This is a genomic window from Paenibacillus sp. 1SOY10, assembly GCF_056836745.1.
This window is the reverse complement of sequence record NZ_JBXENK010000013.1, coordinates 57,672-107,726: the sequence shown is the minus strand read 5'-3', so window position 1 is coordinate 107,726 and position 50,055 is coordinate 57,672. Positions and strand designations below refer to the sequence as shown.

Sequence of the window (50,055 nt, the reverse complement as noted above, 5' to 3'; positions counted from 1 at the left end):
ACTCGCTCCAGATGTCATTAAATTCGACTTTCATCGAACCCATTTTCATCATCGTTCACTGCATTATGTTGTTTCAGCAGCGACCTTTATAATATATCACATCTGATTTATTTCAGTCAAGAAGTTTTTTTGAAGCTATTTCTTCATGCTGTTTAGCCAAGCTTCCTAACTATATTGCCTTTTTAGGGGCGAGATATAATTTACCATAGATTCAATACAGGAGTCAACCCGAATTTGCAGCAATCGACATAAAATCTGTACATGCCTCTTTACACCCTGTATCTAAGCTCTCGGCTATCGCTATTTCCGTCCTTCAAACTCTTCGAAATTTCCTGGGCCAGGGAACGATACACCAGCTTGCGCAGTACCAAGGGAAGCTCATCTTGAATATGCTCTAGTTCAGGCACCCTTAAGAGTTCCTGCACACTCCAGGCTTCCTTCCGGCTACCCAATATCCGCAGAAGTAATGTGCAGCAATCTGCCATTTTGCTTGTCAATCCAAATTCACAGGCCAACAAAATCAATTGAATCCGCTGCTCTAAAGTCTCGGCATTATCGGTAAGCTCATCAAACAGCTTGTACACCACCGAGTTGAGAGCCTTCACTTGCTCCCAAACACTAATCTCGGGCAGAACTCCATGCTCAATCAGCTCAATCTTGGCGTAATGCTTAAGAGCCTGCAGCAGACAGTAATAAGCATCCAGCGAGTCCTTGTCGGCAACATAGTGCTTGGCCTCCCCGTATACCTTAAGGAACTGGGCAAATTCCTTCAACTTCCGCTTCTCTTGAATGAGGCCATTAAATGTACCTAAAGTTGAACGGAAGGTTGATAATGAGCCATTGATATCCCAAATGATCTCGCCATGCAGTAGATATTCGATATATTCGCGGTGTTCTCCGGTTACAATCCAGCGTTCAATATCGGTCATAGCTACATGCACCAATTGATAATGTATCTTTCCACTTAAGCAATGCTCCATCCGCAGATCTGTTTCATTAAGTTCATGATGCACAACCATAATCAGAAATTCAAAATCATGTAGCAGCGAGTCGTGAGGCCCTCCCTCATCAAGGCGATACCCGATTGCCCCAATCGCCTGGCGGCCAGCCTTTACTTCGTCCATGATTGGAAAAATAGTGGGTTCCACGTGCGTCCTCCCAGCTTGGCGTATTCCTGCCGATTCGTTATAATATAGTTCTATACCTAATCAAAGTTTCCTTCTCGTTTTTGCACGGGTCTTGAAAAAGTCAGAGCAGACGTTCTTGTAAATCCTTCATGAAGCGAGGTTAACCATGTTCTTTAAGTCGAGCAAGATTAGCGAATTCCGTCTATGGGGCTTACTATTGACCATGTGCGGTATGGGTTTGATGATACTGGGTACCGCAGGAATTGTATTTTGGGGACAAGCTGGCAAAATTGTGGCTGCTATCGGTTTAGTCATCGGGCTCATAGCCATGCTAGGCAGTTTGGCTATTTACTTCTGGGCCGGCATGCTGTCCACCTCTGCCGTACAACTGGAATGTCCGGAATGCCACAAGCTCACCAAAATGCTGGGCAAAACAGACCGCTGTATGTTCTGTAAGACAATCCTTACCCTGGACCCTGCACAGGCCACTGTCACCGCAGATGAATTGGAGCAAGAACAAGTGACTGGCATCGCGGGCAAAAGCTAACTACTAACGAATAGCAAAAAAAACGGACCTCCGATTACCCTCGGAGGTCCGTTTTCACTTCTTTCATATATGATAGCTACTCACCAATTTGTTGCAGCGTACTCCACGCCTCAGCGGAAGCAAAGCTCCGGGTCCAGGTCGCGATGCCGGCAAGATGAAATGACTTGGCCAACTCAACGCGTCGTTTCAACGATTCCGCATCCTCCAGCCAAATACGGTGACGCCCCTCCTGGTCCGTGTATTCCACATAATTTTGTCCTGTCTCCTCAGAGAGCACAGGCTTCAGTTTCTTCTCTTCTATGATGCGCTTAGCCCGGTCCATGCCAATGGCTTTAGAGCTGACCTCTACCTTGCCATCCTTCTCGACTTCCGTCCACACGCGGGTATACAGCGGAATACCAAGAATCATTTTCTCGGGCGGTACGCCATCCTCATTCAGAATACGGCTCACTGACTGCTGCACCCAGGGAAGGGAGGATACCGAGCCCGCTACAGGACTCGCTGCCCAATGTTCATCGTATGCCATAAGCACCAAATAATCCACTACCTGCCCCAGTGCTTTGCGGTCCAGGAAGGCCGACCACATTTCACTATTAGACTTCGGTGTAACATCAATGGATACAATCAAGCCCTGCTCCTCGGCCAATGGACGCAACTCACGCATAAATTGGGTCAGATTATCGCCATCTTTGGTATATACATTTTCATAGTCGATATTAATACCGTCCAGATCGTACAGCTTGGCAAAATGCAACATTTGCAAAATCGTGTTCAATCGATTCTCGAAATTCGCCAGCGCTTCCGTGGTGATATCGGGCTCGAAGCTGTTGCTGAACAGGCCCCACACCTGCATACCTTGAGCATGTGCCCATTTCACATAGGCCCGATCTGCCTTGCTCTGCACATTCCCTTTCCCGTCTACCAAAGAGAACCAAGTAGGACTAACGACGTTCACTCCCGGCAGCTTGCCGATGGACGCTGGCTTTGGCGCAACCTGATAGACCGCCTCCCACGTCATGTTAATCGTCTTGGCTTCCCACTTCTTCTTGGCATCGGACAGTTCCTGCTTCAGTTCAGGAACGGTTCTTTGCTCACCCATCTGCACATTCTTGTGCTGTACATATCCCGTGTATCCGTTGTTCAATTGAACATATTGCCATTCCTCGCCCGATTCCAGCAAACGTAAATCCGTGCCTGGTGGCATATCGGACAAAATGGGCTCATGTATGCTCGGTCCGGTACGCAACGGAATCGTACCATCCTGCTTGCGGGAGGTACTCATTACCTTGGCCGTCTGAACACTGTTTCCCGCTTGGACCAGCAGAACAGCTCCTGATGCTTCATCCTCCTGAACTTCGGTTCCATATAAAGTCTCCAGCAAATAGGCCGGTAAATAAATCACGCCCTCTTGCTCTTCAGGAGCAAATCGCAAGGTGGTAGGTTTATTGTTGATTTGGGCTACCTTCTCATCGGTCTTGAGGAATACCAGCTTTTGAGGTGTTGTCAAAATAACGGAACCCGTCTCTTCCTCATATCGGATGGTGGGATCAACCACAGATTGAATTACAGGAAGCGGCAGCTTCAAACTATCTCCCTCTCCAAGCGCCGACCCTTCCAGCCGTTCGCCCTCTGCAAATATCGGCTTATTCACCGTCCCTAACCATTCCGGGTCTACGTGGTCCGAGTTAGGCAACCATACGGCTGATGCCCAATATAAACCGCCTATAAGAAGTATGAGTCCAAAGAAAATACTTGCCGTGCTTCGAGTGCGCCTTTTTCTACGATAAGTGCTTCTTCTACTCTTCAAATCCATACCTCCGCTACTAAAGTCCCTCTCTTCATAATAACTAATAAACAGCGCAAAAAGTTAACCAAAAATAAAAAAACGCGAGGAACTCCTGAAGGAATTCTCCGCGTTGTCCAACAAACACAACACTGAAACTTGTTAATGTTCCACTCGGCAATGACGACAAATCCCATGCAATTCCAAGCGATGTCCGTGAATTTCAAAGCCGGTTACCTCTTCTGCCGTACGCTCAACGTCCTCCAGAGAGGGATACATAAAATCCTCAATTTTACCACATTTCTCGCAAACGATATGATAGTGATTAGATACATCGGCATCAAAGCGACTGGAGTTATCCCCGTAGCTCAGTTCCTGCACCATCCCGGCCTCAATCAACATCTTCAAGTTGTTGTACACCGTAGCCACGCTCATATTGGGGAAACGGGGCTCCAGCGACCGATATATTTCATCTGCGGTCGGATGGCTCATCGATTCCATAAGATATGCAAGTATGGCGTGACGCTGCGGCGTAATGCGGACACCGTTACTCTTCAATTGGTCCAATGCATGTTGTACGCGCGTTGTCATGAAATCCACCGCCTTTAATAAGCTTATTCCTAATTAATAGTTATGCTAAATTAGGAATCTGTAAGCATATTGTACGTTTCAAATAAATATTTTGTCAACGCAGTATAAACTAACTGGGCCGGTAAATGTCCCTATCTAACCATGTGTTCAGCTTTTATTCACATATAGGCTGCTGTTGCCATCTATTTTCAACATAAACTCCCCGTTGCCAGACAAACCATAAATTTCCTTATTCTCAATAATAAAAGGAAACTCGGTAAAGATATCTCCATAGCCACTGGAGCCCTTGAGCGTATAATTGCCATCCTCCGGCAAATCGACGCGTAGTTCACCAACCGCACTGTATACCTCCCACACACCTCCGACTTGTGCGGTAGAGATGTAGATTTTACCGTTCAACGATTCGGCCTGAAGCCCGGATGGCACGCTATCAATGCGAATATTTCCGTTTTTGGTGTTGACCTGAATATCGTCCTGAGCTTCCGTTAAGGTAATATCCCCTACCAGCGTGGATAAAGAGGCTTTCCCTGTAATCCCTCTCCCCTTCACATTGCCGCCTTGGGTATCCACCTCTGCATCGCCAAAGATACGATACAGTTCTGCGTCTCCGTTAAGCGTCTTGGCCGACACATCCCCAACCACATCCCATAACCGCAGATCGCCGTTCCCCGTTTGTAACTTAACCTGCTTCATGGCCTGTACGCCAGTCAAGGTGATTTTGCCACTGGTTGTGGTAATATCCAGGTCCAGAAAGCGGTTGGTCGGCACGATAACCGTCAGATTAACCCGAGGCTGCCGCCGCCCGGATTCTCCATAAGCCTTACTCTTGACTGAAAGCCCCAATGATTTCCCTTCATCCGCCTCGACGGAAGTCACCGCAGCAATTTGCCGGGCCTCCTCCGATTCAAGTTGGTCGATCCATACGGTATAACGAACGATAACCTGCTCGATCTCGGCTTTACGTACCTCGATATCGCCGTTAATCCCGTCAATAACAATTCGTTCCGTGCCCAGATCAATCGGAATATCCATTTGTGGCTTCTCCACGCGATACCCTTCCGCCGCGCTATATTCTGTACCTGCGGATGCAAAATCAAGGCTGACCCGGTTCCACAGATGTATATACCGCTCCTGTTCACTGACGGCGAACACAGAGAACACCATAAACATCGACAAGAGTAGTCCTCTAACATCAACCCTCGCCCGATGTCTGACTCCAGGTTGCCTCTTGTAATTCCATATCATAATCACCAGATGTTCGATTCCCCAACAGATAAATACCAAGGGCCACCAGGTCAGGAGGAGCATCATATGATCCTGACCTGACCAGGCATCGTACAGCATCAGCAAGGCAACTCCGAGCAGCAGCATGGCCGCCGTAAACCGTCCGGTGCGCAAATATCGCCGTTTTCCTTCCCTCCATCCCCATAGCAATGCCGTTACCAACATGGCCCCAGCTACAACATAAGCTCCGTAAAATTGTACGATCTGTTGAAGCCAAAGGGGTTTTTGCTGAATAATAAACAGGACCACGCCTCCGCTGATTAACAGTACACTGGCCCACATCCCTTGCTTGAATGCGGGATCGGCTTTCGCTCCGCCAGTAGCCTCTCGGTTCTTGTCTGGCTCTCGCTTGAATCTAGCATTAATGACATCCGTCGATTGAAGGACATCATATACGCTAAAAAAATAGGCGGCCGGAATTAGCAGGCCCAGCAGAATAAGCAAAGGAACATTCATCACAGTCCGGACGGAGGAGAAATATATCATGGCCGAAGCATCAATTAATACAAAATAAATGATGGATAGTCCCCGTATAAACAGGCGTAAATATAAATGACCAAGTCCAGGGAATAGAGCGGACAGCAAGCAGGCAATTGCTTTGCGTTTGCGTCTTCTTGGCGCAAAGCCCTTAGCCCGATTCAGACCACTTTGCTGATGGGTCGGCAGCATATCCGGCGTCATGGTTCCCCACTCCCTTCTAGTACGTGTTCAACTATCTCTTCTATCTCATATCATAACCCATTCCACTTGGCGCTGTAACGTGGAATGAACTGGACCTTGCTGTAACGACAAGAAGGCACACCCCCGGCAGGAAGCATTATGCCAAGGGCGTGCCTATAGGATACTAGCCGTTCAACCGAAATAACGTCAACTCCACACCTGCGGCCGAGTTAAATGTCTGAATCGGCTCAAAGCCAAAGTCACGATACAGCTTGGTCGCCGGTTCATTCAGCGAGCTGGCTGTTACCTTAAATACGCGGATGTCTCCATATACAGTCAATACATGCCGCAGCAGCGAGCGGCCAATGCCTTGGCGTAAATGGTCAGGCTGCACCATGAGTCTCGTAATTATCAGCTCACCGGGAACTTCACTGCGCACCCCGATTGCCCCCTGTAATTCTCCATCCTGCTCCAGGTCGCCGTAAAAGACGTCCCCGCTGGAGCGGATTGAATCGAATGTATCCGTGAGGGGCGGATACTCGGTCAGCCCTACCGCTTCTGCTTCTAGCCGATAGGCTTGATGCTGCATACTCCACAATTGCTCGACGATATCTGCATCCTCTAGCGGCAGCTTCACGATCATGGGCGTTTCCCCCTGCTCTCACGAAAAAGGTATACTATCCGAATAGGACAGTTAACTAGCCCTTCAGTACATCCACCAACAGCTTGTTCGCCAGTCCAGGATTGGCCTTGCCCTTGCTCTGCTTCATCACTTGCCCCACCAGGAAGCCGATGGCCTTCTCCTTACCTGCCTTGTAATCCTCAACAGAAGCCGGATTATTAGCAACAACTTCCTGAACGATAGCCAGAATTGCACCTTCATCGCTGATTTGAACGAGTCCTTGCTCCTCTACAATCTGCTGCGGCAGTTTGCCACTTTCCAGCATTTCCTTAAATACAGTCTTGGCAATCTTGGAGCTGATCGTACCTTTATCGAGTAGGCCAATCATTTCACCAAGCCCCTGACCCGTCAGCTTGACATCGGACAATTCCAGAGAGTTGCTATTCAAATAACCTAGCAGATCTCCCATGATCCAGTTGGCGACAGCCTTGGCATCCTTCGTGTAGCTTAGGCTGTTTTCGAACAAATCAGCCAATGCCTTGGATGAAGTCATTACCCCGGCATCGTATTCGGGCAGGCCGAATTCCGACGAATACCGCGCCTTACGCGCATCCGGCAGCTCCGGTATGGATGCCCGGACACGATCCTTCCAGGCTTGGTCGATATGCAATGTGACCAGATCCGGATCAGGGAAGTAACGGTAGTCATGTGCTTCTTCCTTACCCCGCATAGAGAACGTTTTCCCCTGGGATTCGTCCCAACGACGTGTCTCCTGAACAACTACGCCACCTTCGTCAAGAATTTCCGCTTGACGGTATTGCTCATACTCCAGCCCGCGTACTACACCACGGAAGGAATTCATATTCTTCAGTTCCGCACGAATTCCGAATTCCGCTTGCCCCCATGGACGTAAGCTGATGTTGGCGTCGCAGCGCATGGAGCCTTCCTCCATCTTTACGTCGGAAACCTCACAATATTGCATAATGGCCCGCAGCTTCTCCAGATAGGCACGCGCCTCCTCTGGGGACGATATTTCCGGTTCAGACACAATCTCCACCAGGGGAGTCCCAACACGGTTAAAGTCAACGAGCGAAGCAAACCCGCCGTCCACATGAGTCAGCTTGCCAGCGTCCTCCTCCAAATGCAAACGAGTAATGCCAATGCGTTTTGTCTTTCCGTCCACTTCAATATCAATATAACCGTTCAGACCAATCGGCTGATCAAATTGGGAAATCTGATACGCCTTCGGCGAATCGGGATAGAAATAATTTTTACGGTCAAATTTGCTAACATCGCCGATTTCGCAATTCAGTGCCATAGCAGCTTTCATAGCGTAGTCGACAGCTTGACGGTTCAGTACCGGCAGCACGCCGGGATGCCCCAGGCAAACCGGACAAGTATGTGAATTGGGCGGAGCGCCAAATTCCGTGGAGCAGCCGCAAAAAATCTTTGTGTTCGTATGCAGCTCTACGTGTACCTCAAGCCCGACGACCGTTTCATATTTGGATGTTGACATGGCCTATCCTCCTGCAACTTTTGATTAATCCATGCGTCCGCTTTCCAGAGAGTTATCTCCACTTTAGAAAATAGGACGTTGCTTATGATGATCCGTATGAGCCTCAAAGGCATGGGCCACGCGGAGAATTGTGCTCTCGTCAAAGGCTTTTCCGATAATTTGCAATCCAATAGGAAGCCCGTCCGCAAAGCCGCAAGGCACACTTAAGGCAGGGATTCCCGCCAAGCTCACTGGAATGGTCAAAATATCATTTAGATACATGGTCAAAGGATCATCCACCTGGGAGCCCAGTTCAAAGGCAGTAGTCGGAGCCGTAGGCCCAACGATGACATCATAGTTCGCAAAGGTCTGGTCGAAGTCTTGCTTAATCAACGTTCTGACCTTCTGTGCCTTCAAATAATAAGCGTCATAATATCCAGAACTGAGTGCATAAGTACCCAGCATAATCCGCCGTTTGACCTCGGGGCCAAACCCCTGGCTGCGCGAATCATAATACAAATCGAGCAAGCTGCCGGAATGATCGGCACGAACGCCGTAGCGAACCCCGTCAAATCGGGACAGATTGGAGGAAGCCTCGGAAGAAGCCAGCAGATAATAAGCGGCTACCGCATATTCCGTGTGCGGCAGAGACACTTCCTCCCATACTGCACCCAAGCCCTCAAGCACGCTAAGTGCCTCCAGAACGGAAGCCTTCACTTGCGGATCAATCCCGTCCAGATATTCCTTCGGCACAGCTATACGCAAACCTTTGATATCACCGGTCAACGCGCTCACATAGTCAGGGACCGATACGTCGGCCGAAGTGGAATCCTTCGGATCGTAACCCGCGATAGCTTGCAGTACGTAAGCAGCATCCTCGACATTCTTGGTAATAGGTCCAATCTGATCAAGTGACGAAGCAAAAGCCACCAGACCATAACGGGAAATTCGTCCGTAGGTTGGCTTAAGTCCAACCACACCACAATAAGAGGCCGGCTGGCGAATCGATCCGCCCGTGTCCGAACCGAGAGTAAAGAACGCCTCACCCGAAGCTACTGCTGCTGCCGAACCACCGCTGGACCCCCCGGGCACCCGATTCAAATCCCACGGGTTACGTACAGGATGAAAGCTGGAATTCTCATTGGAGCCGCCCATGGCGAACTCGTCCATGTTGAGCTTGCCGATCGTGACCGTGTCCGCTTCCTTCAGCTTGCTGACCACTGTAGCATCATAAATAGGATCATAATTCTTCAGGAATTGGCTCCCGCAGGTCGTCAGCAAGCCTTCGGTCACCATATTATCCTTAATGCCTACCGGCAAACCGAACAGCAGGCCCATCGCTTCGCCGGATGCAAGCTTCTGATCCAGGCGGGCAGCCCCCGCTTCGGCTCCCTCTTCGTTGAGCGCCAAATAAGCGCCGATCTTACCATCGTACTCCCGAATGTTGGCCAAAGCTTCACCAACGAGTTCGGAAACGGACAGCTTCTTATCATGAAGCTGATTATGTATCTCCTGCAAACGCAAATCGAAAAGCGCCAAATCCGCTTCCTCCTTCATTTATCACATCTTAAGCTGATTTTACTTATAACGCAGGTTCAAACTACTTCTTATATAGTAGCCTACTCAAGTACAGCCGGCACCTTGAACTGCCCATCCTCTTCATCCGGTGCATTGCGGAATACCTTCTCTTGCGGCAAGCTATCCTTGACTTCGTCCTCACGCATTACGTTGCTTAGATGCAGCACATGCGTTGTTGGCGCAATGGCGTCCGTATTCAATTCATTTAACTTGTCAGCATACTTAAGAATCGCATTCAGTTGCTCCGTAAACATATCGCGCTCGGCTTCCGTCAAGTGCAGACGGGCCAGCTTGGCCACATGTTCCACATCCTTGGTCTGGATACTCACGTTGTTGCCCTCCTTATCAATCGTGCATGATTCGTTCATTCTACCATGCGTGTGCAATTGATTAAAATTATATTTTAGTTTGCGACGCAATTCAATCCGTTAAAGTAGCGGCGAGCAATTGCTTGACATATGTGCGATGAGGCCCTATGGGTTCGTAGGGTTCTTCCGATCGCTGCCCCTCCTGGATTTTCCTGATTCAATAAATTCTTATTAAGGTAGAAATTCACTCGCAAAGGCGAACAAGCATAGGCTTTCGATGCAGCTTTCCTTCAGAAAGCTTTAAGTTTCTCCAGAATCCCTACGACCCTCCGCTCTGTAGATGTTCAGCACCGAGAAGCTTGGATGAAGCCAGAGACTGAGAAGCGGAGCGTACGTAGTGGGTACGTGAGCATCGCAAGGAGCGGCTGAATTCAAGATTCGACGCCGAATCCACTACCCGTCATCCGCTTCGTGATCAAAAGCCGACTTTTAAAACTACCTCTTTCAAATATCAGTTTTAAAAGTCGGCTTTTCAGCACCAAGAAGCTTGGATGAAGCCAGGGACTGAGAAGCGGAGCGTACGTGGTGGGTACGTGAGCATCGCAAGGAGCGGCTGAATTCAAGATTCGACGCCGAATCCACTCCCAGCATCCGCTTCGTGATCAAAAGCCGACTTTTAAAACTACCTCTAAAAAAAGAAAAAGAGCCGGTTGACCGGCCCTTCCCTATATCCACGCCCGCAAATTCACCTGTTTGATGAATTCCGCCTGGGACATCGCTTCCTTTGTTGGTTCCTCCTGCGCGCTTGCTTCGTTGCCTTCGCCATTCATAATATGATGAAACAGCTTCTCGTTATGCGTAGCTAACGCATAATCAATCAAGGCTTCCTGCGTTGTGCGCTCTACTTCCTGCTCGATTAGCCGTTCTTCGGATTCTACATCACTCTGCGGAACAAAATAATTGCGCCCCGTCTTCGGCGAGCGGATGACATAATCAAATGCATTATCCGGATTGCGGTCATAAGCAATTACGTAGCCATATTCCCCAACAGGAAGATTCTGCTCAAAAGCATCGCCGACGATTACAATTTTCTCTCCCAAATGAAGCATCGTCTACCTCCCTGATATGTGTGTTTGAAAAATAACTGAAAAATGTGTTGCTTATTGCTTTATATTATCCTACTAAAAGTAAGGGAGTCCGGTCAAGGCATTTAGACAGATTCCAGCAACGTCCTATTAACCTGAAAATAAAAAGAACGCAAACCGGGATCAGGTCCACAGCTTGCGTGCTTCGCAAAGGTTACAATGATTTAATAAGTACATCCTATCAAAGGCTTGCATTTTTGTCCACTCATTTTGCACTTTTTCGTAGATTTTGTCTTATTGATGCGATTTAAAAAGTCAGCTTTTCAACACCTGTTACGATACATATGGGTTGTTTGCCCGCTCATAGCCAATCGTCGTCCGCGGACCATGCCCCGGATACACCTTGACCTCGTCGCTCAAATTAAACAGCTTGCCTCTGATCGAGTTGTACAGGTCCACCTCCCGGCCTCCCGGCAGATCGGTTCTTCCTACGCCCAGGCGAAACAGAACATCCCCTGAAAACAAATCATTTCCGCACAAAAAGCTGACACTGCCTGGCGAGTGGCCCGGCGTATGGTATACCGTAAAGTCATGCCCGAGGAAATGTAGATTCTGCCCCTCAGCCAAGTCATATTCTGCAGCCGCTGTCGAAATCGGTGGACCCACCTCCGGCCACATTAGTGATCCATTCAGCTTGGGCGTAGTCAACCAATCACTTTCGATCGGATGAATGTATACCGGACACTTCTTGGCCTGGCGAATTTCCTCCACGCCCCCGATATGATCGAAATGGGCATGGGTCAGCAGGATAGCTTCAATGTCCAGACCTTCAATTTTGCGCAGCAATGGCGCTGGATTCATACCCGGATCAATGATGATGGCCCGGCCTTCGTCTTCTCCCCGCAGCAAATAAGCATTTGTCTGCAAAGGTCCTAAAGTGCAAGTATCTATTCTTAGCATGCTATAACACGGAATAACAAGAACAATACACAGGATTTATTCTTATCTTCTTCCGCTTCCTCCTTCTGGTCTTAAGTGTAATTATGCGTCCTTCTTTGAACGATGATTATAGGTTTTGACAATTAGATACACGATCAAGAGGGCCAGCGCCCCCAGTAAAATCGGCATAATGTATGGACCGGCCTTCTCATCCACATGCTGCCACTGTTCACCGAGTAACATCCCTAAATATACGAACAAAACCGACCATGGAATGACCGCCAACGTCGTCAATACCAGGAATTTGCTCACTGGCATTTTAGCCATTCCCGCAGGAATGGAGATGGCGTGCCGGGCAACCGGGATGAACCGGGCCGTAAAAATGACCCCTGACCCGTATTTCAAGAACCACGCTTCCGATACGTCGATATGCTTTTTCTGAATTAAAATATACTTTCCGTACTTCTCCAATATTGGCCTGCCGCCATAGCGGCCAATCCAATAAATGAACAACTGGGCAATCACGCCACCAATGACGCCGAAAACAACGGCACCGATAAAATGAATATGGCCTTGGTGTACCAAGTAACCGCCATAAGCCAGTACAATTTCACTCGGGATGACCTCGATCATTAAGCCCAGCATAATCCCGAAATAACCCAATTGCTGAATCCACTCCAACAACACACTGATCATGCTCGATATCCATTCCACTGCTTCGTCCTCTTTCCCCATTACATTTCTTCTCTTCAGAGGTTAGCCAAATTTCCCCTATGACCTCAGTCTATTCTATCACAGCCGCGGACATGCATTCTACTTGCCTGCGAGGGGTGACTCTGGCGAAACCCGCTGCATATGCTGACAGAATAGAGGTCATTTACATTAGGAGGGAGCTTCCGCTATGACAAATTTTCCCGCGAAATCACCGAATTCCAATGCACTACCTACACCACGCAAAATTCGCCGCAGTTGCAGCAAAGAACTCTACCGGACGATCAAGCGTCTGGGCCTGTTCGTTCCCGAAGAGAAGCTGAAGGAAGGCGAGACTTTATACTATAAAAAGGTCATCGGTAATCTGCTATGGATTGGGGAAAATATAAGCAATCGCAAGCTGCTCGCTGATTGGTGGGATGAGGCCGTCAGCCCCGAGCTTGCCGAATTGTGGGAGGTTGACCAGCAGCGCTTGTCGGCTGCCTTTCGCGCCGCGTTTGGAGGTTAACGCCAGCACAGCAGGTTAGCGCCGCACTTGCTGATCGTGACCGTTCCAGGAGAGAGTATCGACAACCGCTTGCAACCTTCCCCCCCATTCCTCCGCCTCGCTAGTGAGATTGAATTGTCGGTCGTTACGTGCCAGGGTCAGCCTCATCACCGTCTCTGCTTGCTTCGCATAATCCTCGTAAAGAGCAAGGCCAACATCCGCTACCTTCAGCGCCTCCGACATTTGGCCTTGCTCCCGTAAACGTTCTGCCAATTGCAGCAGCTCCTGTAAGACTATCGTTTGGCCCTTGTGGTCGAATCGATCCAATGTCACCGCTTGCCGCAAAGCCGGGACCGCTCCGGCATGATTGCTCTCAGCCAACGCACGGCCCAGCACCAGCCATTGCCTGGCATCCCCAGGCTCATAGCTTAGCCCTTGGCGCAACAAGGACACCTTCTCAGGGGTGTTGGACCTGGAAGCCAGGACCAAACGGGCTTGATTGCGGTAAGGAGTCAGGGCCAAAGAGCAGCGCAACAGATCCGAAGCGGCCTCAAGTCTCCGCTCCTCGGTGGATGGTGCAGCATATTTACTTAACGCTTGCTGGTACAGCTTCAGGCTTGTGGCCTGCCGCAAGCCTGATAGACCAAGCAGCACAAGACAGACCGCAGCAAGAAGACAGATCGCAGGGCGCAATGGTCTTTTGTGAGAAATCCTGAATCTACCGGGACGAACGGTATCCGCCGCCATCCATAGCAGAAGCAGCCAAATCAAGCCATAGCTCATATCAAAATCAATCGCACTATGCAGGAGTAAGGCCACATAGGAGGGCAGCATAGCGCTACGGCGGCGTATCAATTGAACGCCTTGAAGCCCTAGCCACAGCAGGACAAACCCCAGCCCGGGAAGCCCAATATTCAGGGCTAAATCAAGGTATCCGCTGTGCACCTCGCTGCCGACATAGGGCGTGCTTTGGAGGCTGCGAAAAGCGTGGCGCCAGGTATCCCCGCCCTGGCCAAGCCATGGCGCCTGCCGGAGCAACTGCACGGCATCGCCATACATAGCCGCGCGGGCGAACCCGGTCTCCGGGCGGAGCAGCCGCCCCGGGAATCCTTGCCCCGCCGCCCCGGCGGCATGCAGTAGCGCCGCGGCGAGCAGCAACGCGGCAACTACCAGCGCCGCCAAGCGATAGCGGCGGCGCATCCGGCGTGGGCCCCACCGGGGCCCATAACGCGCGGCGAGCCCCTGCGCGAGCGCCAGGGCCGCCAGCACGGCGGCCAGCGCCAGCAGTGCGGGCAGCAGCGCTGGCGCAAGCTGCGCCGCGGCAAGCTGGCGCGCGAGGAGCATGGCGGCGGCGAGCACCGCCGCGCTGTGCAACGCGTAGCGCCAGCGCCGGGTGCCGCGCAGCAGCGCATAGCCCGCGGCCCAGCCGGGCAGCGCGGCAGCAAGCGCCCCGCGCGATTCGCTCAGCAGCAGGCAGAGGGTGAACAGCAGGGCGAGCATTGCCGCCCGCTGTCCCTGCCAGCCGCCCTCGCGCGTAAAGGCGCGGCGGCTTAAGCGGGCAAGCCGCATCAGCCGCTCCAGGGCGAACACCGCCATCACCGCGCCGAAGGTGTTCGGATACTGCAATAACCCGCCAAGCCGGGCTCCTGTCGCCGATACGGCTGAATCGGCGGTACGCAGTATCGCTCCCGGCAGGGGCCACAGGCCGTATACGGAAGTCAGCGCTGTTATCGTCAGCAGGCTCCCGGTAGCCAGCCACCCTGCCGTCAGCCAGTGACGGCCCGTCTTCCCCAGTTGACCAAGCTTGTATAAGCCGATACCAAATACAGCTATAAAAGACCAATGCAGTACATCCTCCACAGTGGCCTGAACAGATAAAGGGTGTCCCTTCAACCCGTGGAAGGAATACAAAACCACCAGTACAACGGGACCCGCTACGAATCCGAACCATCCCTTGAGCCATAGTCCCTTATTTGCGACATTCTGGTAGTGGGTATTCATATCTATTCTGCGCAATGGAGCCCAACCAGCGACAGAGGTCTGGTTCAACCCCACCACAAACCAGCCAACTGCGGTTGCGAACAGCCAGCCTGAAATGAGCAACAAACCTCCGTAAGAATCTATATCAAATAGCCCCTGTAGGAGAACACACAGCAGTCCTGTCACTGTTATAGCCATACCTAGCCCATATAGACTGGTGCTACTGGTGCTTTTTTCTTGCCTTCTCACCCGCCGCATCCTATTCAACGCTTCACCCCGCCCGTGTTCACTCCCCGGCCAGAGCTAGTTTCAGCACTACCGGAGAGACTCCTTACCATTCATTCACGGAAATGAAGCAGCTTATTCCTCGCTTTTAGCCTTTGGCTGGGACAAGCACCGGAGGTAGCAGGTCTTGGCAAGCTCGCTCCAGATAGGGCGCCGCGTCAAGAAATTGGCGGAATGCTTCGTACTCGGACCACAATGCAGCAGTATCAGCACTTGGGGCCTTCACGGCCCGGATCAAAATATTCTTGGGCGTATGCTCCATATCGATAAATTCGAGCAGTTGCGTCTTGTAGCCCATCACGTCCAGCAGTTTGGCCCGAATGGCATCCGTCGCTAGCGCCGAGAAGCGTTCCTTCAAGATCCCATGATCCAGGAGCGGCGCCAGTGCTTTATTGTTCACCTGATTAAACAGTTCATGCTGACAGCAGGGCACGGACAAAATGACCGAAGCGTTCCAGCGAACCGCCTTCTCCAAGGCGGCGTCGGTAGCCGTATCACAAGCATGCAACGTAACGACCATGTCTACGGCACTCAATTCGTCATAGTCGGCAATATCACCAACCAGGAACCGTAGATCGTCATAGTGCAGCTTGCGAGCCAGTTCGCCGCAATGCTCGATAACCTCTTTTTTCAAATCCAGTCCGACCACTTGAAGCTTGCGCTGCTGTTGAACCGCCAAGTAATGATATAACGCAAAGGTCAGATATGACTTACCGCAACCAAAATCAACGATCGTCAACGGGCGACCCTCCGGTAAATGGGGAAGAACATCCTGAACCATCTCCAGAAAACGATTTATTTGCTTAAACTTATCGTACCGCTTGGCCAGCACTTTGCCTTCCGCATTCATAATACCCAGCTCGACCAGGAAAGGGACAGGCACGCCTTCCTCCAGTACATATTGCTTCCTGCGATTGTGTGTCAACTGATTTGGAGCTTTGCGCGTAGGTGCCTTCTTCAAAATTGATACCTTGAATTTCTTGCTGATGAGCACCTGATAGTCCACCTCTGCTGTACAGAGCAGCCCTTGGCGAAATTCATCTGACAGGAGTCTGTATAACTCATCGGCATAAGCCTCTGGCGTTATATTGCGGTGCAGCACTTTGTTGTTGTAATGGTACGCAAATTGATAATGCAGTTCCCGCTTGATTTCAACTGGCTTGATCTGCACCTTGGTATATTCGTCCTCACCTGATTTACGGCGTCCACTGAGCGTAGCTGTAATCAGACTTGCTTGCTCTGCCAGTTCACGAACGAGTGTATCAAGGGATTCCATAGGTCATCCACTACCTTTCTGAGTTCAAAAATAAATAATATAGCTATCTATATAAGTTGAACTTATGTTTAACGCAAAGAAGCAGACGAGAAAATGTTCTTACGATCGCTGTTGCTCACAGATTTCTTTTATTCAATAAATTCTTATAAGGTAGAAATCCATTCCCAAAGGCGAACGCTCCACTTCTTCAGAATCATTTTTCTCGCTTGCTTATTTTGCCTTTTCTTTAATTCAACTTATCTAGAAATGCTTCTCCAGTTCCAGCAACCCTTCCCGCACCTCTTCCAGCGGCAAGCCGCCTTCTTCCAGTTGTTCAGAAGGTAATATCAGCAGGCGTTGATAAAAGGCATCTGCTTCCTCCTTGGAAATGGATTCTTCCGTCAGCAGGCGGTAGAGTGCATTCTCGGCTTGATCATAGCGTCCTTCGCTCTCCTCCAGCTTCATGAGTAACAGCTCCGTTTCCGGGGGTAGCCGGTAGGATTTAAGCAAGGCTTGCAGTTCGGAGACAGCATCAGGCCAGTTCCATAACGAACGGTCCGCTCTATGCAGGCCTGCTGCCAAGTACAAGTGCAGCGCCTTCATCCAGCGGGCTGCCGCCTCTTCTTCCTCCTGCATGGCCAAGCGAATATCGCCCTCTTCCTTAAGCAGCCTGGCCAGACTTTGCAGCTTGTCTGCCTCCAATTCGCCGCCGCTATGAAACAGCTCTACGATATCCTTGGCCGGCAAGGTGTCCAGCAAACGGGCATGCAGGCGAAATTGTCTCTTGTATAGCTCATCCAGCGACCATAATGCTTCGGTCAGCTTCTTGTTCTGTCTCAGCATAAACACCTTGCCCAGCACTTCCGTCATCTCTTCAATCATCCGTACTAAATAATCTCTTCGCAGCATCTCCCAATCTCCTTCCTATAAGAGGTCACGCATTATAAATGCAATCTCTATGAATAAACCGCAGGGAACGTGAATGCCTAAGCCCGGAGTTCTAAGAGAAACTCCGGGCTTAGGCATCAGTTCATTCAAACCTTCTAAAGGCTCGGCTTCCCTTTATCGGCAATCACGCCTCTTCCGATGGGTCCGATACACTCCGCAAAAAATCAGTAATGACGGCGGTCAATTGCTCGGGTGCTTCGTACATGCTCATATGACCAGCGCCCTTAATGACCGCCTTGGTCACTTGCGGACCTTCCGTAGTGAACAGCTTCGCCAGAGGTACAACTTGATCGCTCTCGCCGGCAACCAGCAAGAGTGGAAGGGAGGCATTCTCCATAACCTCTCTGCGGTCTGGCCGCTCGCGCATAGCCAGCGCTGCACCTTCTGCTCCTTGAGGAGGGGTACGATAACCGATCTCCTTCACCCGGTCTACCTCGGAGGTTAGCTTCTCCAGACTTTCCTGGGCAAACAAACCGGGCACCAGTCCATCAACAAATTTGGTAATCCCTTCTGTCCGAATGGAGCTCACCGCCTGGAGTCTCTTCTCCTTCGCTTCCTCGTTATCGGGATATCCGGTTGAATGAATCAACCCGAACCCCCGCAACCTTGAAGCATATCGCTCTGCCAGCGACAACGCTACATAGCCGCCTAGCGAATGTCCTAACAATGTATATTTTGAAATCCCCTGCTTGTTGAGCAGTTCGGCTACATCATCGGCCATTTGCTCAATCGTATACGCTCCAAGTGGCGCATCCGAGGCCCCATGCCCACGCAAATCAGGTGCAATGACCTGATATTGATCAGCAAGCAGCGGTTGAACCTTCTCCCAGTATGCGGAGCTGCCGCAAAAGCCGTGCAGTAATACTACCGTTTCACCTTGCCCTTGGCTCTCATAGGCGATCGAATTACCGTTAACCGTCATCTTGTCCATTTTCGCTACCTACTTTCTCTTTTGGGATTTAGTTAAAGAGGTTGTTCAAAAAGTCGTCTTTCCTGAACGAAGCAGTTCAAGGAGTAAGTTCGACATCGAATCTTGAATTCAGCCGGGCCTAGCATATGCTTCCGTAGCATGTTTCTTGCAGAAACATTTGAGATGCTCACGTACCCATTGCTTCCGAAGTCGTTTTCTCCGAAAACGTATAGCTCCGCTACTGACGTCCCTACCTTCATCCAACTCAAGCGTTTTGAAAAAACGCACATCGAAAGCATAAGCTTCGGTCCTGCAAACCCGACTTTTTAAATACATACTTAAATCATTTTCTTCATTTTGAATCACTACGGAATGCTGCGGCAGCAGCGACCGCAATTTCGTCGGCCATGTGCATGACCTTGTACAGCGAAGTCATTTGCAAGGTCCAGTATGGCTTGGGACCCTTCACGTTAACAACGGCGGCCAAGCTGTAATGGCCTACCTCCGGGAGGTTCCCTCCCACAGATCTGGCTGGCTGCAAGGGTTGCTCAGAGACCAGGTAATGCCCCAGCGATTCCGCCGTTCCCAGGCAAGCATCAATGGCGATAACAATACCCTCCCTGCTGATTTCCAGCATGCGTCTCTCCAAATTGGTCGCATCGCAAGGCTCGCGCAGCGTGCCAATGACCCCAGCAAAGCCAAGTTCAGTGAGTCTGGTGCCTACCAGCGGTCCCAGGGCATCCCCGGTTGAGCGATCAGTACCGATACACAAGAAGGTAATAGCTTCCCCGGGATGGCGAAGACGAATCCCGTTAAAAAAGCCCTGCAATTCAGTTCCATTAAGCTTTGTTCGGTCCAGCCCCGTTACTGGCCATTCCTTCCGTTCTCCCACGATTCAGCCATCGCCTCCTTAGATCGGCAAGGGGCAACCTACAGCGTTGTCCTCCCAGTGTAACGTAATTTGATTGTAACGCATTCGAACCATCCATCGCAAAACTTCGTCTGATGGCCGCCAACATGGTACAATAGCGGAAAACCCTTACCGGAAGGATGAAGTAATGATGGATTTATCGATGAAAACCCACGAAAACATTGAATACATGATCGAAGCGATCAAAAGCAAACTCAGAATGGCCTCAGGTGCAGCCATGACAGCGACAGCCTTCCACACAGATCAATATGACGATATCCGTGACGTTTATGACATCGTAATGAGCAAAGAACGGCTGAGCATCTCCGAGGTGGAGGCACTGGCCCAGGAATTGGGACGCCTTCGCCACAAAGCATAGACATAGAACTTGTTATTGTGCAAGCTTAAAGGCGGGTTCGCTCTGGCCAACCTGCCAGCCCTCATCATTACGAATGGCGGATGGGAACGCTTCGCGTAACTTACGAAGCGTCTCTTCGTTCCCATATCCCAGTTGCTCCAGCACCGTCAGCACAATCAGACCCCACTCTTCCTCAGAGCCATCCTGAATCTTGAATGTCACGGCCAAGCGTTCATCACGCAAGGCAAAGGCATAAACTCCTTTAAATCCACCCTTGGCTACGATGTTGTCATCCTCCAGCAGAATAGAATCAATTCGCCCTGTTCCGGCAACCAGCTTAGGATACCGGTTCATGGCCGTGGCGATGGTATTCGCTGCGCTAGCCGTATTGGTGTCAGCAATCAGGTCAGGACAAGCCAGCTTCAAGTAAGCCGCCGCCAAGGCGGAAAGGGGCAACGCGAAGACGGGGAAGCCGCAACCATCCGTACCGAGAGAAATTTGTTCCTGAGGGATATCCGCCAGTTCGGCCAGTGTACTCAGAATCTCCTGTTGCACCGGGTGCTCTGGCAAATTGTAAGTGTCCAGAGACTCGCCCTTTAGCTTGCAATACGCTTGTACGCCAAGGTGCTTGCCCGAGCAATTATGATACAGGCGTCTTCTCTCCCCGCCCTGGCGTAGCAATCTCTCTCTTGCCGAGCTGTCCAGCGGCAGGCTGGGGGCACATACCAGCTTTTCTTCTGCCAGCCCCACCTTATGGAGCAAGCGCTCCAGCACCTCCACATGAGCCGTCTCGGATCGATGAGAGGCAGCCATCACGGCAATTTCCTCATCATTTAAATTGTAGGACTTATGGATGCCTGCCCGAATCCCCGGAATGGCCTGAATCGGCTTGGCCGAGGAGCGCGTAAATACCGTAGCATGAGGGTTGCCTACACGTCCTTGTATTTCACCCCGTTCGTTAATTACACATATATGCCCATAATGGGCGCATTCCAGAATGCCTGCCCGATACTCTCTAATTAACAATGCCTCTTGATAATCCATCATGAGTTCTCTCCTTATACCCGCTTACTTTCCTTCCACAGTATAGTATAGCCGCAGCCCAATGGCTACAAGCAGCCAGAGAAGAAAATACGCATTCGAAGCCGTAAGTATAGGAGAATATGAGGATCAAAAAGCGCTGCCCGAACCTTGCGGCAGCGCGTGAAGGACCTATTCATCAGTTCACAGGGTAATCGTTCATGATTTGCTTCAGCTTCTCTGTAGCCCGCTTCTGAATCCGCGAGACACTCATCTGGGAGACGCCCAACTTCTGGGCGATAGCCCGCTGAGATTGCCCCTCCTGGAAGGCGAGCAACAGCACCTGCTGTTCTTGGGCCTTCAGATGTCCCAAGGCCTCCTGCAGATCCATGCGGTTCTCCACCGCATCGTAATCATCTACATCCGCACTGATTAATTCACCAAGCGTTGCGGCACTCTCATCTGCAGACAGCGGAGAATCCAGAGATACATAATGGTAGCATTCCCGTCCAGCAAGCACCTCGACGGTCTCTTCCACCGACAGTTCCAGGAAATCAGCGATTTCCTTCACATCAGGGGAACGCTCCAGCCGCATGGTCAGTTCATCAATCGCCTGCTGAACGAGGGCGCCCTTTTCCTTGATGCGACGTGGCACCTGGATATACCAGGACTTGTCACGTAAATAGTTCTTCATATGCCCGATCATACTCTTCATCGCATATGGTTCGAAGGGGATACCCAGTTCACTGTCATATTGCTGCAATAGACGCACGAGCGCCATTTCGCCGACCTGGTACAGATCTTCGTACAAATCGGGCCTATTGCGAGCAATTTTCCCGGCAGCCATCTTCACCATGGAATCATATCTGCGAATCAGTTCGGTAGCAATTTCATTGTCTTTCGTCGCCTGATATTGTTTGATCAGACTGATAGAATCATTCAAAGCGCCTTGGGGAGTCGCTTTGTGGGTCATACGGCCTCCTCACTTCTCTGGAGCTTGCGGACCATCATCACCTTCGTTCCATGTCCCGCCTGGCTCTCCACGCTGACATCATCCATCAGCGCTTGCATCAAGTAGAAACCTAAACCTCCGATAGGCGCATCGCTAAGCTCCTTATCGTGCAAGGTTACGCGCCCTTCGTCTGTGCCCCACGGCTCAAAGCTCTCCCCTTGATCCTTGACCGTAATCGATAAGGCATCGGCCAGTACGTCGAACGTGATTTCCATGGTTCCTGGCGCATGCTTGTAAGCATATAATACGGAATTGTTGCATGCCTCGGATACCGCTACCTTCATATCTTCAATTTCTTCATACGAAAATCCCATCTTGGAGGCCACGCCATATAGGTTCAACCTTACGATGTCTACGTACTCGGCAGTTGCCGGCAGGCTAATGACGATTCTCTCTACTTGCTCTATCATTGCTTCTCTATCCTTTCCTATTGGGAATTCTCCTGTGCGGCAAAGAACTTAGCAATCCCGGTCATTTCAAACAATTTGCGAATATGATCCGGTACTTCCTGAACGTAGAACCGTGAAGTCATTCCCTGTCTCGCTTTCAGAATGGACAACAAGATACCGATGCCCGTACTGTCGATGTATTTCAGTTCTTTCAGATTAAGGACCAAATCAGCTTCATCATTACCTACCAGCGGTTCCATCAACTTGCGAAAATCAGGAGCTACGGATAAGTCCAGCTCACCTCGCAGATATACGATGTGAACTCCGTCCTCCCATTGAGGCGTTGCCGAAAATTTCTCACTTTTTCTTGTATTCATCCGTTTTCTCTCCTGAAATAAGTTTTCTTATTACAACATAACCCAGCCTGTACGTCCCTGAATCAAGCCAGATACTTCCACTATTTTAACGAAATCCATACCAGGCATTTGTCATCTTCCCGTTCCTCGGGAAACGCATCTGCGAAGAACAGCTTGTTCAACTTGGCTTCATCAAATTGGTGGCAACCCATATCAAGCTGCTCCTCCAGCCAGGCCTGACGCTCCTCCTGCAAATCCGGTTGCACATCGGTCAGTCCATCCGTATACAACACAATATGCCCCTCCCCTTCATAATATAGGGTCTGAGGTTCGGTTTCGATATAATCAAATAATCCCACGGGAGGGCCAACCTGGTCCATACGGACAAGTTCACCATCTCCTTGGTAGAATAACGCCGGTGGATGTCCGGCATTAACGTAATCAATTTTGCGGTGTCGAGTGTCTACTACCAAATAGATCGCCGTAAAATAATATTGAATGAGCTTGCTCTCAATATGTAGTTGAATAAAACGTCGGTTAAGCTCCTGAATGACCTTCTCCGGTTCAACATACGTATGTACGGTATCCTTCAGTACAGAAGAGATGAACATACAGAATAAGGAGGAGGAAATACCATGGCCCATCATATCAAGCAGGATGACGGCATACCTTCCATCACCAAGCGCATACCAGGAGTATAAGTCTCCGGCCAATTCATAGGATGGCTTATAGATGGCGTTAATCTCAATCTCGTCCTCTTGAATAGGTGAACTGAGCACTGCGTTTTGTACAAGAGAAGCCAGCTTCAACTCCTCCTGAATCCGCTGGTCACGGTTGCGATGCCAATCCTTCTCCAGCTTGAGCCGTAGGGCCAAGCGAATTCGGGCCATAAGTTCCACCTTGTTGATCGGCTTGGTCACGTAATCAACTGCCCCGGCATCCAGGGCCTCTGCCAGTTTATTGGAGTCTCCCACCGCTGTAACCATAATGACGGGAATCTCCCGTAAATGCTCAGAACGCTGCAACAAACGGCAAGCAGAGGTACCATCCATCTCCGGCATCATCATATCCAGCAAAATTAGATCTACGTCTGACGGGCCGCTGTCCTCAATATTATCCAGATCCTTGACACCAAGCCTCTCAAACATCTGTTTGGCGGAGGATACGGCAATCGTATTCCGATACTTTTCCTTCTTGAGGATTTCACGCACGATAATGATATTGGTCAAATTGTCGTCAACGATTAGAATTCTCATGGCAATCTCCCTGTTAAAAAAATAAAGGGAACGGAGTGTCCCCCATTCCCTCTGGATACGGTGTTAACTCTTCCCGCCAACCAGGCTATCAACTTATAATACCCATCTGGACAGAAAATGAAACAGACTACCCCCGATATTTCTGCCATACATCCGCCGCCACATCTACCCATTTCACCCAACCGCCTGGCTTGCTAGCGCTGGACGGTGGTTCGTGCTGGCTTGCAGCTACCGATGGCTGAACCGCTGGTCTGGGAGTTACGGCCACTTTAGTCGCTTCCCGCCGTGCACGTTGCCGATTCTTGATTCTTCCAGCCAACGCCACCGATACCTGCTTGGTAGCCAATGTGACCTCATTTAATACCTCTCCGGCATTTTTGACCGATTCCAGCACGGGATCAATTTGCTTCATCTTATGCTGAATATCGCCCGTCAAGTCGTTGGCTTGCTTCACGATTTGCTTGACCTCAAAGCCAAGCTGGTCGATCGTCTTCTGTACCTCCTGCAATGTTGTTGTTGTCGTGTGCAGCGATTGCTCTGCTGCCTTCAACGTTTTGACCAGATACACGACAAGCACTACGAAGGCTAACGCCACAACCGCCACACTGATCTGCCAAATCATCCAGGTTCCTCGCTTTCCGTTGCTTGTTTTGTCAAGCCTGCTTCTTCTTTAACTATAACACGAAATTCACCAAGTAAAACAGGTAACGCCGCTTTGACGTCGCCCTCCCCCGAAGGGAAAGGACGTCGAAGCGGCGTAAGTTTCATAGCTTTATTCTTATTTTAATACACTGCCCCCATAGAGAAAGCGGTGAACCCAAGCTCCATCGAGCTTGTCCAATTTAACGCCGCCTGATTCCTTGGAATACGTATGCAGCAGCTTACCATCACCCAAATATAAAGCAACGTGAGTAATGCGGGCCGTCGACTTGTTGATGCCCTGATACGATTTGGCTGAGGAACCTTTATAGCTCATGAAGAAGACCAGATCACCACGTTTGAGGTTATTAATGTTGTACACGGCGGTGCCATTATCCTTGATATAGTCTCCCTGCTTGCGAGAATCGGCTGGCAAGGTGATGCCCAGGGTTTCTTTGAAAATATGCCGGATAAAATCGGAGCAATCGAAGGTGGTGGTGGTATTGCGATTGGACCCGTATTCATAGGGGGTGCCCAAATATTTCATCCCGGTCTCAACGACCTGATCAATCTGCCGACTGATGCTGCTAATAGGTGCAGGTGCAGGCACCGCAGGTTGAACTTTCCCCTCTATGCTCAGATACTTGTCATTCGTGCTGACGTAGCCGGTCCGGCCATCCGAGGTACGTACTTTATAGAAGCTGGTATTGCTTTGATCCAGGATCGTTAAGGACGTGCCCTTGCTGAGCATGGTAATGACCTTGCCCGAAGTCGACGGCTCTGAGCGCAGGTTCACGCCATACACCACTTTGGCCGACCGCGCCACGGAAGGCTCGGCAGGAACTGGGGAAGGGGCAGGAGTAGAAGTGGTAGTCACTTTGATGTATTTACTACTGGCACTGACATAACCTACCGTCCCGTCTGTCGACTGGACCTTGTAGAAATATTTATTGCTCTGGTCCAATACGGCAACTTCCGAACCTTTGTTCAAGAAACCGATGACCTTGCCAGAGACAGAGGGCTCGTCACGAAAGTTAACACCGCTAACGATGTAACCTGTAGCATCCGCTGACTTTACAGTCGCCGCTGCAGCCTGACTTGGAAGAGCTGTATAAGAAGTGAGAAGAAGGGCACTCAACAATGTGATCGTTATACTTCGTTTCATAAAAAATCAAATTCCTCCTACGGGTAAGTAAGTTCTTGGTGCGTTTGGACTGGTTTTCATGATCTCTCCTTTCTTTGGACTTGTGCCCATTATATCCCTTGTCGAAAGATGTCTAAATCGGTCGTTTATCATACAACTTAGAAAGCAAACATCATGTCCCAGGTCCTGTTTTTCGTCAAAAATTTGTCATTTCAGGGTGTCTAATTACCCAAAAATTCTTCACCCACCTCATTTAATCGAAGTTCATTCCACTTCCTTCCACCATAAAAGTTACTTTTTTGTAACCATAGGCCCATATTTTGGACAACCTTACTGGTTGTTGGTAATTATTTCATATTGAGAGTGATGAAACGCACAGCAAAAAACCGAACCAGCAAGTGGGGCTTCCATCATCCCATCTTTCGGTTCGGTTTATATCTCTGCACTATTCCCTATTTTACGTTTACGGTTCCTTTGGTTCGACATGAACATGAACATGCATGACATTGCGAAGTTTACGCATTCTCTCTTCTACGCGGTCACTGATTTCATGGCTCTTGGTTACCGTTAACTGCGGGTCAACCTCAATGACGACATCCACCAATACATGATTGCCATGAACGCGGGCCTTGAGATCCTTAATCCCTTCCACTCCACTGGTCCTGGCAATAATGCTGCGCAGATCCCCCAGTTCCTTCTCATCAAAGCCATCAGTTAAGTCATGGGTCGATTGGCGAAAGATATCCCAAGCTGTCTTACAGATCAGCAAGCCTACCACTACGGCGGCAGCTCCATCCAGCCATGGCAAGCCAAATTGCGCCCCGATGATGCCCACAGCCGCTCCAATACTAACCAACGCATCGGATAAGTTATCCTTGGCCGCAGCCATCAGCGCCTGGTTGTTAATCTGCTTGGCTAACCTCCGGTTGTACCAATAGACACCCCCCATGGCGATCGCACAGGCCAAGGCAATGATTGCGGAGCGAATATCGGGTTCGGTATGCTCTCCCGCAGCAAGTGACCGCACCGCGTTCACAATAACTTGAATCCCCACCGTCGCCATGATGAAGGAGGCAACGAGTGCCGCCACCGTTTCCGCTCGGAAGTGTCCGTAGGCGTGGTCAGAATCGGGGGGCTTTTGCGAGATTTTCAGGCCTACCAACACCGCGATGGAAGCTACGATATCCGTAAGGTTATTAAATCCGTCAGCGAGCAATGCACTGGAAGCAAAAAAGAAGCCACTGACCAGCTTGAGTGCGGACAACACAATATAAGCCGTAATGCTGACCCAGGCTCCACGTTCTCCTTTACGTATATCTTCATAAATATCCAAGTTATCGTACCCCCAGACTCCCGGAAGATTTCAAAAAAATGTCTATTCATCGTAGCAAACAAACCTCGTGTGGGTCTAGAGAAACAGTGTTTCCCCCGGTAAAAGCAGCGTTACTCATTATTCCCGTTGTACGCGCTTTTAAAAACGTATAGAATAGGGACAGCCCCTTTTTCCATTCGAAGGAGATGATATATTTGACGGAAGATAACAAGGATGTTCGCAAAGTCGACCTGGCCGAAGCCATGCGCCAAAAGCTGCAACAAAAAAAACAGCAGCAAGCTGACAGTAAACCAGGCCTCAAAGGCAGCCTTCAAACCAAAGCACTGAAAAGCCAAAATAATAAAAAGCCCAACAACCAGCGTCGTCGTACAGGCGGTTCATAGGCCAACGGACGCAGCCAAGTGACACAAACAAGCCGCACGAGATCGGTCCTCATCGGACCGCTCGTGCGGCTTTTGGTCTGTCCAGCAGACAGAATAGAATATAGCCCAGATCTAGACGTTAGCCTCTTCCGGATACATGGATTTGCGCAAGTTCTGAATCTCTTCGCTCTCCAGATATTCGTCGTAGGTCATGATCCGATCAATAATACCGTTTGGCGTGATTTCGATAATACGGTTGGCAATCGTTTGAATGAATTGATGGTCATGAGATGTGAACAGAATGGTACCGTCAAAATCAATCAATCCATTATTCAGCGCCGTGATGGACTCCAGGTCCAAGTGGTTGGTAGGCTCATCGAACAGCAATACGTTAGCGCCGTTGAGCATCATCTTCGCCAACATGCAGCGTACCTTCTCGCCACCGGACAATACGCTGGCCTTCTTCAGTGCTTCCTCACCAGAGAAGAGCATCCGTCCAAGGAAGCCTCGCAGGAAGGTCTCATCCTGGTCTTTGGAATATTGCCGCAGCCATTCCACCAGGTTCAGGTCAACGCCATCAAAGTATTTAGAGTTGTCCTTAGGGAAATAAGCCTGGGTAGTCGTTACGCCCCAGCTATACTCGCCCCCGTCCGCTTCCACTTCGTTCATGATCACCTGGAATAGCGTTGTCTTCGGCATCCCGTTAGGCCCAACAAAAGCAATTTTGTCTCCCTTGTTGACCACAAAGTTGACGTTATCAAGCACCTTCTCGCCTTCAAGGCTCTTCGTCAAAGCGTCAACCGTCAGCAACTGCTTGCCCGCTTCGCGTTCTCCCTTGAAGTGCAGGAACGGATATTTCCGATTGGATGGACGAAGATCATCCAGGGTAATCTTGTCGAGCTGTTTCTTCCGGGAAGTCGCCTGCTTCGATTTGGAAGCGTTGGCGGAGAAGCGTTGGATAAAGGCTTGCAATTCCTTAATCTTCTCTTCCTTCTTCTTGTTGGCATCGCGCTGCAATTGCAAGGCGAGTTGACTGGATTCATACCAGAAGTCGTAGTTACCGACATACATCTGAATCTTGCCAAAGTCGATATCTGCAATATGCGTACACACCTTATTCAGGAAGTGACGGTCATGGGATACCACGATAACGGTGCCTTCATAATCCATCAGGAAGTTCTCAAGCCATTGAATCGATTCCAGGTCCAAGTGGTTCGTTGGCTCATCCAGCAACAGGTTATGCGGACGCCCGAACAAGGCTTGCGCAAGCAACACGCGAACCTTCTCATTGCCACTTAATTCAATCATTTTCTTATCATGAAGCTCGCGTGGAATCCCGAGGCCAATCAAGAGAGCCGCTGCATCCGGTTCAGCATCCCAACCGTTCAGTTCGGCAAATTCTCCCTCCAGCTCCCCCGCCCGCATACCATCTTCTTCGGAGAAGTCGGCTTTGGCATACAAGGCATCCTTCTCTTTCATAATGGAATACAACCTTGCATGACCCATAATTACCGTTTCCAACACTTGATACTCATCGTATTCATAGTGGTTCTGCTTCAAGACAGCCATCCGCTCGTTTGGCGTCATGAATACTTCACCCTGGTTCGGCTCGATTTCGCCAGACAGGATCTTCAGGAATGTAGATTTACCGGCCCCGTTTGCCCCAATTAAGCCGTAGCAGTTGCCGGGTGTAAACTTTATATTGACATCTTCGAAAAGTGCCCGTTTTCCATAGCGGAGCGTCACACCATTTGTACTGATCATTTTGAGCATTACCATCCTTTTTTCAATAATCGCACTACTGGCTCCATATTATAGCATAGATTAGCATTTTAGTTGAGTAATCCCCGCCAGAAGCGCCGATGCTTCCAAAAGGTTAGTAAGGCAACCGCAGCGTCTCGCCATGAAATAGAATCTTGATTTGCTCTTCGGGAATGCCCCGTTGCTTGCGGTCCTGCTCCAAGCGGTCGAGGGCTTCCCGGGCTGTGTCGTCCGCCAGGCGGAAGGTGCCATAATGCATTGGAATCATCAGTTTGCCCTTCACATCCACGAAGGCCTGTAGTGCCTCCTCGGGCGTAGTATGCTGACTGGTCATGAACCATTCCGGCTCATAGGCACCGATGGGCAGCAAGGCAATATCAATGCTGAAACGCTGGCCAATCTCTGTAAACCCGCGGAAATAACCGCTATCTCCGGCAAAATAAATCACCTGTGGCTTCTGATCCGGTTCGAACTCTGCCGGCTCCAATACATACCCGCCCCAATGGGAGGTATTCGTATCAAACAGGGTACGCCGGGTCCAGTGCTGCGTCGGGACAAACGAAATGAGTACCTTCCCGATTTGCAATTGCTCCCACCAGCTCATTTCCTGTACACGGTGGAAGCCCTTGCGACGCATCTTGCGTCCCAAACCGATGGGAACTACAATTGTGGTGGCGACGCTGTATAAACGGCGGATGGACGATACATGCATATGGTCGTAGTGTGAATGAGACAGTAAAATAACGTCAATGGGTGGAAGATCGGCAATGGCGATACCCGGGTCGGCCAGCCGCCGCTGAAATCCCATGCGTGCTGCCCAGACGGGGTCCGTCACAATATTTAATCCTTGATATTGAATGAGGAAGGTAGAATGCCCAATCCAGGTCACCGTGCTCTCCTCACGGTTTTGCTGTAGAAAATCAAGCTGAGGTTGCGAACTTGGAATGACGTAGGAATAATCCTTCCTTTTTCTACGGCGTTCTTCCCGCCATTGTCCGAACTGCTTCAACGTTTTATCCGTACTTACATTGTCGATGTTGTTGTAGCGCGTTCTTGACATGAATCAAATGCTCCTCTCCACATGACTTTCTTCTATTTTAAAACAAATCCCCCTCTTCTTCCAAACTTTCCACCCTAATCTACCGGGTCTTTGTACTTACGAGCATATATAACACATACTTCGCGTCAAACAAAAATAACCGCAGGAGTAACTTCCGCCTCCTCGCCGCTTAGTGTGTCATTGCACTTACCTTTTTATTCCTTTCATTCCATGCATTTGCGCCAGGAGTACACGAAGGGTTGGGCAAGACGGTGGATTGAGGTACAATAGCTAAGAAGGGAGATGTGAACATTGTATGAAAATCATTTTTATTGAACCTACCCCTAGCCCGAATTCGATGAAGCTGCATTTGGATGAAAGTCTGGAGCCGGGAATTCGGAAAACATATACGCTTGATAACGAACGCTCCGCCCCTCCATGGATTCGTGGCTTCTTGAGTATCCCTGGCGTGAAAAGCGTGTTCCACACCGCCGACTTCGTGGCGTTAGACCGCAAAGGCAATGCTGATTGGGCCGCCATCTTGTCCGAAGTACAACAGCAATTCGGGCAGGAAGGCGTGGAATCGGCCTGGAATCCGGATAGCGATGAGGAAGCCGCGGCCTATGGAGAGGCCCAGGTCTTCGTGCAATTCTTCCGTGGCATCCCGATGCAGATTCGGGTCAAGGCCGGGCTACGCGAGGAGCGTATCTCTTTGTCCGAGCGCTTCGTCAACGCCGTCACCGAAGTAGCGAGCGCCACGCTGATCAAGGAGCGCAAGCTCAGTGATTACGGCGTGCGCTATGGCGAGCTCGACGAGATTGCCCGCGAGGTCGAGCAGGAGCTGGAGGCCGCTTTTCCCCCGGAGCGGCTGGAGGGCATTGTAGCCCAGGCTATCGCCCATGGACGCAGCGAGACGGAGTTCGTCGAGCAGCGCCGGGCGCTCAGCCTGAACGAGATCCGCGAGCGCATGCAAGATGGCGACTGGCGCGTGCGGTACGCTGCGCTAGAGGCGTTGCAGCAGCCGGAGGTGTCGGCGCTGCCGCTACTGGCGGACGCGCTGCGCGACCCGCAGATGCAGCTCCGCCGACTCGCCGTGGTGTATCTCGGCGATCTGAAGACGCCGGAGGCGATGGAGCTGCTGTACCAGGCGATGCGCGATAGCTCTGCCGCCGTGCGCCGCACCGCCGGCGATACGTTGTCCGACATCGGCGATGCGTCGGCGACGGGAGCGATGATTGAAGCGCTGGCCGACAAGAGCAAGCTCGTTCGTTGGCGGGCCGCCCGCTTCCTCTACGAAGCCGGGACAGACGATGCGCTGGATGCCCTGCGCCAGGCTGCTGATGATCCCGAATTTGAGGTAGGCCTTCAGGCCAGAATGGCTGTGGAACGTATAGAATCAGGTGAACAGGCCGCAGGTACCATCTGGCAGCAGATGGCTAATCGGGAACGCCGGGATAGCGATAACCCTACGCTCGAAAAATAGTCTCATCAGTTGTCATGAATTGGACATTGCTCTTCCTATCCCCATGCTATAAACTAGGAAAATACGTGAAGCCATAGGTCTTTACAAATAAACGCAGCTTCGAAAATCGAAGGGTTGTAACCTGATGTTTGAACTGCCATAGGAACCTCATCATTTGGTGAGGTAGAGGTCGCGATTGTGAAGAGTACACCGGTGGAGGCGCTAAGAAGCCGCCTTGGAGCCCGGTGGAAAGGCACTGTCGCCGAAGCTTGGTTGCCCGCTTCTTATGGCATCCCGGCTGGGACTGTCTCCGAAAGGAACAGGACTGTCACGTCATTCCCATCACCCGGGAATACGTGTTGAGCTATCTTCATGAATGGTGGGAATCACGGTATGTATTGTATTGGCCGCGGAATCCTTTCCGCGGCTTTTTTGCATGGTTTTGGGGATTAAGGAAGAGGTTAGAAGGAGTGTTCAAGCATGAGCAACAATAACAATCAAGTAGCCGAGCAGCAATTAAAGCCGGGGCTAAAAGCCCGTCATATGACCATGATTGCGCTTGGCGGCTCAATCGGCACCGGGCTGTTTTTGGCCAGTGGGGGAGCTATTGCTTCCGCTGGTCCGGGCGGTGCCTTACTCGCCTATGCCGCCGTCGGTATTATGGTTTATTTTCTGATGACAAGCCTGGGGGAACTGGCCACTTACCTGCCGGACTCCGGTTCGTTTGAGACCTATGCCTCCCGGTTCGTGGACCCGTCTCTAGGCTTCGCCATGGGCTGGAACTTCTGGTACAACTGGGCAATCACTATTGCCGCGGAATTGTCCGCCGCCACGCTCATTATCAAATACTGGTTCCCAGACAGCTCATCGCTGCTTTGGAGCATGCTGTTCCTTGCTCTGATCGTAGGTCTGAACATCCTATCGGTTAAAGGTTATGGAGAATCGGAATATTGGTTCGCCACGATTAAAATTGTTGTTGTTATTATTTTTCTAATCATAGGCGTGTTGATGATCTTCGGTATCATGGGCGGCGAAGCGGTTGGATTCTCCAACTTCACGGTAGACGATGCCCCGTTCCACGGTGGTTTCTTCGCCTTCCTCGGCGTATTCATGGCAGCGGGCTTCTCGTTCCAGGGAACGGAGATGGTTGGTGTCGCGGCAGGCGAAAGTCATAATCCCCGCGAGCATGTGCCGCGGGCCATCCGTCAGGTATTCTGGCGAATCCTGATCTTCTACTTCCTGGCTATTCTGGTCATTGGTCTGCTGATTCCATATACCAATCCTAATCTGCTGCAAGGTGGACTTGAACATATCGGGATTAGCCCCTTTACGCTAGTATTTGAACGAGCAGGACTGGCTTTTGCCGCTTCCGTCATGAACGCCGTCATTCTGTCGTCCGTGCTCTCGGCTGGCAACTCCGGCATGTACGCTTCTTCAAGGGTGTTGTACTCCCTGGCTTTACGCGGCAAGGCACCCAAATTCCTGGCCAGATTAAATCGACGTGGGCTTCCGATCAACGCCTTGATGATGACGACCCTTGTTGGCATGGCCGCGTTCTCCGCCTCCTTGTTCGGCGATGGCGTCGTCTACAACTGGTTACTGAATGCATCCGGCATGTGCGGCTTCATTACCTGGCTGGGGATCGCCATCAGTCATTACCGATTCCGCCGTGCTTATGTCGCTCAAGGACGCGATCTCCAGGATCTTCCTTATAAAGCGCGTTGGTTCCCCTTCGGCCCCATCTTCGCTTTCGTGCTTTGCTTTGTCGTGATTCTTGGGCAGAACTTATCTGCCTTTACGGGAGAAAATATTGATTGGTATGGTGTGGTTGTCTCGTATGTTAGCGTCCCGTTATTCCTGGCGATCTGGCTGGGCTACAAATGGAGCCGCAAAACCAAGCTGATTCCGCTTAAGGAATGCAATCTCGATACTCTGCCAACCACTGATTCACAACCTTAGCAGGCACAACAAATCAAAGAGATGCCACCCCGCTGTCATAGCCGGGTGGCATCCCTTCGTTATTTACCTATTATCGTAAGCTATTCCCAATAAATCTCCACTCGCAAATCCTTCGTGCCTTCCAACGGCTGCACCAGATAGCGAATATTTCGAAGCCCCAGCTCATACAATTTGGCGAGATCATCAAGCAGTTGATCTTCTGGCCCGGCGTAACGAACGATAGCCATCTTCGACTCGGCCTTCAGCTCTGTGCCAACCCGCTCAGCCAGCCCCTTGGCATTAGCGACCGCAGCACCCGCATCGTACAGGTCATAGCCCAGTTGCTTCTTCAAATTTAGATAAGCCTCTTGCTTGACTCCGCCTTGATTAATCAGGGCCTGTAGTGCTTGTTGATATGGAACAGCCGACTTAGGATAGCTACCAGCATCCCAAGTGTGATCCTTGCGCAACTGTTCGTCCGTCCGTAGGTAATAAGCATATTTTACCTGATCGGGCACATCCGGCACCGGATCATCCCAGGTCGTGTCAAGATGATACCAACGGTTGTCCACCTTGACCAGATTCCAGGCATGCAACTGATCTCCCGCCGTACCTTCAACCAGTCGATTCTCGACCCCGGCATTCTTAAGCAGCTCATAGGTCAGCAACGCATAACCCTGACATACCGCTTCGCCGGTACGAAGTCCTTCATAAGCTGTGTATTTTTGCAAATCTGTATCATATTTAAGATTGAGGACTACATAATCGTGAATGGCCTTGATCTTCTGATGTGTATCCATCCCAGGTTGAATGACCTTCTTCAATATATCCTTCACCCGTTGCTGTACATAGGCTGTTTGCTCAGCCGTCTCACGGTATTCAATCTTCAACGTAATCTTGGCGGAGCCAGCCGTACCACGCCAGGAATAAGAGTAACGATCCACAATATATTTGGTGTATGGATCTGCATCAAGCGCGCTCTTAACCGCCTTGGTTAACTGTTTCTCAAGTTCCCGCGTTGTTCCTTTATATTTGAAGGTAATAATTGGTTGCCGTGCCCCGAGGCCTTCTGCCAGCTTACGCTGCATTTGCTCTGATGTGGTGACCGTCACTACATCCTCGGCCGCACTCGCCGGAATAATAGCCCATCCAAGTGGTTCCGATCCCAACAGTAAAACGCAAATGGCTCCGGTTACCACCCATCGCTTAGAAAATCCGTTTCTTCTCCCCATACGGCTCCCCCTCTTCTCTTGAGCAAGCTTGTTCAGGTCTTTGTTGGTCTTCTTGCCCATTGTAACACAGCCCATGCTGCAAAAGGTTTCTAGTTTTGTCAAATCGCCGCTTATTTTTCACATCTAGCTCCTACAAAAGCTGGCAGGGCTTAGGTATAATAGAAACATCATATGTGACTTAAATCATTGTTTTATTTATTTTTACACTTATTGGAATGGAGAAGCGGTCCGATGACTATTGTGAATCTTTCGGATATTTCTGTAGAACTGTTTTTAGCTGTCATGTTCTTCCTATTGCTGATAGCTCCCGTAGTCAGCCTTGGTGTACTCCGCCTGTTTCAGGGACGCAAAAAAGTCGGTTTCACTTTGCTAGGCAGCGGTGTCGCCGGATACTTCCTGTTCCAACTGATTGTTGGGCTGTTCACCTGAGACTACGAAGAGCAACTATGGAAATCTACCCAAATAAAATGGCGATGCCGTGTAATACCGGGCATCGCCATTTTGTTATCTTTGTTCAAAGTCACTTGGCCGCAGCTACAGCCGCTGCTACAGCCGCTGCATGCTCCAGACTCTCGATATATTTCTCGCAATCCATAGCCGCCATACAGCCGCTGCCGGCCGCAGTAATGGCTTGACGATAGCGGGTATCCTGAACATCCCCACAGGCGAATACACCTGGAACATTCGTTTCGGAGGTGCCTGGTTTTACCACGATATAACCGTTCGCATCCGTATCGATTTGCCCCCCGAGGAACGCCGTGTTCGGATGATGACCGATCGCGACAAACACACCGCTTGCCGAGATAATCTCTTCCTCACCCGTCTCATTGTTGCGGACCTTAAGTCCGCTCACGCCCGTATCTCCGGCAATCACCTCAAGTGGAGTCCGGTTCAATACCATCTCAATCTTCTCGTTCGTCCGTACGCGATCTTGCATGATCTTCGAAGCACGCAACTCATCACGCCGGTGTATAAGGGTTACCTTGGAAGCAAAGCGAGTAAGGAAGCCTGCCTCTTCAAGCGCAGAGTCGCCCCCGCCAACCACGATGATCTCCTTGCCCCGGAAGAAAAAACCGTCGCAGGTAGCACAGGTGCTGACCCCGCGTCCTACATTGGTTTCCTCGCCAGGTATGCCGAGATATTTAGCCGTAGCCCCTGTCGACAAGACCAGTGTCTCGGTAACCAGTTCCCCCAAGCCTTCTACCTGCAGCTTGAACGGGCGTTCGTTCATATCCACGCTATTAACCCATCCCGTACGGAATTCCGCACCGAAGCGTTCTGCTTGCTTGCGCATATTATCCATGAGTTCGGGTCCCATAATCCCTTCGGGGAAGCCCGGGAAGTTCTCCACTTCCGTGGTTGTCGTTAATTGTCCCCCCGGTTGTGGTCCTTCAATAATCAGCGGGCTCATATTGGCACGAGCCAGATAGATCGCGGCGGTCAATCCCGCCGGCCCCGTACCGATAATAATCGACTTATACATATGATCAAATCCTCTCTGTACCCTCTAATTTCATTATGTTAAACCCTTGATACCCTGTCAATGTTCCCACCAAGGGGGTTCGGTGAAGGTTACATGAAGGAATGATGAAGATGAGAATTAGCGGAGCAACCGCAAACCATTCAGAATGACCATCAGCGTGCTTCCCTCATGTCCGACAACTCCCAGTGGCAGCGGAATACCTTGAAGGAAGTTGCTTGCAATCAGCAGCAGGATGACCGAACCGGCAAAAATCAGATTCTGCTTCACAATTCGCCGGGAGCGGCGGGCCAGGGCTATCGTATCAGCGATATGCTCCAGTCCATCATTCATCAATACCACATCTGCCACCTCAAGTGCGGCACCGCTCCCTGCACCGCCCATAGCCACGCCTACCGTTGCGGCAGCCAGAGCAGGCGCATCATTCACACCATCGCCAACCATAACCACACCGCCATAATGCGACCGTAGCAGCTTCACATGCTCAACCTTCTCTTGCGGCAGAAGATCTCCATAAACAAGATCAATTCCGGCCTCTCTGGCGATAGCTCCGGCGGTACCGCTACGGTCTCCCGTCAGCATGGCTACGGTAATGCCTAACTTGTGCAAGCGGGCAACGGCAGCCTTCGCCTGGGGGCGAATCTCATCCCGCAGGGCAATAATCCCCGCGTATCGACCATCCTTCTGAATGGAGGACACGGTATAACCTTCCTGAGCCCATGCCACCAGGCGGTCTTTCAGGTCAGACGGCAACTGGGCATCCTCTGTATTGGCCTTACCTACGCGCCACACCTCACCTTCAATCATCGCCTCAATGCCCCACCCAGGCAAGGCTTGAAGCTCATCCGCAGCACGAATCGTCAATCCTTCCTCTTCCGCCTTGCGCACGATGGCCTTGGCCAGCGGATGCTCTGACAAGCTCTCTGCCGCTGCACAGGCCGCTAGTACCTCCAGTCGGTCAAAGCCCTCGGATACGCATAATTCACTCACCACCGGAGAGCCTGCCGTCAACGTACCTGTCTTATCGAAGGCCACCACCTTCACATTACCCAGATGGTCCATCGGCGCCCCACCTTTGAACAATACGCCCCGCCTTGCGCTCTTGGACATGGCCGACAGCATGGCTGGCATCACAGAAGATACGATGGCGCAGGGTGAAGCTACTACCAGAAATACCATGGCCTTGTAGAAGGCATGCGGCCAACTCCAACCCACAAGATATGGTGTGAGCACGATCAACCCCAGGGTGATAGCTACGACAGACTTGGCATAGATGCCTTCCAGTCGCTGGATGAACCGCTGCGTATCAGGAACCTCCTGCTGAGCCTGCTCGACGAGTGCAATAATCTTGGCAAACAAAGTACCCTCGGCAAGACTGGCAACCTCCACATACAGTGCGCCTCCCCCGTTCACCGTACCTGCGTAAACTCCAGCGCCGTTCTCCTTCTCCACCGGCAGCGACTCTCCGGTAATGGCCGATTGATCCACAGCCGAGTTGCCGCTGCGAATTACACCGTCGACCGGGATGATGGCACCAGGTTTGACCAGCACCAGATCCCCCAGCACCAGTGTGCCAACCTCTACTTCCTTCATTCCGTCCCCGTCGATCCGCCAGGCCATCTCCGGCTTCATGGCAATTAGCGCCGAAATGTCCTTGCGGCTCTGTTCACTGGCAAAGGACTCCAACGCTCCGCTCAGCGCAAAGATAAAGATCAGCATCGCCCCTTCGTTCCAGTAGCCAATCGAGGCAGCACCTAGCGCAGCGGCAATCATCAACAGATTGACATCCAAATCGCGTTCCTTCAGCAAGGTGATAAGCCCTTCACGAGCTTTCATATACCCACCGGCAGCATAGGCTACAATGTACAGCAAGACCGACAACACCGGGGACAATCCTTGCATCCCCCAAGCCACGAGCATAAATCCACCACTGCTTAAGGCCAGCAGCATCTCCCGGTGACGCAGCAAATGGAGTACTGAGAACTTTCTTCTTTTTCCCGGATCGGGCTGATTCATTGTCTTGTGTAAGGCAGACATCGCTTTACTCTGAATAGCTTCCATCTTCTTCTCCTCCTTGAATCCTTTGAATTTCTCTTAGCGCAGTATGTTCTCTCTGAGAATGAATATTATTGTTAATCCCCTGAAAATGGCGCAAGCTGCCCCGGGAATCTCCCGGAGCAGCTCGCAATTGAGAACGATAATCATTGTTGCACTTGGACAATAATTTTGTATTAGTGAAACTTTAGCTTCATTTTAAACCAAATCCTATCGGATGTAAATGCACTTTATGCCTATAACTGCAATAAAAAAGAGGAGCCCGAATGTGAATATCGGACTCCCCTTAAGTTGCATACCCACCTTTTTCCGTCAGGATTGGCTGGCAGCGATGGCTTGCTCCAGATCATAAATAATATCGTCAATCGACTCGGTTCCTACAGAGAGCCGGATTAAGCCAGGCGTTACGCCTGCTGCCTCTTGCTCTGCTTCCGCAAGCTGCTGATGCGTAGTGCTGGCCGGATGAATAATCAGCGACTTGGAGTCCCCGACATTCGCCAGATGTGAGAACAGCTTCACACTTTCAATTAGCTTACGCCCTGCTGCCACTCCGCCGCGAATACCAAACGTCAGGATAGCCCCCTGACCCTTCGGCAAATATTTCTTGGCAAGCTCATAGGATTCATGACTTGGCAAACCGGCATAGCTGACCCACTCTACATGCTCATGTCCCTCCAGATACCGGGCGACCTTCAAGGCATTTTCACTATGACGCTCCACACGAAGATGAAGAGTCTCCAGCCCTTGTAGCAGCAACCAGGCATTAAATGGAGACAACGGAGCTCCCAGATCACGCTGTAATTGGACTCTGGCCTTAATAATATAAGCAAGCGGCCCCACAGCTTCGGTATATTTAAGACCATGATAGCTTGGATCAGGTTCGGTCAATCCCGGGAATTTGCCGCTGGCAGCCCAGTCCAACTTACCTCCATCTACAATTACTCCTCCGATGGACGTTCCGTGCCCCCCGATAAATTTGGTAGCAGAATGAACAACGATATCAGCCCCGAAGTCGATAGGGCGCAGCAAGTATGGACTAGGGAAGGTGTTATCGACAATCAGCGGAATACCGTGTTCATGTGCGATAGCCGCAACCGCTTCGATATCCAGCACATCCCCCTTGGGGTTACCGATCGTCTCTGCGTAAAGCGCCTTCGTCTTCTCCGTAATCGCTGCCCGGAAATGTTCCGGATTGGAGGAGTCCACAAATTTCACCTGAACGCCCAGCTTGGGCAGAGTAGTAGAGAACAGATTGTAGGTTCCACCATACAACGTGCTAGAGGAGACAATTTCATCTCCTGCTCCGGCAATATTGAGGATAGAGAAAGTAATAGCAGCCTGACCCGAGGCGGTTGCTAACGCCCCTACGCCACCTTCCAACGCAGCAATACGCTGCTCAAATACGTCGTTGGTCGGGTTTGTGATACGGGAATAAATGTTACCAAACTCCTTAAGACCAAATAAATTGGCAGCATGCTCTGTATCGCGAAAGCCATAGGATGTCGTTTGATAGAGTGGTACGGCTCGCGAACCTGTAGTAGGATCAATTTCTTGACCGGCATGGATCGGGCGAATGGACGTTTTTCAGACATAACTTATTCCTCCTCAACGTTTTAGATATTCTCTCACATCTTGGCATGTTTGAAAATAGAATTCCGATAATTTTTGTATGGATAGTGATATATACTTGCTGATACCTAAAAAAGCGCTATCGCGACAAGAAGTCGAAATAGCGCTAACTGTTGAGAATATCCTGGCCAACTACCTCTGCTGTTTAGTAGTCGTTAAGCCCACTTTGACCTTGGGCAATGGCCACCCCGGCACTGGTGCCAAGACGCGTCGCACCCGCCTCAATCATGGCCTTGGCATCCGCCAATGTGCGCACCCCGCCGGAGGCTTTAACGCCAACCTCAGGACCCACGGTCTTACGCATCAAGGCTACAGCCTCCACGGTAGCTCCGCCGGTTGAGAAGCCGGTTGACGTCTTGACGAAATCCGCCCCTGCTTCCACAGACAACTTGCACACGCGCACGATTTCTTCTTCTGTCAGCAGGCAGGTCTCTATGATAACCTTCACCAGGGCTTTGCCGGATGCGGCTTGGACAACTCCGGCAATATCCGCTTTGACCAAGGCATCGTTACCGTCCTTAAGCGCGCCGATGTTGATCACCATATCAACCTCGCCCGCACCTTGGTCAATCGCATGAGCTGCTTCAAAAGCCTTGACCTCCGGGGCCGAAGCTCCGAGCGGGAAGCCGATGACTGTACATACCTTTACCGGAGTTCCTTGCAGCACCTGCGCCGCAGTCTCTACCCATACCGGGTTAACGCAGACGGAGGCAAGGCCATATTCCTTAGCCTCCTCCGCCAGCTTGATAATGGCCGCCTGCCCTGCATCCGCCTTGAGCAGGGTATGGTCGACCATAGATGTAATGGACTGTGTTGACAATGTAATTCCTCCAATGAATTGTTAATATAAGCTGGCAATTTGAACGCCATCCGGCAGCTTGAACGGATGCTCTTTATTGATATGATCATAGAACATGACGCCGTTCAAGTGATCCAGCTCATGCTGCATCACGATGGCATCAAAACCCTTGAAGCGAAGTTTCACTTCGTTTCCTTCCTCGTCCATGGCCTTGATCTGTACTTTCTCATAACGTGGCACAAATCCCTGTACAGGACGGTCTACGGACAAACAGCCTTCACTTTCAGGCAGGTAAGTCATTGCCTGGGAATGACTGATAATCTTCGGATTGAACATAGCGATAGGACGATCCTGACCTTCCGAATCACTCAGCAAGGCGGCGAACATCCGCTTGTTAAGCCCGATCTGATTCGCGGACAAGCCGACCCCTGCGCGCAGCTTGTACTTCTTGGACAATTCCGGGTCCTGACTATTCTTCAAGAATTGCAGCATGGCCGCCATCTCTTCCCGATCTTCCTCAGTGGGAGGCACGCTGACAGGCTCCGTCACGACACGAAGGATAGGTTCTCCTTCCCTAACAATATCATCCATTGTAATGATATAATCCCGTTTGAATTTACTCATAAATGAACCCTTCATCCACCTTTATCCGTAAAATAGCCACTCTATTTATACTTCTGCCAGTCCATCTCGCTGTTGTTCAGCAAGTGCTCAAAATTGTTATCGAGCCGCTTCTGTTCCGCTTGCCGCGCCTCTTCCTTACGCGCACGCTCTTCCTGCTGGCGCTGCTCTTCTTCCTGCTTCAGCTCCGTGGCCTGCGCTTTCAGCTTGGCTAGCGTATCTTCCCCCAGCAAATCCTTCAGTGTAGCCGGCTTATCCCCTGCATGCGCCGGGGCGCTGGCGGTGTTACGTGTCTTCTTCTTGCCCATCTATCTCACCTCAACTTTTTTAGAGGTTACGCGTCAAACACGCATGATAAGTATTCATGCCTAAGGTATCATAGGCCAAAATTTATTGTCAATGAACTCCTATGATATAATAAATCGTCAAAGGAGGATATATCATGGCTTTTGGAGTATCGCGTGCGGAGCTAGCAGCATGGAAAGAGACAGTCACCCGTGGGGAGATCGGTTACTTGACGCATTATTGGCTGGACCCGCGCTTCCCTGATTCCAGAACCGTTACCAAGGTTGGCTGCTCTGATATAGAACGTTTGAAGGCTTGGTGCGAAGCTCACGGTCTTCCGTCAAAATATATTCATCACCGCTCTCCATTTCCTCATTTCGATCTGATCGGCCCGAAGCAACAGGAAATTTTACGGGAAGAAGGATTGTGGGAACAACTGGAGAGATTTAAATTCTAAAATTACTTTACACGAAAAAAGAGCCTTTAAGGCTCTTTTTCAGCGATGTAATGAATTTAGAATTCCCCGTTATTTACCACGCCTTTAGCGTTGGTTGAAGATATCCGTCAGTACCGGAACAATTTGCGATTTACGGGATACAACACCCTTAAGCACGGCTTTATTATCGGACAACTTCACTTGATAAGCCTGCTCAACTGAGTCAGCCGCCTTACCTAGGGCCAAGCCCACGGAGTCGTTGTTCAAGATATCGGTTACGACGAACAGGTACAGATCCAGTCCTTTGTCAGCAATGATGTTATTCAGCGCCGCTTCCACTTCCTCTTGGCGAGACAATACATCATTGACGTCCACGGCATTAACTTGGGCGATGACAACCTTCGAGCCGCCCATATCAAATTCCTTGGCATCCAGCGAGATCAGTTGCTCAATGGTCTTGTCACTCAGGTCAGCCCCGGCCTTGAGCATCTCCAGGCCATACTCATCGGCATTCACACCAGCGATATCAGCCAGTTCACGGGCAGCAGCCACATCCTGCTCCGTGCAGGTAGGGGATTTAAACAGCAATGAATCGGAAATAATGGCGGAAAGCATCAATCCGGCGATATTGGCAGGAACGTCAATCCCATTCTCTTTGTACAACTTATTCAAAATGGTAGCAGTACAGCCTACCGGCTCGGCACGGTAGTAGAGAGGACCGCTGGTCTCGAAATTGGCAATCCGGTGATGGTCAATAACCTCAACCACGCGCACCTGATCAATATCGGAGGCACTTTGTTGTCTCTCATTGTGGTCGACCAGGATAACCTCCTTCACTTCAGAAGCTACGGCTTCGACCAGACGTGGAGCTTCAACACCAAACTTCTTCAAGGCAAAGGCCGTTTCTTCTCCGACGTTACCCAGACGAATTGGCTCAACATTCCAACCCAGCTTGGTCTTGAGGTCCGCATAAGCAATAGCCGAACAAATCGTGTCGGTGTCAGGATTTTTATGTCCGAAAATGAATACTTTTTCCATCTCATTACTCTCCTTTAACATGTCCTAATGTGAAAAGTATAGCCTAAAGGTCAAGGGGCAAGCAAGAGTTTCGGGAGACGATATCGTCCCTTCGTTTCCCTGAATCAGGGAAAATGGCTTTATCTTGCAGCTACCTTAAGTCGGCTTTAAGGTAGTATTCAGCCAACACTCAGGGGCTTCGTTTATAATAAGAAATCATAGGATGCAAGGGGCAGAAAGGAACGATATCGATGAATCAGGTTAAAGGAGCTAAAATACTGCTGGTGGACGACGAGCCGCACATCGTGCAATTTCTGGAGCTGGGACTGGTAAATGAAGGCTTCGAGGTGCGTACGGCCAGTGACGGAATGAGCGCCGTTAGCATCGCAGGCGAGTTCCAGCCACATGTCATTGTGCTGGATGTGATGATGCCGGGGATGGACGGCTGGGAGGTATGCCGCCTGCTCAGAAAGCACGGCGAGCATGTCTCCATCATTATGCTGACCGCCAAGGATGAGATAGAGGACCGGGTTAAGGGGCTCACGATTGGAGCCGATGATTATGTGGTCAAACCGTTCAGCTTCGAGGAACTGCTGGCCCGCATCGGCGCCCGGCTGCGCAATCAATTCCCCGCATTATTCGGCGAAGTAATCATCGGGCCCTTCAAGCTTGACGACAAGCGCAAGGAAATCCTCTATCTGGAGCAAGTGCTGGAGCTGTCGCCCACCGAATACGAGCTGCTGAAATATCTGATTCTGAATCACGGTATCGTCCTTAGCAAGACCAAGATTTTGGACAAGGTATGGGGCTACGACTTCGGTGGCGAAGAGAATATCGTGGAAGTCTACATTCGTTCCCTGCGCGAAAAGCTGCATGACCGCGAGCATCGGCTGATTCGCACGCTTCGGGGTGCGGGTTACCGGGTCGACTTGCCATGAGCCGCAGACCCGGCCTAATCGGCAGGATACGAAGAATACTGTCCCCAAGCTCGCTTCGCTTCCAGCTCTTGTCCCGTTCGTTGTTTGTACTGGCCGCGCTCCTTATCCTGATCGGTGGGTTTCAATATGTCATCATGAGGGACTTTCTCGTCAAGAATCAGGCCGAGACAATGGCTTCCCAAATGCGCGGACCGCTCAGAGAGATGTTTGATCGAACGGGTCAATGGCCCGAGCGCTGGGGCACGGAGCAGGCGGAGCCAGGAGCATCCACCCCGGACGACAATACAGGCAGACGACCGCCGATTCTGTTTCTGCCAGATTCCTCCCTGGCCATCATAAGCAGCGACAACAGATTTATTGACTTGAGTACAGCGTCTGGTCTTGCTGCGCCTCACCTGACCGATGAAGAATACGCAGCCCTGTTGGCCGGTTCCGCCGGGCATATCAAGCCTAACCAATATCGGCTGCTTGAGGATGAGAACGGCAATGAGCAGTTGGTGGTCTTTCGTCAAGTGATCCTGCCCGCCGAGAGCGGGGAGCGTACCTGGCTCGTACAGATGGGCTCCTCTACGGCTCCATTGCGGGAGGTCGTGGTTCGTCAGCTATTGACGTTCGCCGGACTGTCCCTGCTGGCATTGTCCGGGGGCTTGGCCTTATACTTGCCCCTGCTACGGCGAAGTCTCAGTCCGCTGAATCAGATGGTGAAGACCGTGGAGGATACCAATGCAGGTAACCTGGACAATCGCTTCCCCGCAAATACGGGTCAATCGGAGATTGATCGGCTCGGCGTCTCCTTCAATGGCATGATGGAGCGGCTGGAAGGCTCCTTCCAGGCCGAGCGGGAAGCCAAGGAACAGATGCGCCGCTTCGTCGCCGATGCTTCCCATGAGCTGCGCACACCGCTCACGGCCATTCACGGCTTTCTGGAAGTGCTGCTTCGCGGCGCAGCTGACCGGCCAGAGCAATTGCACACGGCGCTGCACAGCATGCTCGGTGAATCCCAGCGGATGAAGAAGCTCGTGGAGGATCTGCTTACGTTAGCCAAACTGGATCGCACCCCGGTCGTGCAGAGAACGCTGGTGTCCCTGGATGAGACCCTTGCAGAGATGCAGCCCCACCTGCGCATGCTGGCCGGAGAACGCACCGTACACTTTATGCTACAGCCGAATGTTCAGGCTATGTGCAATGAGGACAAGGTCAAGCAGGTGGTGCTGAATATCTTCCATAATGCGGTACAGCATACCGACCCGATTCAGGGCGAAATCAAGGTACGTCTAACCCTGACTGCGGGTCTGGCCGAATTCGAGGTCGTCGATAACGGACCGGGCATCGCCCAAGAACATGTGCCGCACGTCTTCGAGCGTTTCTATCGCAGCGACGCTTCCCGGACGCGTAAGCAAGGAGGCGCCGGGCTGGGCCTGGCTATTTCCAAATCCATTGTGGAAGCCCACGGGGGCACGATCGGTGTGCGAAGCGAGCCGGGTCAAGGGGCCTCCTTCAAGGTAATATTACCGGCACTGGACATCCGTGCTGCAACTGGGCATTGATACTCAAGGGAACAAGAAAGGGATGCGCGTTATCGCAGCATCCCTTTGTATATCCCTGGCTTCGAGTCTTCTATCGCGATGGCACCCACCGCTTTGGCATAGAACTCCTCGGGGCCAGCTCCCCCGATGACAGCATAACCATAACCTTCATGACGCATCAGATCAAGTGTATGCAGCAGCAGCATTTTGCCCACACCACGTCCTCGCTCATTCTCGTCTACTCCCGTCGGTCCGAAGAAGCCCTTGGCTGTCGTGTCGTAGCAGGCAAACCCCAGTAGCTTGCCATCCTCAACGGCCAGAATACAAGTAATCGGCGATCTGGAGAACCCTACCTCGCATTCGCTAACCCACATGGCGCCAAAATGCTCGTTAATCCACTGTGTGACCACATGCTTCTCCGGGGCAAGAGCCCGGCGAATCGTAATTCCTGTTCGTTCCTCGTATTGCCCGGTTGATTCAAACGCGGGCAAGTCATATAGCTTCACCAACATATCTGCCATAATCGCCAAGCTCTCCTTTTTACATCACCTAGTTATTCCGCTAATTCAACTACAAACTCACGATATCTGCCGTAATCACTAAGCCGACATTCCAGAGAAAGCTTCGTCCCCTCTGCTTCGTAGCTGGTAGCGAAGATATTCGCGTGCTCATTCAGGTAGGAGACGACCCCACCCTGATCATAGGGAACCAGCATCGTACACTGGATATAGTCCTTGAACACACGGCTACGAATTTCTTCAATCAGCTCAGTAATGCCCACACGTGGCTTCGCTGCCAGATACACGATATCCCCCTGTACCTCGGGTATAGACTGCTCCGTCAGATCTGATTTGTTGTAGGCATAGATGACCGGTATATCGGAAATACCAATCTCCCGTAAAGTCTCATTGGTAATGTCCAGCATACGGGAAAACTCTGGATTGGAGTAATCCACCACATGAATTAACAGGTCAGCCTCAGCCACTTCCTCCAGCGTCGAGCGGAAAGCCTTAATTAAATGATGGGGCAGCTTGCTGACAAAACCAACCGTATCCGTGAGCAGGAACGCCTTATTGTCCTGTAGCGGGATGCTACGCACCGAGGTCTCCAGGGTAGCGAACAGCATATCCTTCTCCAGCACCTGCTTCTCCTGCTCCGGGCTGTAGCGCTCCAGCAGGGCATTCATAATGGTCGATTTTCCCGCATTTGTATAACCGACAAGGGACACAACGGGTAGCTCGTTCTTCTTCCGCTGCTTGCGCTGCACCTGCCGATGGGCGACCAGCGTATCCAGTTCTTTGCCCAGCGCCGTAATTCGTTCCTCGATCCGGCGACGGTCCAGCTCCAGCTTCGTCTCCCCGACGCCGCGGTTCTTCGTGCCTACCCCGCCGCTTTGCCGCCCCAATGATTCTCTAAGACCGATCAACCGTGGCAGCATGTATTTCAAGCGTGCTACTTCCACCTGAAGCTGTGCTTCCCGCGTCTTGGCCCGTTGCCCGAAAATATCCAGAATGAGCAGGGTACGGTCGATAACCTTGCAGTCCAGATCAGCCTCCAGGTTACGAATTTGTGAAGGAGACAGTTCATCGTTAAAGATGACCAGGTTCCCTTCGTGCGCCTCCAGCAGGGCCCGCACTTCTATAATTTTCCCCGTACCAATGTAGTGCGAGGTGTTGATTTTGGGCAGATTTTGCGTAAGCTGGTCAACGACCTGAATATCGCAGGCTTCCGCCAGATTAGCCAATTCTTCCATGGAGTATTTGAAGTCCTCCTGATGGTTCAAGTTAACGCCCACCAGAACGGCTCGTTGCTCCAATTGCTGTTCTTCGATCATAAATGGTTTCCTCCCTTGGGAAAAAAATAAAACACAGGCGGCCCACACCCATGTTCTACGCAAACGGCACTCTTCCCCGGCGCGTCATTCTATAGGCAAATAAGCTTGCCACCAGAGCGGACGCCAGCAAAAAAGGCATATTCTATTCTAAAGTCATCAAGGTTCCCTTTATCATAGCACACCTATCCCGTTTGCCCTGCACGGGTGCAGAGCCTTTGGCTGTATTCAATTAGCCGCGCAAAGTTGCAAAACGGAATTTAATGTTAATCACAGGAAACCCTCCGTTCATTTATAATGATCCCAGTTTATCACAATTCGTATGCGTTCACAATCCGGGCAGCAATGCCCTTAGGAAGGCATACTGAAACATTCTGGTGCTGACTGCGTAATTATAAAGAGAATGGCGGAGCTTCTGGGCATTCACCCGAAGCAAGTTAGCTCACAGTAGAGGAGGCGTTACCATGAGTGTAGGCGGAGGCGGTTTTGATATCTTCTCATTAGCCCCTATCTTTATAGTTATCGTGTTTGTCATCGTAATTATAGGTATCTTTACAAACGGAGCCCGTTATGTCAAAAATGCCAGCGCTCCCCGAAACAGCCGGTACGCGCGCATCATATCCAAACGTATGGATGTACAGCACAATTCCAGCAGTCCTGCTGGTGATCATCATGTGCATACCTCATCCTCACGTACCTATTACTACATAACCCTGGAGTTTGATAATGGCGAACGCCATGAGTATCTGGACGTCAAGAAGTTGTATGGACTTGTCGCTGAGGGAGATGTTGGATATGCGGCCGTTCAAGGCGATTGGATTGTAGCCTTTGAACGTGATTTGGCACCGGGGCAGTATAGCAGCAATGATTAGAATAGGGAGCCGAAAGGCTCCCTATTTGCTAAGAAAAGCGCGGGGAGAAGCGTAAATGAACCGCTCGGACCGAGCCATAACATGGCATTTCTGCTCCGGGAAATGCTCGTATATATAATCAACGAAGTAGCCTGGCTTCTCCGCATTGACGGCGAACAGATCATAATGAAGCGGAATGACGGTATCCGCCTGAATGGCGTGAGCGAACTCTGCCGCTTCCCGGTAATCCATGTTGCCCACGATGCCGCGACGCTCCCGGAAGTAATCCCTGCCGTTAATCGGCAGCAGGGCTAAGTCCGGCTGCAACGCAGCTACCTGCTCTATCAATTCAGGGAACACTAAGGTGTCCCCCGCGTGATAGAGCGTAACCCCGTTTAATTCCAGCACATAACCTACGTACCTCGGGTTGCCGCTGTCATCCCGTTCAAGCTGCTCATGGGCCGCTGCAATGGGTGTTATATGCAGCTTGGAGAATAACTCCAGGGGCTGGCGATCATCAGCCAACCGAATTTGGGATTCGGCAATGCCCCATCCCTGGAGCAGCGGCTGACAGCACCCCGGTGCTACCAACACAGCTCCCGGATTCTGACGATGGAGCGGCAGCAAGGTTCTCTCATCCATATGATCGTTATGCTCATGGGTAATCAGACAAACATCGACTCCCTGTATATCCTCTGGACAGATCGCTGCCGGGTAGGTTCGTCTCCACAGCCCATCGTCAAAATCACCCGACACATAGGGGTCCACATAAATGGTGATTCCATCCCCCTTGATAATGACGCTCTCTTGCCCCAGGAACCACAGAGCCAGCGTTCCGTAGGGAACTTCGGTACGACGAACTTCTTCAATAAAGGCCGCGCCGGATCTGGCCTGATTGACGTGTAAGTTGCTGCTATTATGACTTCGATGTTGTGGGTTCATATTTAACTCCTTAGAGAAAATGGTCAAATCGTTATCCTTAGTTTCTCCGGGTTCAGTACAAATTCCTTCTATTCTTATCCTCTTCTCATCCTCTTTTACCCTTTTATTCCCGAAAGACTAACCCCCTTAATAATCTGCCGCTCAAATATGAGGAATAACACCATAATAGGCAATGAGGCGACCGTATTGATAACCATCGGCTTCACATAGTCCTCCGTGTATTGATTCATCAAGGTCGGAATCCCCATCGGCAGCGTAAACAAGTTATCATCGGTCACTGACATGAACGGCCACAGGAAGTTATTCCACGAGCCGATGAAGGTCAGAATAGCGATGGATACCAGCGCGGGCCGGGTTAACGGGAGCATAATGCTGGTGAAAATTCTCCACACACCGCCACCATCCATCTGAATACTTTCCAGCAGCTCGTTAGGAATACCATCAAAAAAGCTCTTGAGAATAATAATCGCAAATGGCGAAGCCAGAGCAGGTAAAATCAATCCTTGGTAGGAGTTCAAGATGTCCAAATCCTTGGCTACTTGATACAAAGGAATCAAAATAGCCTCGCCTGGGATCAGCAACCCCGCCAGGATGAAGAAGAACATGAACGTTCTGTAACGGAACGGAATTTTGGACACAGCAAAGGCCGACATAGCCGCAATGATCAGCGTCAACACCGTGACACAGACAGCAATAAAGAAGCTGTTCCACGACCAATGCAGCAATTTGGTACCGGTAATGATCTCATGATATACAGCCAGCGAGTAGGGGGGCGTAAACCAGTCCACGACCGTAATGATTTTCATGCCTTCTTTTTTCACGGAGACGACCAGCATCCA

At 50.9% G+C, this 50,055-nt stretch carries 49 protein-coding genes and 1 riboswitch (1 of these 50 cut by a window edge); of the genes, 11 read left to right on the top strand and 38 right to left on the bottom strand.

All coding sequences use genetic code 11. From position 1 onward, the window contains the following. Positions 1-269: 269 nt before the first annotated feature. Positions 270-1,148 carry a nucleotidyltransferase-like protein gene (locus tag AC1VOR_RS21285; protein WP_482620853.1) on the bottom strand — a complete coding sequence of 293 codons (879 nt, stop codon included), beginning with the start codon at positions 1,146-1,148 and terminating at the stop codon, positions 270-272. A 145-nt stretch (positions 1,149-1,293) separates the two neighbouring features. On the opposite strand from AC1VOR_RS21285, the gene AC1VOR_RS21280 reads away from it, so the two are divergent. Continuing rightward, entirely contained in the window at positions 1,294-1,674 is a 381-nt protein-coding gene (locus AC1VOR_RS21280; protein WP_482620851.1) for a YgzB family protein, read from the top strand. Between the two features lie 76 nt (positions 1,675-1,750). Here the strand turns inward: AC1VOR_RS21280 and AC1VOR_RS21275 are convergent, their stop codons facing one another. From AC1VOR_RS21275 to uptA, 10 genes are all read right to left on the bottom strand, one after another. Beyond that, a complete protein-coding gene (locus AC1VOR_RS21275) occupies positions 1,751-3,487 on the bottom strand; it encodes a glycosyl hydrolase family 18 protein (RefSeq protein ID WP_482620850.1) in 1,737 nt (578 codons plus the stop codon). A gap of 132 nt (positions 3,488-3,619) precedes the next feature. Then, on the bottom strand, positions 3,620-4,048 hold the full coding sequence (locus AC1VOR_RS21270) for a Fur family transcriptional regulator (protein ID WP_482620848.1): 429 nt from the start codon (positions 4,046-4,048) through the stop codon (positions 3,620-3,622). A gap of 147 nt (positions 4,049-4,195) precedes the next feature. Continuing rightward, positions 4,196-6,013 carry a DUF4097 family beta strand repeat-containing protein gene (locus AC1VOR_RS21265; RefSeq protein ID WP_482620846.1) on the bottom strand — a complete coding sequence of 606 codons (1,818 nt, stop codon included), beginning with the start codon at positions 6,011-6,013 and terminating at the stop codon, positions 4,196-4,198. A 163-nt stretch (positions 6,014-6,176) separates the two neighbouring features. After that, positions 6,177-6,635 carry a GNAT family N-acetyltransferase gene (locus tag AC1VOR_RS21260; RefSeq protein WP_482620844.1) on the bottom strand — a complete coding sequence of 153 codons (459 nt, stop codon included), beginning with the start codon at positions 6,633-6,635 and terminating at the stop codon, positions 6,177-6,179. A 55-nt stretch (positions 6,636-6,690) separates the two neighbouring features. Beyond that, the gene (gatB, locus tag AC1VOR_RS21255) at positions 6,691-8,130 is read right to left on the bottom strand and encodes an Asp-tRNA(Asn)/Glu-tRNA(Gln) amidotransferase subunit GatB (protein ID WP_482620842.1); all 1,440 of its coding nucleotides are present in this window, start codon (positions 8,128-8,130) and stop codon (positions 6,691-6,693) included. 63 nt (positions 8,131-8,193) lie between these two features. Then, positions 8,194-9,648 carry an Asp-tRNA(Asn)/Glu-tRNA(Gln) amidotransferase subunit GatA gene (gatA, locus tag AC1VOR_RS21250; RefSeq protein ID WP_482620840.1) on the bottom strand — a complete coding sequence of 485 codons (1,455 nt, stop codon included), beginning with the start codon at positions 9,646-9,648 and terminating at the stop codon, positions 8,194-8,196. A gap of 80 nt (positions 9,649-9,728) precedes the next feature. Next, on the bottom strand, positions 9,729-10,016 hold the full coding sequence (gene gatC, locus AC1VOR_RS21245; protein WP_482620838.1) for an Asp-tRNA(Asn)/Glu-tRNA(Gln) amidotransferase subunit GatC: 288 nt from the start codon (positions 10,014-10,016) through the stop codon (positions 9,729-9,731). 704 nt (positions 10,017-10,720) lie between these two features. Further along, positions 10,721-11,104: a hypothetical protein gene (locus tag AC1VOR_RS21240; RefSeq protein ID WP_059048935.1), complete on the bottom strand. Its 384-nt coding sequence runs from the start codon at positions 11,102-11,104 to the stop codon at positions 10,721-10,723. 309 nt (positions 11,105-11,413) lie between these two features. After that, entirely contained in the window at positions 11,414-12,040 is a 627-nt protein-coding gene (locus AC1VOR_RS21235) for an MBL fold metallo-hydrolase (RefSeq protein ID WP_482620836.1), read from the bottom strand. 81 nt (positions 12,041-12,121) lie between these two features. Continuing rightward, positions 12,122-12,733 carry an undecaprenyl phosphate transporter UptA gene (gene uptA / locus AC1VOR_RS21230; protein WP_482620865.1) on the bottom strand — a complete coding sequence of 204 codons (612 nt, stop codon included), beginning with the start codon at positions 12,731-12,733 and terminating at the stop codon, positions 12,122-12,124. A 187-nt stretch (positions 12,734-12,920) separates the two neighbouring features. On the opposite strand from uptA, the gene AC1VOR_RS21225 reads away from it, so the two are divergent. Then, on the top strand, positions 12,921-13,238 hold the full coding sequence (locus AC1VOR_RS21225; protein ID WP_482620835.1) for a dehydrogenase: 318 nt from the start codon (positions 12,921-12,923) through the stop codon (positions 13,236-13,238). A 15-nt stretch (positions 13,239-13,253) separates the two neighbouring features. Here AC1VOR_RS21225 and AC1VOR_RS21220 read toward each other — a convergent pair whose 3' ends face one another. The 5 genes from AC1VOR_RS21220 to yyaC form a co-directional block, all read right to left on the bottom strand. Then, a complete protein-coding gene (locus AC1VOR_RS21220; RefSeq protein WP_482620833.1) occupies positions 13,254-15,446 on the bottom strand; it encodes an O-antigen ligase family protein in 2,193 nt (730 codons plus the stop codon). Positions 15,447-15,570: 124 nt separating this feature from the next. Further along, positions 15,571-16,758, bottom strand: coding sequence for a class I SAM-dependent methyltransferase (locus AC1VOR_RS21215; protein ID WP_482620831.1), 1,188 nt, complete (start codon positions 16,756-16,758; stop codon positions 15,571-15,573). A gap of 240 nt (positions 16,759-16,998) precedes the next feature. Beyond that, positions 16,999-17,646: a DUF6483 family protein gene (locus tag AC1VOR_RS21210; protein ID WP_482620829.1), complete on the bottom strand. Its 648-nt coding sequence runs from the start codon at positions 17,644-17,646 to the stop codon at positions 16,999-17,001. A gap of 163 nt (positions 17,647-17,809) precedes the next feature. Further along, a complete protein-coding gene (locus AC1VOR_RS21205) occupies positions 17,810-18,616 on the bottom strand; it encodes an alpha/beta fold hydrolase (protein ID WP_482620827.1) in 807 nt (268 codons plus the stop codon). 331 nt (positions 18,617-18,947) lie between these two features. Continuing rightward, positions 18,948-19,487 (bottom strand): spore protease YyaC, encoded by a 540-nt coding sequence (gene yyaC, locus AC1VOR_RS21200; protein ID WP_482620825.1) that lies wholly within the window; start codon positions 19,485-19,487, stop codon positions 18,948-18,950. A gap of 169 nt (positions 19,488-19,656) precedes the next feature. Between yyaC and AC1VOR_RS21195 the strand changes: the two genes are divergently transcribed. Beyond that, positions 19,657-19,884 carry a DUF1128 domain-containing protein gene (locus AC1VOR_RS21195; protein ID WP_059048944.1) on the top strand — a complete coding sequence of 76 codons (228 nt, stop codon included), beginning with the start codon at positions 19,657-19,659 and terminating at the stop codon, positions 19,882-19,884. Between the two features lie 12 nt (positions 19,885-19,896). Here AC1VOR_RS21195 and AC1VOR_RS21190 read toward each other — a convergent pair whose 3' ends face one another. The 8 genes from AC1VOR_RS21190 to AC1VOR_RS21155 all read right to left on the bottom strand — a co-directional run bounded on the left by AC1VOR_RS21190 (position 19,897) and on the right by AC1VOR_RS21155 (position 27,012). Continuing rightward, positions 19,897-20,907 (bottom strand): asparaginase, encoded by a 1,011-nt coding sequence (locus tag AC1VOR_RS21190; protein WP_482620863.1) that lies wholly within the window; start codon positions 20,905-20,907, stop codon positions 19,897-19,899. A 175-nt stretch (positions 20,908-21,082) separates the two neighbouring features. Beyond that, positions 21,083-21,856 (bottom strand): sigma-70 family RNA polymerase sigma factor, encoded by a 774-nt coding sequence (locus AC1VOR_RS21185; protein ID WP_482620823.1) that lies wholly within the window; start codon positions 21,854-21,856, stop codon positions 21,083-21,085. Then, positions 21,853-22,305: an anti-sigma B factor RsbW gene (gene rsbW, locus AC1VOR_RS21180; RefSeq protein WP_482620821.1), complete on the bottom strand. Its 453-nt coding sequence runs from the start codon at positions 22,303-22,305 to the stop codon at positions 21,853-21,855. The genes AC1VOR_RS21185 and rsbW overlap by 4 nt, the downstream gene beginning before the upstream one ends. Before the next feature lie 17 nt (positions 22,306-22,322). After that, the gene (locus AC1VOR_RS21175; protein ID WP_059048948.1) at positions 22,323-22,661 is read right to left on the bottom strand and encodes an STAS domain-containing protein; all 339 of its coding nucleotides are present in this window, start codon (positions 22,659-22,661) and stop codon (positions 22,323-22,325) included. Positions 22,662-22,741: 80 nt separating this feature from the next. Continuing rightward, complete coding sequence (locus AC1VOR_RS21170; RefSeq protein ID WP_482620819.1) at positions 22,742-23,896, bottom strand: SpoIIE family protein phosphatase; 1,155 nt, start codon at positions 23,894-23,896, stop codon at positions 22,742-22,744. A 127-nt stretch (positions 23,897-24,023) separates the two neighbouring features. Next, complete coding sequence (locus tag AC1VOR_RS21165) at positions 24,024-24,518, bottom strand: DUF948 domain-containing protein (protein ID WP_482620817.1); 495 nt, start codon at positions 24,516-24,518, stop codon at positions 24,024-24,026. 156 nt (positions 24,519-24,674) lie between these two features. Beyond that, positions 24,675-25,700 carry a C40 family peptidase gene (locus AC1VOR_RS21160; protein ID WP_482620816.1) on the bottom strand — a complete coding sequence of 342 codons (1,026 nt, stop codon included), beginning with the start codon at positions 25,698-25,700 and terminating at the stop codon, positions 24,675-24,677. 442 nt (positions 25,701-26,142) lie between these two features. After that, a complete protein-coding gene (locus AC1VOR_RS21155) occupies positions 26,143-27,012 on the bottom strand; it encodes a cation diffusion facilitator family transporter (RefSeq protein ID WP_482620814.1) in 870 nt (289 codons plus the stop codon). 185 nt (positions 27,013-27,197) lie between these two features. On the opposite strand from AC1VOR_RS21155, the gene AC1VOR_RS21150 reads away from it, so the two are divergent. Beyond that, on the top strand, positions 27,198-27,395 hold the full coding sequence (locus tag AC1VOR_RS21150) for a hypothetical protein (protein WP_482620812.1): 198 nt from the start codon (positions 27,198-27,200) through the stop codon (positions 27,393-27,395). Positions 27,396-27,506: 111 nt separating this feature from the next. On the opposite strand, the gene AC1VOR_RS21145 is transcribed toward AC1VOR_RS21150, so the two are convergent. Together AC1VOR_RS21145 and AC1VOR_RS21140 are read right to left on the bottom strand one after the other, a co-directional pair. Then, positions 27,507-29,138: an ABC-F family ATP-binding cassette domain-containing protein gene (locus AC1VOR_RS21145; RefSeq protein ID WP_482620810.1), complete on the bottom strand. Its 1,632-nt coding sequence runs from the start codon at positions 29,136-29,138 to the stop codon at positions 27,507-27,509. A 112-nt stretch (positions 29,139-29,250) separates the two neighbouring features. Continuing rightward, on the bottom strand, positions 29,251-30,195 hold the full coding sequence (locus AC1VOR_RS21140; protein ID WP_482620808.1) for an MBL fold metallo-hydrolase: 945 nt from the start codon (positions 30,193-30,195) through the stop codon (positions 29,251-29,253). Between the two features lie 295 nt (positions 30,196-30,490). Between AC1VOR_RS21140 and AC1VOR_RS21135 the strand changes: the two genes are divergently transcribed. Next, a complete protein-coding gene (locus AC1VOR_RS21135) occupies positions 30,491-31,657 on the top strand; it encodes a virulence factor (protein ID WP_482620806.1) in 1,167 nt (388 codons plus the stop codon). A 155-nt stretch (positions 31,658-31,812) separates the two neighbouring features. After that, positions 31,813-32,011: riboswitch (Lysine riboswitch) on the top strand. A 105-nt stretch (positions 32,012-32,116) separates the two neighbouring features. Beyond that, positions 32,117-33,595 carry an amino acid permease gene (locus tag AC1VOR_RS21130; protein ID WP_482620804.1) on the top strand — a complete coding sequence of 493 codons (1,479 nt, stop codon included), beginning with the start codon at positions 32,117-32,119 and terminating at the stop codon, positions 33,593-33,595. Between the two features lie 80 nt (positions 33,596-33,675). On the opposite strand, the gene AC1VOR_RS21125 is transcribed toward AC1VOR_RS21130, so the two are convergent. Continuing rightward, on the bottom strand, positions 33,676-34,806 hold the full coding sequence (locus AC1VOR_RS21125) for a transglutaminase domain-containing protein (protein ID WP_482620802.1): 1,131 nt from the start codon (positions 34,804-34,806) through the stop codon (positions 33,676-33,678). A gap of 231 nt (positions 34,807-35,037) precedes the next feature. Here AC1VOR_RS21125 and AC1VOR_RS21120 point away from each other — a divergent pair, with 231 nt between their 5' ends. Further along, positions 35,038-35,235: a hypothetical protein gene (locus tag AC1VOR_RS21120; RefSeq protein ID WP_482620800.1), complete on the top strand. Its 198-nt coding sequence runs from the start codon at positions 35,038-35,040 to the stop codon at positions 35,233-35,235. Positions 35,236-35,326: 91 nt separating this feature from the next. Here the strand turns inward: AC1VOR_RS21120 and trxB are convergent, their stop codons facing one another. From trxB to AC1VOR_RS21090, 6 genes are all read right to left on the bottom strand, one after another. Further along, positions 35,327-36,289: a thioredoxin-disulfide reductase gene (gene trxB / locus AC1VOR_RS21115; RefSeq protein ID WP_482620798.1), complete on the bottom strand. Its 963-nt coding sequence runs from the start codon at positions 36,287-36,289 to the stop codon at positions 35,327-35,329. Positions 36,290-36,406: 117 nt separating this feature from the next. After that, positions 36,407-38,347 carry a heavy metal translocating P-type ATPase gene (locus AC1VOR_RS21110; RefSeq protein WP_482620797.1) on the bottom strand — a complete coding sequence of 647 codons (1,941 nt, stop codon included), beginning with the start codon at positions 38,345-38,347 and terminating at the stop codon, positions 36,407-36,409. 306 nt (positions 38,348-38,653) lie between these two features. After that, a complete protein-coding gene (locus tag AC1VOR_RS21105) occupies positions 38,654-39,916 on the bottom strand; it encodes a homocysteine synthase (RefSeq protein ID WP_482620861.1) in 1,263 nt (420 codons plus the stop codon). A 199-nt stretch (positions 39,917-40,115) separates the two neighbouring features. Beyond that, positions 40,116-40,766: a deoxyribose-phosphate aldolase gene (deoC, locus tag AC1VOR_RS21100; RefSeq protein WP_482620859.1), complete on the bottom strand. Its 651-nt coding sequence runs from the start codon at positions 40,764-40,766 to the stop codon at positions 40,116-40,118. 45 nt (positions 40,767-40,811) lie between these two features. After that, positions 40,812-41,393, bottom strand: coding sequence for a peptide deformylase (def, locus tag AC1VOR_RS21095; protein WP_482620796.1), 582 nt, complete (start codon positions 41,391-41,393; stop codon positions 40,812-40,814). Positions 41,394-41,434: 41 nt separating this feature from the next. Next, positions 41,435-41,698 carry a YqkE family protein gene (locus AC1VOR_RS21090; protein ID WP_482620794.1) on the bottom strand — a complete coding sequence of 88 codons (264 nt, stop codon included), beginning with the start codon at positions 41,696-41,698 and terminating at the stop codon, positions 41,435-41,437. A gap of 134 nt (positions 41,699-41,832) precedes the next feature. On the opposite strand from AC1VOR_RS21090, the gene AC1VOR_RS21085 reads away from it, so the two are divergent. After that, the gene (locus AC1VOR_RS21085; RefSeq protein ID WP_482620792.1) at positions 41,833-42,132 is read left to right on the top strand and encodes a hypothetical protein; all 300 of its coding nucleotides are present in this window, start codon (positions 41,833-41,835) and stop codon (positions 42,130-42,132) included. Positions 42,133-42,216: 84 nt separating this feature from the next. Here the strand turns inward: AC1VOR_RS21085 and AC1VOR_RS21080 are convergent, their stop codons facing one another. Beyond that, on the bottom strand, positions 42,217-43,149 hold the full coding sequence (locus AC1VOR_RS21080; RefSeq protein ID WP_482620790.1) for a manganese-dependent inorganic pyrophosphatase: 933 nt from the start codon (positions 43,147-43,149) through the stop codon (positions 42,217-42,219). 230 nt (positions 43,150-43,379) lie between these two features. On the opposite strand from AC1VOR_RS21080, the gene AC1VOR_RS21075 reads away from it, so the two are divergent. Beyond that, complete coding sequence (locus AC1VOR_RS21075) at positions 43,380-44,066, top strand: response regulator transcription factor (RefSeq protein WP_482620788.1); 687 nt, start codon at positions 43,380-43,382, stop codon at positions 44,064-44,066. Continuing rightward, positions 44,063-45,613, top strand: coding sequence for a sensor histidine kinase (locus AC1VOR_RS21070; RefSeq protein WP_482620786.1), 1,551 nt, complete (start codon positions 44,063-44,065; stop codon positions 45,611-45,613). The genes AC1VOR_RS21075 and AC1VOR_RS21070 overlap by 4 nt, the downstream gene beginning before the upstream one ends. 29 nt (positions 45,614-45,642) lie before the next feature. On the opposite strand, the gene AC1VOR_RS21065 is transcribed toward AC1VOR_RS21070, so the two are convergent. Both AC1VOR_RS21065 and hflX read right to left on the bottom strand, forming a co-directional pair. After that, positions 45,643-46,113 (bottom strand): GNAT family N-acetyltransferase, encoded by a 471-nt coding sequence (locus AC1VOR_RS21065; protein ID WP_482620784.1) that lies wholly within the window; start codon positions 46,111-46,113, stop codon positions 45,643-45,645. Between the two features lie 32 nt (positions 46,114-46,145). After that, on the bottom strand, positions 46,146-47,426 hold the full coding sequence (hflX, locus tag AC1VOR_RS21060) for a GTPase HflX (RefSeq protein WP_482620782.1): 1,281 nt from the start codon (positions 47,424-47,426) through the stop codon (positions 46,146-46,148). Positions 47,427-47,887: 461 nt separating this feature from the next. Here hflX and AC1VOR_RS21055 point away from each other — a divergent pair, with 461 nt between their 5' ends. Continuing rightward, the gene (locus AC1VOR_RS21055) at positions 47,888-48,295 is read left to right on the top strand and encodes a DUF2500 domain-containing protein (RefSeq protein ID WP_482620780.1); all 408 of its coding nucleotides are present in this window, start codon (positions 47,888-47,890) and stop codon (positions 48,293-48,295) included. A gap of 21 nt (positions 48,296-48,316) precedes the next feature. Here the strand turns inward: AC1VOR_RS21055 and AC1VOR_RS21050 are convergent, their stop codons facing one another. After that, on the bottom strand, positions 48,317-49,216 hold the full coding sequence (locus tag AC1VOR_RS21050) for an MBL fold metallo-hydrolase (RefSeq protein ID WP_482620778.1): 900 nt from the start codon (positions 49,214-49,216) through the stop codon (positions 48,317-48,319). 95 nt (positions 49,217-49,311) lie between these two features. Beyond that, positions 49,312-50,055 carry the 3' portion of a carbohydrate ABC transporter permease gene (locus tag AC1VOR_RS21045; protein WP_482620776.1) on the bottom strand. 63 nt of this gene lie beyond the right edge of the window, so 744 of the gene's 807 nt are visible here — the last part of the coding sequence; its start codon lies beyond the right edge, outside the window — the gene reads right to left on this strand; its stop codon occupies positions 49,312-49,314.

Excerpts from the sequence above, each read along its gene's own strand:
- AC1VOR_RS21280 (WP_482620851.1), top strand. The coding sequence starts at position 1,294 with ATGTTCTTTAAGTCGAGCAAGATTAGCGAATTCCGTCTATGGGGCTTA.
- AC1VOR_RS21275 (WP_482620850.1), bottom strand. The coding sequence starts at position 3,487 with ATGGATTTGAAGAGTAGAAGAAGCACTTATCGTAGAAAAAGGCGCACT.
- AC1VOR_RS21270 (WP_482620848.1), bottom strand. The coding sequence starts at position 4,048 with ATGACAACGCGCGTACAACATGCATTGGACCAATTGAAGAGTAACGGT.
- AC1VOR_RS21265 (WP_482620846.1), bottom strand. The coding sequence starts at position 6,013 with ATGACGCCGGATATGCTGCCGACCCATCAGCAAAGTGGTCTGAATCGG.
- AC1VOR_RS21260 (WP_482620844.1), bottom strand. The coding sequence starts at position 6,635 with ATGATCGTGAAGCTGCCGCTAGAGGATGCAGATATCGTCGAGCAATTG.
- gatB (WP_482620842.1), bottom strand. The coding sequence starts at position 8,130 with ATGTCAACATCCAAATATGAAACGGTCGTCGGGCTTGAGGTACACGTA.
- AC1VOR_RS21240 (WP_059048935.1), bottom strand. The coding sequence starts at position 11,104 with ATGCTTCATTTGGGAGAGAAAATTGTAATCGTCGGCGATGCTTTTGAG.
- AC1VOR_RS21235 (WP_482620836.1), bottom strand. The coding sequence starts at position 12,040 with ATGCTAAGAATAGATACTTGCACTTTAGGACCTTTGCAGACAAATGCT.
- AC1VOR_RS21225 (WP_482620835.1), top strand. The coding sequence starts at position 12,921 with ATGACAAATTTTCCCGCGAAATCACCGAATTCCAATGCACTACCTACA.
- AC1VOR_RS21215 (WP_482620831.1), bottom strand. The coding sequence starts at position 16,758 with ATGGAATCCCTTGATACACTCGTTCGTGAACTGGCAGAGCAAGCAAGT.
- AC1VOR_RS21210 (WP_482620829.1), bottom strand. The coding sequence starts at position 17,646 with ATGCTGCGAAGAGATTATTTAGTACGGATGATTGAAGAGATGACGGAA.
- AC1VOR_RS21205 (WP_482620827.1), bottom strand. The coding sequence starts at position 18,616 with ATGGACAAGATGACGGTTAACGGTAATTCGATCGCCTATGAGAGCCAA.
- AC1VOR_RS21195 (WP_059048944.1), top strand. The coding sequence starts at position 19,657 with ATGGATTTATCGATGAAAACCCACGAAAACATTGAATACATGATCGAA.
- AC1VOR_RS21190 (WP_482620863.1), bottom strand. The coding sequence starts at position 20,907 with ATGGATTATCAAGAGGCATTGTTAATTAGAGAGTATCGGGCAGGCATT.
- AC1VOR_RS21185 (WP_482620823.1), bottom strand. The coding sequence starts at position 21,856 with ATGACCCACAAAGCGACTCCCCAAGGCGCTTTGAATGATTCTATCAGT.
- rsbW (WP_482620821.1), bottom strand. The coding sequence starts at position 22,305 with ATGATAGAGCAAGTAGAGAGAATCGTCATTAGCCTGCCGGCAACTGCC.
- AC1VOR_RS21175 (WP_059048948.1), bottom strand. The coding sequence starts at position 22,661 with ATGAATACAAGAAAAAGTGAGAAATTTTCGGCAACGCCTCAATGGGAG.
- AC1VOR_RS21170 (WP_482620819.1), bottom strand. The coding sequence starts at position 23,896 with ATGAGAATTCTAATCGTTGACGACAATTTGACCAATATCATTATCGTG.
- AC1VOR_RS21165 (WP_482620817.1), bottom strand. The coding sequence starts at position 24,518 with ATGATTTGGCAGATCAGTGTGGCGGTTGTGGCGTTAGCCTTCGTAGTG.
- AC1VOR_RS21160 (WP_482620816.1), bottom strand. The coding sequence starts at position 25,700 with ATGAAACGAAGTATAACGATCACATTGTTGAGTGCCCTTCTTCTCACT.
- AC1VOR_RS21150 (WP_482620812.1), top strand. The coding sequence starts at position 27,198 with ATGATATATTTGACGGAAGATAACAAGGATGTTCGCAAAGTCGACCTG.
- AC1VOR_RS21145 (WP_482620810.1), bottom strand. The coding sequence starts at position 29,138 with ATGATCAGTACAAATGGTGTGACGCTCCGCTATGGAAAACGGGCACTT.
- AC1VOR_RS21140 (WP_482620808.1), bottom strand. The coding sequence starts at position 30,195 with ATGTCAAGAACGCGCTACAACAACATCGACAATGTAAGTACGGATAAA.
- AC1VOR_RS21135 (WP_482620806.1), top strand. The coding sequence starts at position 30,491 with ATGAAAATCATTTTTATTGAACCTACCCCTAGCCCGAATTCGATGAAG.
- AC1VOR_RS21130 (WP_482620804.1), top strand. The coding sequence starts at position 32,117 with ATGAGCAACAATAACAATCAAGTAGCCGAGCAGCAATTAAAGCCGGGG.
- AC1VOR_RS21125 (WP_482620802.1), bottom strand. The coding sequence starts at position 34,806 with ATGGGGAGAAGAAACGGATTTTCTAAGCGATGGGTGGTAACCGGAGCC.
- AC1VOR_RS21120 (WP_482620800.1), top strand. The coding sequence starts at position 35,038 with ATGACTATTGTGAATCTTTCGGATATTTCTGTAGAACTGTTTTTAGCT.
- trxB (WP_482620798.1), bottom strand. The coding sequence starts at position 36,289 with ATGTATAAGTCGATTATTATCGGTACGGGGCCGGCGGGATTGACCGCC.
- AC1VOR_RS21110 (WP_482620797.1), bottom strand. The coding sequence starts at position 38,347 with ATGGAAGCTATTCAGAGTAAAGCGATGTCTGCCTTACACAAGACAATG.
- deoC (WP_482620859.1), bottom strand. The coding sequence starts at position 40,766 with ATGGTCGACCATACCCTGCTCAAGGCGGATGCAGGGCAGGCGGCCATT.
- def (WP_482620796.1), bottom strand. The coding sequence starts at position 41,393 with ATGAGTAAATTCAAACGGGATTATATCATTACAATGGATGATATTGTT.
- AC1VOR_RS21090 (WP_482620794.1), bottom strand. The coding sequence starts at position 41,698 with ATGGGCAAGAAGAAGACACGTAACACCGCCAGCGCCCCGGCGCATGCA.
- AC1VOR_RS21085 (WP_482620792.1), top strand. The coding sequence starts at position 41,833 with ATGGCTTTTGGAGTATCGCGTGCGGAGCTAGCAGCATGGAAAGAGACA.
- AC1VOR_RS21080 (WP_482620790.1), bottom strand. The coding sequence starts at position 43,149 with ATGGAAAAAGTATTCATTTTCGGACATAAAAATCCTGACACCGACACG.
- AC1VOR_RS21075 (WP_482620788.1), top strand. The coding sequence starts at position 43,380 with ATGAATCAGGTTAAAGGAGCTAAAATACTGCTGGTGGACGACGAGCCG.
- AC1VOR_RS21070 (WP_482620786.1), top strand. The coding sequence starts at position 44,063 with ATGAGCCGCAGACCCGGCCTAATCGGCAGGATACGAAGAATACTGTCC.
- AC1VOR_RS21065 (WP_482620784.1), bottom strand. The coding sequence starts at position 46,113 with ATGGCAGATATGTTGGTGAAGCTATATGACTTGCCCGCGTTTGAATCA.
- hflX (WP_482620782.1), bottom strand. The coding sequence starts at position 47,426 with ATGATCGAAGAACAGCAATTGGAGCAACGAGCCGTTCTGGTGGGCGTT.
- AC1VOR_RS21055 (WP_482620780.1), top strand. The coding sequence starts at position 47,888 with ATGAGTGTAGGCGGAGGCGGTTTTGATATCTTCTCATTAGCCCCTATC.
- AC1VOR_RS21050 (WP_482620778.1), bottom strand. The coding sequence starts at position 49,216 with ATGAACCCACAACATCGAAGTCATAATAGCAGCAACTTACACGTCAAT.